54 protein-coding genes and 1 riboswitch (2 of these 55 only partly in view) are annotated in these 53,904 nt (G+C 72.8%); of the genes, 26 read left to right on the forward strand and 28 right to left on the reverse strand.

Annotated features, from left to right (window positions below; genetic code table 11):
• Nucleotides 1-883 carry the 5' portion of a mandelate racemase/muconate lactonizing enzyme family protein gene (locus tag AC2EAQ_RS08120; protein WP_484641914.1) on the reverse strand. 281 nt of this gene lie to the left of the window's left edge, so only the first 883 of its 1,164 coding nucleotides appear in the window; its start codon is at nt 881-883; its stop codon lies off the left edge, out of view.
• Between the two features lie 19 nt (nt 884-902).
• Nucleotides 903-1,880: a Bug family tripartite tricarboxylate transporter substrate binding protein gene (locus AC2EAQ_RS08125; protein WP_484641916.1), complete on the reverse strand. Its 978-nt coding sequence runs from the start codon at nt 1,878-1,880 to the stop codon at nt 903-905.
• 109 nt (nt 1,881-1,989) lie between these two features.
• Here AC2EAQ_RS08125 and AC2EAQ_RS08130 point away from each other — a divergent pair, with 109 nt between their 5' ends.
• Both AC2EAQ_RS08130 and AC2EAQ_RS08135 read left to right on the forward strand, forming a co-directional pair.
• Nucleotides 1,990-2,325, forward strand: a complete 336-nt coding sequence (locus AC2EAQ_RS08130) for a hypothetical protein (RefSeq protein ID WP_484641919.1) — start codon at nt 1,990-1,992, stop codon at nt 2,323-2,325.
• 103 nt (nt 2,326-2,428) lie between these two features.
• On the forward strand, nt 2,429-2,977 hold the full coding sequence (locus AC2EAQ_RS08135; RefSeq protein ID WP_484641921.1) for a superoxide dismutase family protein: 549 nt from the start codon (nt 2,429-2,431) through the stop codon (nt 2,975-2,977).
• A 22-nt stretch (nt 2,978-2,999) separates the two neighbouring features.
• On the opposite strand, the gene AC2EAQ_RS08140 is transcribed toward AC2EAQ_RS08135, so the two are convergent.
• The 3 genes from AC2EAQ_RS08140 to AC2EAQ_RS08150 form a co-directional block, all read right to left on the reverse strand.
• Nucleotides 3,000-3,650, reverse strand: coding sequence for a TetR/AcrR family transcriptional regulator (locus AC2EAQ_RS08140; protein ID WP_484641923.1), 651 nt, complete (start codon nt 3,648-3,650; stop codon nt 3,000-3,002).
• Nucleotides 3,651-3,666: 16 nt separating this feature from the next.
• Entirely contained in the window at nt 3,667-4,833 is a 1,167-nt protein-coding gene (locus AC2EAQ_RS08145) for an Acg family FMN-binding oxidoreductase (protein ID WP_484641926.1), read from the reverse strand.
• 75 nt (nt 4,834-4,908) lie between these two features.
• The gene (locus tag AC2EAQ_RS08150) at nt 4,909-5,787 is read right to left on the reverse strand and encodes an amidohydrolase family protein (protein WP_484641928.1); all 879 of its coding nucleotides are present in this window, start codon (nt 5,785-5,787) and stop codon (nt 4,909-4,911) included.
• 135 nt (nt 5,788-5,922) lie between these two features.
• Between AC2EAQ_RS08150 and AC2EAQ_RS08155 the strand changes: the two genes are divergently transcribed.
• Genes AC2EAQ_RS08155 through AC2EAQ_RS08170 form a run of 4 tightly spaced genes read left to right on the forward strand, consistent with a single transcriptional unit; the run spans nt 5,923 to nt 10,919 of the window.
• Nucleotides 5,923-6,735 (forward strand): crotonase/enoyl-CoA hydratase family protein, encoded by an 813-nt coding sequence (locus AC2EAQ_RS08155; RefSeq protein ID WP_484641931.1) that lies wholly within the window; start codon nt 5,923-5,925, stop codon nt 6,733-6,735.
• Nucleotides 6,736-6,793: 58 nt separating this feature from the next.
• Complete coding sequence (locus AC2EAQ_RS08160; protein ID WP_484641934.1) at nt 6,794-8,653, forward strand: feruloyl-CoA synthase; 1,860 nt, start codon at nt 6,794-6,796, stop codon at nt 8,651-8,653.
• A 17-nt stretch (nt 8,654-8,670) separates the two neighbouring features.
• On the forward strand, nt 8,671-10,470 hold the full coding sequence (locus AC2EAQ_RS08165; RefSeq protein WP_484641936.1) for an acyl-CoA dehydrogenase family protein: 1,800 nt from the start codon (nt 8,671-8,673) through the stop codon (nt 10,468-10,470).
• Entirely contained in the window at nt 10,467-10,919 is a 453-nt protein-coding gene (locus AC2EAQ_RS08170; protein ID WP_484641940.1) for a MarR family winged helix-turn-helix transcriptional regulator, read from the forward strand. The genes AC2EAQ_RS08165 and AC2EAQ_RS08170 overlap by 4 nt, the downstream gene beginning before the upstream one ends.
• A 30-nt stretch (nt 10,920-10,949) precedes the next feature.
• Here the strand turns inward: AC2EAQ_RS08170 and AC2EAQ_RS08175 are convergent, their stop codons facing one another.
• A complete protein-coding gene (locus AC2EAQ_RS08175) occupies nt 10,950-12,512 on the reverse strand; it encodes a cryptochrome/photolyase family protein (protein ID WP_484641944.1) in 1,563 nt (520 codons plus the stop codon).
• The gene (locus tag AC2EAQ_RS08180) at nt 12,509-12,676 is read right to left on the reverse strand and encodes a DUF2256 domain-containing protein (protein ID WP_484641947.1); all 168 of its coding nucleotides are present in this window, start codon (nt 12,674-12,676) and stop codon (nt 12,509-12,511) included. Before AC2EAQ_RS08180 ends, AC2EAQ_RS08175 begins: the two co-directional genes overlap by 4 nt.
• Before the next feature lie 101 nt (nt 12,677-12,777).
• On the opposite strand from AC2EAQ_RS08180, the gene AC2EAQ_RS08185 reads away from it, so the two are divergent.
• The 4 genes from AC2EAQ_RS08185 to AC2EAQ_RS08200 all read left to right on the forward strand — a co-directional run bounded on the left by AC2EAQ_RS08185 (nt 12,778) and on the right by AC2EAQ_RS08200 (nt 17,265).
• Nucleotides 12,778-13,608, forward strand: coding sequence for a formylglycine-generating enzyme family protein (locus tag AC2EAQ_RS08185; RefSeq protein WP_484641951.1), 831 nt, complete (start codon nt 12,778-12,780; stop codon nt 13,606-13,608).
• 49 nt (nt 13,609-13,657) lie between these two features.
• Nucleotides 13,658-15,310: an AAA family ATPase gene (locus AC2EAQ_RS08190; RefSeq protein ID WP_484641953.1), complete on the forward strand. Its 1,653-nt coding sequence runs from the start codon at nt 13,658-13,660 to the stop codon at nt 15,308-15,310.
• Nucleotides 15,307-16,023: an alpha/beta hydrolase gene (locus AC2EAQ_RS08195; RefSeq protein ID WP_484641957.1), complete on the forward strand. Its 717-nt coding sequence runs from the start codon at nt 15,307-15,309 to the stop codon at nt 16,021-16,023. Before AC2EAQ_RS08190 ends, AC2EAQ_RS08195 begins: the two co-directional genes overlap by 4 nt.
• Nucleotides 16,024-16,143: 120 nt before the next feature.
• Nucleotides 16,144-17,265 (forward strand): HD-GYP domain-containing protein, encoded by a 1,122-nt coding sequence (locus AC2EAQ_RS08200; protein ID WP_484641959.1) that lies wholly within the window; start codon nt 16,144-16,146, stop codon nt 17,263-17,265.
• A gap of 23 nt (nt 17,266-17,288) precedes the next feature.
• On the opposite strand, the gene AC2EAQ_RS08205 is transcribed toward AC2EAQ_RS08200, so the two are convergent.
• Nucleotides 17,289-17,951, reverse strand: coding sequence for a hypothetical protein (locus AC2EAQ_RS08205; protein ID WP_484641962.1), 663 nt, complete (start codon nt 17,949-17,951; stop codon nt 17,289-17,291).
• A gap of 53 nt (nt 17,952-18,004) precedes the next feature.
• Here AC2EAQ_RS08205 and AC2EAQ_RS08210 point away from each other — a divergent pair, with 53 nt between their 5' ends.
• Nucleotides 18,005-19,021: a helix-turn-helix transcriptional regulator gene (locus tag AC2EAQ_RS08210; RefSeq protein WP_484641966.1), complete on the forward strand. Its 1,017-nt coding sequence runs from the start codon at nt 18,005-18,007 to the stop codon at nt 19,019-19,021.
• Here AC2EAQ_RS08210 and AC2EAQ_RS08215 read toward each other — a convergent pair.
• Nucleotides 18,988-20,895 (reverse strand): FAD-dependent monooxygenase, encoded by a 1,908-nt coding sequence (locus tag AC2EAQ_RS08215; RefSeq protein ID WP_484641968.1) that lies wholly within the window; start codon nt 20,893-20,895, stop codon nt 18,988-18,990. The two genes, AC2EAQ_RS08210 and AC2EAQ_RS08215, sit on opposite strands and share 34 nt — an antisense overlap.
• Before the next feature lie 111 nt (nt 20,896-21,006).
• On the opposite strand from AC2EAQ_RS08215, the gene AC2EAQ_RS08220 reads away from it, so the two are divergent.
• The gene (locus tag AC2EAQ_RS08220; protein WP_484641970.1) at nt 21,007-21,429 is read left to right on the forward strand and encodes a MarR family winged helix-turn-helix transcriptional regulator; all 423 of its coding nucleotides are present in this window, start codon (nt 21,007-21,009) and stop codon (nt 21,427-21,429) included.
• 37 nt (nt 21,430-21,466) lie between these two features.
• On the opposite strand, the gene AC2EAQ_RS08225 is transcribed toward AC2EAQ_RS08220, so the two are convergent.
• The 6 genes from AC2EAQ_RS08225 to AC2EAQ_RS08250 form a co-directional block, all read right to left on the reverse strand.
• The gene (locus AC2EAQ_RS08225; protein WP_484641972.1) at nt 21,467-22,489 is read right to left on the reverse strand and encodes a catalase family peroxidase; all 1,023 of its coding nucleotides are present in this window, start codon (nt 22,487-22,489) and stop codon (nt 21,467-21,469) included.
• A gap of 86 nt (nt 22,490-22,575) precedes the next feature.
• On the reverse strand, nt 22,576-23,373 hold the full coding sequence (locus AC2EAQ_RS08230) for a DUF4198 domain-containing protein (RefSeq protein WP_484641974.1): 798 nt from the start codon (nt 23,371-23,373) through the stop codon (nt 22,576-22,578).
• A 3-nt stretch (nt 23,374-23,376) separates the two neighbouring features.
• Entirely contained in the window at nt 23,377-23,628 is a 252-nt protein-coding gene (locus AC2EAQ_RS08235) for a hypothetical protein (protein ID WP_484641976.1), read from the reverse strand.
• A 22-nt stretch (nt 23,629-23,650) separates the two neighbouring features.
• A complete protein-coding gene (locus AC2EAQ_RS08240) occupies nt 23,651-25,207 on the reverse strand; it encodes a DUF4331 domain-containing protein (RefSeq protein WP_484641978.1) in 1,557 nt (518 codons plus the stop codon).
• A 142-nt stretch (nt 25,208-25,349) separates the two neighbouring features.
• Complete coding sequence (locus AC2EAQ_RS08245) at nt 25,350-26,210, reverse strand: cupin domain-containing protein (protein ID WP_484641980.1); 861 nt, start codon at nt 26,208-26,210, stop codon at nt 25,350-25,352.
• A 36-nt stretch (nt 26,211-26,246) separates the two neighbouring features.
• On the reverse strand, nt 26,247-27,059 hold the full coding sequence (locus AC2EAQ_RS08250) for a sigma-70 family RNA polymerase sigma factor (protein ID WP_484641982.1): 813 nt from the start codon (nt 27,057-27,059) through the stop codon (nt 26,247-26,249).
• Nucleotides 27,060-27,242: 183 nt separating this feature from the next.
• Here AC2EAQ_RS08250 and AC2EAQ_RS08255 point away from each other — a divergent pair, with 183 nt between their 5' ends.
• Nucleotides 27,243-27,752 carry an SRPBCC family protein gene (locus AC2EAQ_RS08255; protein ID WP_484641986.1) on the forward strand — a complete coding sequence of 170 codons (510 nt, stop codon included), beginning with the start codon at nt 27,243-27,245 and terminating at the stop codon, nt 27,750-27,752.
• Here the strand turns inward: AC2EAQ_RS08255 and AC2EAQ_RS08260 are convergent.
• A complete protein-coding gene (locus tag AC2EAQ_RS08260) occupies nt 27,749-28,261 on the reverse strand; it encodes a tetratricopeptide repeat protein (protein WP_484641988.1) in 513 nt (170 codons plus the stop codon). The genes AC2EAQ_RS08255 and AC2EAQ_RS08260 overlap by 4 nt on opposite strands.
• A gap of 92 nt (nt 28,262-28,353) precedes the next feature.
• Nucleotides 28,354-29,430: an MBL fold metallo-hydrolase gene (locus AC2EAQ_RS08265; RefSeq protein WP_484641993.1), complete on the reverse strand. Its 1,077-nt coding sequence runs from the start codon at nt 29,428-29,430 to the stop codon at nt 28,354-28,356.
• Nucleotides 29,431-29,597: 167 nt separating this feature from the next.
• Here AC2EAQ_RS08265 and arsA point away from each other — a divergent pair, with 167 nt between their 5' ends.
• Entirely contained in the window at nt 29,598-31,475 is a 1,878-nt protein-coding gene (gene arsA / locus AC2EAQ_RS08270; protein ID WP_484641995.1) for an arsenical pump-driving ATPase, read from the forward strand.
• 259 nt (nt 31,476-31,734) lie between these two features.
• On the opposite strand, the gene AC2EAQ_RS08275 is transcribed toward arsA, so the two are convergent.
• Nucleotides 31,735-32,640 (reverse strand): AraC family transcriptional regulator, encoded by a 906-nt coding sequence (locus AC2EAQ_RS08275; protein WP_484642000.1) that lies wholly within the window; start codon nt 32,638-32,640, stop codon nt 31,735-31,737.
• 80 nt (nt 32,641-32,720) lie between these two features.
• On the opposite strand from AC2EAQ_RS08275, the gene AC2EAQ_RS08280 reads away from it, so the two are divergent.
• Nucleotides 32,721-33,398 carry a protoglobin domain-containing protein gene (locus AC2EAQ_RS08280; RefSeq protein WP_484642006.1) on the forward strand — a complete coding sequence of 226 codons (678 nt, stop codon included), beginning with the start codon at nt 32,721-32,723 and terminating at the stop codon, nt 33,396-33,398.
• 106 nt (nt 33,399-33,504) lie between these two features.
• On the opposite strand, the gene glmS is transcribed toward AC2EAQ_RS08280, so the two are convergent.
• Nucleotides 33,505-35,370, reverse strand: a complete 1,866-nt coding sequence (glmS, locus tag AC2EAQ_RS08285; RefSeq protein ID WP_484642010.1) for a glutamine--fructose-6-phosphate transaminase (isomerizing) — start codon at nt 35,368-35,370, stop codon at nt 33,505-33,507.
• A 109-nt stretch (nt 35,371-35,479) separates the two neighbouring features.
• Here glmS and AC2EAQ_RS08290 point away from each other — a divergent pair, with 109 nt between their 5' ends.
• Entirely contained in the window at nt 35,480-35,992 is a 513-nt protein-coding gene (locus tag AC2EAQ_RS08290; protein WP_484642015.1) for an Lrp/AsnC family transcriptional regulator, read from the forward strand.
• On the opposite strand, the gene AC2EAQ_RS08295 is transcribed toward AC2EAQ_RS08290, so the two are convergent.
• The 6 genes from AC2EAQ_RS08295 to AC2EAQ_RS08320 form a co-directional block, all read right to left on the reverse strand.
• A complete protein-coding gene (locus AC2EAQ_RS08295) occupies nt 35,964-37,145 on the reverse strand; it encodes a class I SAM-dependent rRNA methyltransferase (protein WP_484642019.1) in 1,182 nt (393 codons plus the stop codon). The two genes, AC2EAQ_RS08290 and AC2EAQ_RS08295, sit on opposite strands and share 29 nt — an antisense overlap.
• 60 nt (nt 37,146-37,205) lie before the next feature.
• Nucleotides 37,206-38,141 carry a tyrosine recombinase XerC gene (locus tag AC2EAQ_RS08300; RefSeq protein ID WP_484642021.1) on the reverse strand — a complete coding sequence of 312 codons (936 nt, stop codon included), beginning with the start codon at nt 38,139-38,141 and terminating at the stop codon, nt 37,206-37,208.
• A gap of 48 nt (nt 38,142-38,189) precedes the next feature.
• On the reverse strand, nt 38,190-38,876 hold the full coding sequence (locus AC2EAQ_RS08305; RefSeq protein ID WP_484642023.1) for a DUF484 family protein: 687 nt from the start codon (nt 38,874-38,876) through the stop codon (nt 38,190-38,192).
• Nucleotides 38,873-39,736, reverse strand: coding sequence for a diaminopimelate epimerase (gene dapF / locus AC2EAQ_RS08310; RefSeq protein ID WP_484642025.1), 864 nt, complete (start codon nt 39,734-39,736; stop codon nt 38,873-38,875). The genes AC2EAQ_RS08305 and dapF overlap by 4 nt, the downstream gene beginning before the upstream one ends.
• A 46-nt stretch (nt 39,737-39,782) precedes the next feature.
• Nucleotides 39,783-40,667, reverse strand: coding sequence for an LpxL/LpxP family acyltransferase (locus AC2EAQ_RS08315; protein WP_484642027.1), 885 nt, complete (start codon nt 40,665-40,667; stop codon nt 39,783-39,785).
• Between the two features lie 76 nt (nt 40,668-40,743).
• A complete protein-coding gene (locus AC2EAQ_RS08320) occupies nt 40,744-41,646 on the reverse strand; it encodes a lysophospholipid acyltransferase family protein (protein WP_484642029.1) in 903 nt (300 codons plus the stop codon).
• Nucleotides 41,647-41,803: 157 nt separating this feature from the next.
• Between AC2EAQ_RS08320 and metK the strand changes: the two genes are divergently transcribed.
• The 3 genes from metK (at nt 41,804) to AC2EAQ_RS08335 (ending at nt 44,787) form a co-directional block, all read left to right on the forward strand.
• Nucleotides 41,804-42,985, forward strand: a complete 1,182-nt coding sequence (metK, locus tag AC2EAQ_RS08325) for a methionine adenosyltransferase (protein WP_484642031.1) — start codon at nt 41,804-41,806, stop codon at nt 42,983-42,985.
• A 100-nt stretch (nt 42,986-43,085) separates the two neighbouring features.
• On the forward strand, nt 43,086-43,691 hold the full coding sequence (locus AC2EAQ_RS08330; RefSeq protein WP_484642033.1) for a DUF2238 domain-containing protein: 606 nt from the start codon (nt 43,086-43,088) through the stop codon (nt 43,689-43,691).
• A gap of 16 nt (nt 43,692-43,707) precedes the next feature.
• Nucleotides 43,708-44,787: a DNA glycosylase AlkZ-like family protein gene (locus AC2EAQ_RS08335; protein WP_484642036.1), complete on the forward strand. Its 1,080-nt coding sequence runs from the start codon at nt 43,708-43,710 to the stop codon at nt 44,785-44,787.
• Here AC2EAQ_RS08335 and AC2EAQ_RS08340 read toward each other — a convergent pair.
• On the reverse strand, nt 44,752-45,591 hold the full coding sequence (locus tag AC2EAQ_RS08340) for an HAD-IIB family hydrolase (RefSeq protein ID WP_484642038.1): 840 nt from the start codon (nt 45,589-45,591) through the stop codon (nt 44,752-44,754). The genes AC2EAQ_RS08335 and AC2EAQ_RS08340 overlap by 36 nt on opposite strands.
• Before the next feature lie 102 nt (nt 45,592-45,693).
• Here AC2EAQ_RS08340 and ppk2 point away from each other — a divergent pair, with 102 nt between their 5' ends.
• From ppk2 to AC2EAQ_RS08365, 5 genes are all read left to right on the forward strand, one after another.
• Nucleotides 45,694-46,893 (forward strand): polyphosphate kinase 2, encoded by a 1,200-nt coding sequence (gene ppk2, locus AC2EAQ_RS08345; protein WP_484642040.1) that lies wholly within the window; start codon nt 45,694-45,696, stop codon nt 46,891-46,893.
• Between the two features lie 36 nt (nt 46,894-46,929).
• Nucleotides 46,930-47,005, forward strand: a riboswitch (S-adenosyl-L-homocysteine riboswitch).
• A 74-nt stretch (nt 47,006-47,079) separates the two neighbouring features.
• On the forward strand, nt 47,080-48,510 hold the full coding sequence (ahcY, locus tag AC2EAQ_RS08350) for an adenosylhomocysteinase (RefSeq protein WP_484642043.1): 1,431 nt from the start codon (nt 47,080-47,082) through the stop codon (nt 48,508-48,510).
• Nucleotides 48,511-48,670: 160 nt separating this feature from the next.
• Nucleotides 48,671-49,384: a TlyA family RNA methyltransferase gene (locus AC2EAQ_RS08355; protein WP_484642045.1), complete on the forward strand. Its 714-nt coding sequence runs from the start codon at nt 48,671-48,673 to the stop codon at nt 49,382-49,384.
• The gene (metF, locus tag AC2EAQ_RS08360; RefSeq protein ID WP_484642047.1) at nt 49,381-50,232 is read left to right on the forward strand and encodes a methylenetetrahydrofolate reductase [NAD(P)H]; all 852 of its coding nucleotides are present in this window, start codon (nt 49,381-49,383) and stop codon (nt 50,230-50,232) included. The genes AC2EAQ_RS08355 and metF overlap by 4 nt, the downstream gene beginning before the upstream one ends.
• A gap of 189 nt (nt 50,233-50,421) precedes the next feature.
• Nucleotides 50,422-51,030 carry an OmpW/AlkL family protein gene (locus AC2EAQ_RS08365; RefSeq protein ID WP_484642768.1) on the forward strand — a complete coding sequence of 203 codons (609 nt, stop codon included), beginning with the start codon at nt 50,422-50,424 and terminating at the stop codon, nt 51,028-51,030.
• A 76-nt stretch (nt 51,031-51,106) separates the two neighbouring features.
• On the opposite strand, the gene AC2EAQ_RS08370 is transcribed toward AC2EAQ_RS08365, so the two are convergent.
• Together AC2EAQ_RS08370 and AC2EAQ_RS08375 are read right to left on the reverse strand one after the other, a co-directional pair.
• On the reverse strand, nt 51,107-51,703 hold the full coding sequence (locus tag AC2EAQ_RS08370; RefSeq protein ID WP_484642049.1) for a 5-formyltetrahydrofolate cyclo-ligase: 597 nt from the start codon (nt 51,701-51,703) through the stop codon (nt 51,107-51,109).
• Nucleotides 51,704-51,751: 48 nt separating this feature from the next.
• Nucleotides 51,752-52,093 (reverse strand): DUF2917 domain-containing protein, encoded by a 342-nt coding sequence (locus AC2EAQ_RS08375; protein ID WP_484642052.1) that lies wholly within the window; start codon nt 52,091-52,093, stop codon nt 51,752-51,754.
• 98 nt (nt 52,094-52,191) lie between these two features.
• Between AC2EAQ_RS08375 and AC2EAQ_RS08380 the strand changes: the two genes are divergently transcribed.
• Together AC2EAQ_RS08380 and AC2EAQ_RS08385 are read left to right on the forward strand one after the other, a co-directional pair.
• Nucleotides 52,192-53,169, forward strand: a complete 978-nt coding sequence (locus AC2EAQ_RS08380) for a LysR family transcriptional regulator (protein ID WP_484642056.1) — start codon at nt 52,192-52,194, stop codon at nt 53,167-53,169.
• 78 nt (nt 53,170-53,247) lie between these two features.
• Nucleotides 53,248-53,904: the 5' end (the start) of a lytic transglycosylase domain-containing protein gene (locus tag AC2EAQ_RS08385; protein WP_484642059.1), read on the forward strand. 1,653 nt of this gene lie beyond the right edge of the window; the window shows 657 of its 2,310 coding nt (coding positions 1-657); the start codon lies at nt 53,248-53,250; the stop codon falls past the right edge of the window.

Below are 53,904 nucleotides of genomic sequence, written 5' to 3' on the forward strand. Positions count from 1 at the left end.
CGGCCTGCGCACGCTCGGCGATGCGCAGCATCTCCCAGGGGCCGCCGCAGTACTTCACGTCGGGCATCACCACGTCGACCAGGCCCGCGTCGAACAGGGGCTGGAAGCCGGCGCAGCCGATCTGCGTCTCGGCCGCGGCCAGCAGCACACCCTGCTCGCGCGCGGCGTGGTGGACGCGCTGCAGCGCGGGCCAGTGGGGCGGCGTCTCCGGCAGCGGGCACTCGAACCAGTGCAGACGGGCCGGGGCCAGCGCCTTCAGAACGTCCAACGCGCGGGCCTCGTCGAAGCGCCAGTGGCAGTCGACCATCAGGCGGGCGTCGGGGCCGATGGCGTCGCGCAGCGCGAGCAGGCACTCGATGCCGTGTCGCGTGCGCTGCCGGCCCTCGGCGCTGGCGCAGGTGGCCGGCGTCACGCCGTCGAAGGGCGCAGCCTTGAAGGCGCGAAACCCCAGTGCCGCAGCCCGCTGCGCCGTGGCCACGAAACCCGCCGGCGTGCGTTCGACGGTGGCGCGATTGATGTTGGCGTAGGCCGGCAGCCGGCTTCGCTGCAGACGGCCCAGCGGGGCGTGCCAGGGCTGCGCGTGCGCGCGGGCCGTCAGCTCCAGCAGGGCCTGCTGCGTGGCGCTGACGGCCGTGGCCTGCACCAGGCCGCCGGGGGTATGGGGCGACACGGTCAGGGCCGCGTGCGCGGCGTCCGGCGTCAGGCCGACGAGCTGGCGCTCGAGCAGTTCGAACGCGCCGCGCAGCATCGGCTCCCAGGCATTGAGCGACGCCTCGCCCCAGGCCTGGTCGCCGTCGCTCGTCTGCAGCGCGACGAAGGTCCAGTTCGTCTTCGGCGAGACGTTGAGGACCTCGCAGCGAAGCGACGTGATCTGGCCGGGCATCGCGGACTCCCGCCGTGGCTCAGTCCGCGCGGATGTTGCGCTCGTTGGCCAGCGCCTTCCAGCGCACGATGTCGGCCTGCACGCGCGTGGCCCAGGCCTCGGGCGACAGCGGGCTCGGGCCGCAGCCGGTGGCGGCGATGCGCTCGCGCACCGCGGGGTCGGCCAGCGCCGTGTTCACGGCCTGGTTGACGCGGTCGACCACCGCCTTGGGCGTGCCCGTGGGCGCCAGCAGACCGAACCAGGCCACGGTCTCGAAGCCGGGGAAGGTCTCGGCCAGCGCCGGCACGTCCGGCAGGCCGGCATGGCGCGTGGCCGTGGTCACGGCCAGCGCCTGCGCCTTGCCGGCCTTCAGGTGGCCCTGCCAGGGCGGCAGATTGCCGATCATCACGTTCACTTCGTTGGCCAGCACCGCGTTGACCGCCGGCGCGGCGCCCTTGTAGGGCACGTGGGTCATCTCGATGCCGGCCATGCTCTTGAGCAGTTCGGCCGACAGGTGCGAGGAACTGCCGATGCCGCCCGAGGCGTAGTTGAGCTTGCCCGCATTGGCCTTGGCATAGGCCACGAACTCGGCCACCGACTTCACCGGCGTGCCGGGGCTCGCGACCATCACGTTCGGCGCGGTGCAGAACAGCGCCACAGGCACGAAGTCGCGCGCGACGTCGTAGTTGAGCTTGGTGTAGATCGCCGCGTTGATGCCGTGCGATCCGGCGTTGCCGACGATCATGGTGTAGCCGTCGGCCGGCGACTTGGCCGCCGCTTCCGAGCCCACCACGCCACCGGCACCGGGCCGGTTGTCGATCAGCACCGGCTGCCCCAGCTCGCGCGAAACGCGCTCGGCAATGATGCGGCCGGTGATGTCCGAGCCGTCGCCCGGCGCGCTCGGCACGATCCAGCGCAGCGGCTTGGCCGGGAAGGTCTGCGCCGCCGCCGGCAGCGCCAGCAGCATCGCCGTCACCGTGGCCAGCAGGGCCTTCGCGGCCGGTGGTGGTGTCTTCATGGGCAGTGCTTCCTCGTCGTGAGTCGTGGGGCGCCGGTGTCGACCCGGCGGGCCATTCTCGATCATCGCCGGACGCCCGTCGCGCCGCGTCGATCGCTAGACTCGCTCGATGCCGCGTCGCGCCGCACGCCATCATCACCATGTGTACGTGGTCGAGCTGTCCGACCGGGTGTGGAACGAGGCGGGCTTCCGCAAGGCGAACCCGGACTGGCAGCTGGGCAAGCCCTTCGTCTACGTCGGCATGACCGGGCTCGACCCCGACCTGCGCTTCGACCGGCACAAGGCCGGCGTGCAGGCGAACCGCTTCGTCCGCGAGTACGGCCTGCGCCTGCTGCCGCAGCTGTACGAGGTGTACAACCCGATGCCCTACGAGGCCGCGCGGGAGATGGAAGTGGAGCTGGCGATCGGCCTGCGCGAGGCGGGCTACGGCGTGTGGCAGGCCTGAGCAGGCGCGCAACGCCTCGGCCTGGCGTGCATCCCTTGATGGACAAGCACGCCAGGCGTCGTAGCATGGCCCTTCCTCAGCCAACGCCTACTGGAGGCCCGCCATGCGTCCGATCCTTTCCCTGCGTGTCGTCGCCCTTGCGGGCAGCGCCCTGCTGCTCGGGGGCTGCGGTGCCATGCACCATCACCATCACGGGGCGCCGGGCGCCCGGGCGGTGCTCGAACCCACACGCGGCAACACCACGGCCGGCACCGTGATGTTCCATGCCGTCGAGGGCGGGCTGATGCTGCACGTGCGCGTGAGCGGGCTCAAGCCGGGCCAGGAGCACGGCTTCCACGTCCACGAGAAGGGCGACTGCAGCAGCGGCGACGGCATGAGCACCGGCGGCCACTTCAACCCCACCGGCAAGCCGCACGGCCATCCCGGCCAGGGCGAGCACCACGCCGGCGACCTGCCGGCGCTGAAGGCCGACGCGCAGGGCAAGGTCGACGTGCGCCTGCACGCGCATGGCATCGCGCTGGGCAGCGGCGCCACGAGCGTCGTCGGCCGCGGGCTGATCGTGCATGCGCAACCCGACGACTACAAGACCCAGCCCACCGGCAACTCGGGCGCCCGCGTGGCCTGCGCGGTGATCACGGCCATGCCCGCCTGAGCCGCGGCGCCGCACGGCGCCGTCAGCGCTTCGGCGGGAACAGGGTCTTCGCCAGTTCGGCGATCGCGGCCTTGAGTTCGTCCCAGCCGGCGTCGGACTGCAGGTCCACGCCGCCGAAGACGCGGATGCGCCGGCTGCGCAGCACCAGGTACTGCACGCCCGCCACCAGCAGCAGCGTCACGCCGTTGAGGTGCGGCCGCGCCGCGAACTCGGGGCCGCCGAGCACGCGCGAGGCTTCGGCGCCCCAGGCCTCGCGCTCGGCTTCCAGAATCGCGGTCAGCTCGTTGCGGTGCGTCAGTTCGGCCGCGAGGATCTCCACCGTCAGCGGGCGCGCGCGCAGCTCGTCCACGAAGTGCTCAAAGAACCGCGCATAGCGTTCGGCCATGGGCAGCGACAGCAGCGCCTTCGGGTCGTTGCCCAGCAGGTCGGCCACACGCGGCCAGAAACGCCCGCTGGCGCCCCAGGCCTGCAGCAGCTCCGCCATGCCGCCGAAGTAGCGGTAGATCAGCACCTTGTCGACGCCGGCCTCGCGGGCGATGGCGTTCACGCCGACCGCGGCGAAGCCGTCCCGCGCCAGCACCGTGCCGACGGACGCCAGGATGCGCTCCTCGGTGGCGGCTCGGTCGCGCGTTCGCGAGCGCGGAGTGGACGGGTCGGCGGCGGCATCGGTCATCGCCCGATCATCGCAGTCAGATCAGGTGCGCGTCGAGACCGCGCCGCGGTGCCGGCCCCACTGGCTCGGCGTAACCCACGCGCGCCCACATCTGCACCGTGCGCGACGGCCGCGGGGCGCCGAGCAGGGCGTGGATCTCGGCGTACGGCACGGCCTGCTCCGGGTACTCCTGCAGCGCCTGCTGCAGCGGGTGCATCGCCAGGCCCAGCGCCGTGCCGGCCAGCTGCACCCGCACCCAGGCGCGACCGGCGTTGACCTGCGTCGCGCGCTCGTTGCCGTCGCTCGTGATCCACAGGAAGCCCGGCGTCGTGGCGATCTTGGCGTCGAAGTCCTTGATCTGCCCGGTGGTGGCGAAGCTGTCCGGTGCCGGCGCCTGGCTGCGGTCGAACAGCCCGAGTTGGGTCATGGCGACCACCATCGGGCTGGTCAGCGACAGCCCGTCGCGGTGCTGCGCGATCTCGCGCGCGCCCACGCGCAGGACCTTGAACGACTCGAGCATCGCCGCCGGCGTCGTCATCTCGATCTTCCAGGCCCGGCTGGCGATGTCGCGATGGCGCTGCAGCGTGGCCGCGTCCTCGGGGCCGACGTGGCCGAAGGACAGGGGCGCGGCAGCGTCGGGCAGGGCCACGGCCGCAGCCAGGGCCTTCCAGGCCTCGGCCGGCACGGGCCGGGCCGCGTCGTACGCGTTGCGGTTGGTGCGGCGCTGGAGCACCTGGGCGAACAGCGGGTCCGGGGTCGCCGTGGCATCGGGCACCAGGCGCACGCGCGCCACCGGTCGGTCGTCGACGGTGCGATCGTCGAAGGCGCCTTGCGGAAACAGCGTCACCTCGGCGCGCTGTCCCCGCTGTCGCGCCGCCTGCACCAGCAGTTCGAGGAAGGTGCCCTGGCTCATCATGATCTGGCGCGAGAGCGGGTCGGTCACCGGCAGCAGGCGACTGCGGTCGCAGCGCAGCCAGATCTCGTCGGCCGTGCGCAGGTCCACCAGCCAGGACTGCAGGTTGTGCGAGTGCGGCGCGAGGATCGCGTGCGCGACGATCCAGCGCCGCAGGTCGGTCTGCGCGCCCGCGGCGGACCAGGCCGCGACGGCCTCGGGGGGGATGGCACTGGAACACCCCGCCAGCGGGGTGGCGGCGGCCATCACGACACCACCGCCGACGAGGCGGACGAAAGCACGACGGTCCATGATCGACTCCCAAGTCACCGTTAAGTGACTTAACTGTAGTCACCGCAAGGTGACTTGTCAACCACCGCGGTGCGATCAGGTCGCGGCCGGCATTCCCAGGCCGAGCAGGCGCATCGCGTTGTCCTTCAGGATCAGCGGCTTGACCTTGTCCTTGAAGCCGGCCTCGTCGAAGTCCTTCATCCAGCGCTCGGGCGTGATCAGCGGGTAGTCGCTGCCGAACAGCATGCGGTCCTTCAGCAGCGTGTTGGCGTACTGGATCAGCTGGGGCGGAAAGTACTTCGGGCTCCAGCCCGACAGGTCGATCCACACGTTGGGCTTGTGCAGCGCCAGCGACAGCGCCTCGTCCTGCCACGGCCAGCTCGGGTGCGCGATCACGATCTGGATGTCGGGGAAGTCGATCGCCACGTCCTCCAGCAGCATCGGGTTGCTGTTCTGAAGTCGCAGGCCGCCGCCGCAGCGCATGCCACTGCCGATGCCGCTGTGACCGCTGTGGAAGATGGCCGGCAGCTTGTACTCGGCGATCACCTCGTACAGCGGCCAGGCCATGCGGTCGTAGGGCAGGAAGCCCTGCACCGTGGGGTGGAACTTGAAGCCGCGCACGCCCTGCTCCTCGATCAGGCGGCGCGCCTCGCGCGCGCCCATCTTCCCCTTGTGCGGGTCGATCGAGGCGAAGGCGATCATCATGTCCGAGTTCCGGCGCGCGGCCTCGCAGATCTCCTCGTTGGGGATGCGGCGGCGGCCGAGCTGGGCCTCGCTGTCCACCGTGAACATCACCAGGCCGATCTTCTTCTCGCGGTAGTAGGCCACCGTCTCTTCGATGGTCGGCCGGCGGTTGCTGCCGAAGTACTTGTCCGCGGCGCGGTCGTACTCCTCGCCGTAGTTGTCGAACGGGTTCCAGCAGGACACCTCGGCGTGGGTGTGGACGTCGATGGCGATCAGGTCGGCGGTGTTCATCGCGGGGCCCCGGGCGGCGGCAGACGCTTTCTCATCGAAAGCAGAATCAGACCGATTTCCTGCTTGCATGCAGTCAGCGGTCTGCGCATAATGATTTTATTCTAGAACTAAATGCCCGGCCCGGGCAAGCCTGCGATGAGCCTCCAGACCACCCCCGCCACCGGCCTGCTCGGCGCGCTCGACCTGCTCCAGGTGAGCCTGGCCGGCCGGGTGCTGCACGTGCGACTGAACCGCCCGGCCAAGCGCAACGCGCTGAGCGACCCGCTGATCCAGCAGCTGCACACCGTTTTCGTCAACATCCCGGACGGCATCCATGCGGCGGTGATCAGCGGCGAAGGCAGCCACTTCTGCGCCGGGCTGGACCTGTCCGAGCTGGTCGAGCGCGACATCCACAGCGCGGTGCTGCACTCGCGCATGTGGCATGCCGCGTTCGACGCCATCCAGTTCGGCCGCGTGCCGGTGGTGGCAGCACTGCACGGCGCGGTGGTCGGCGGCGGGCTGGAGCTGGCCGCGTCGTGCCACCTGCGCGTGGCCGACGCCAGCGCCTACTACGGCCTGCCCGAGGGTCAGCGCGGCATCTTCGTCGGCGGCGGCGGCTCGGCGCGCATCCCGCGCCTGATGGGCGTGGCGCGCATGACCGACCTGATGATGACCGGCCGCGTGCTCGACGCCCAGGAGGGCGTGCAGGTGGGCCTGACGCAGTACCTCGTGCCCGAGGGCGAGGCCCTGGCCAAGGCCCTGGCGCTGGCCGAGCGCGTGGCCGCCAATGCGCCGATGAGCAACTTCGCGGTCATGCACGCGCTGCCGCGCATCGCCGACCAGACCCAGAGCGAGGGCCTGTTCACCGAATCGCTGATGGCCGCCGTGGCCGAGAGCACGCCCGAGGCGCAGGACCGCCTGCGCGCCTTCCTCGAAGGCCGCGCCGGCAAGGTGGTGAAGTCGCAATGAGCGCGCCGGGCCGCTCCCCAGCGCGAATCCCGAAGCGCCCGGCGCGAAGGGGGGTCCGATGAGCGCGCCGCGCTACCGCGACGCGCGCGTCGGCGGCTGCGTGCAGGCCCGCGTGCAGGCGCGGCCCGACGGCAGCATGCAGGTCGAGTCCACGGAGCCTCTGGGCTGGTATCCGGCCCGGCTGACCGATTGCCTCGAGCAATGGGCGCGCGAAGCGCCCGAGCGCACCTTCGTGGCGCGGCGCGACCGCGGCGGCGCCTGGGTGCGCATCGGCTACGCGCAGATGCTCGACCGCGCACGCCGCGTCGGCCAGGCCCTGCTCGACCTGGGCGTGAGCGCCGAGCGGCCGCTGGCCATCCTGTCGGGCAACGACCTCGAGCACCTGACGCTGGCGCTGGGCGCGATGTGGGCCGGTGTGCCGTATGTGCCGGTGTCCACCGCCTACTCGCTGGTGTCGCAGGACTTCGGCAAGCTGCGCCACATCGTCGACACCACGACGCCGGGTCTGGTGTTCGCGTCCGACGCGTCCTACGCGCGCGCCATCGCGGCGGTGGTGCCGGCCGAAGTGCCCGTGGTGCTGACGGAGGGCCGTGTCGAGGGCCGCGCCACGATCGCCTTCCACCAGCTGCTGGCCGCCGTGCCGGGCCCGGCGCTGGACGCCGCGCACGCGGCCACGGGAGCGGACACCATCGCCAAGCTGCTGTTCACGTCCGGCTCCACCAAGGCGCCCAAGGGCGTGATCACCACGCAGCGCATGCTGTGCGCCAACCAGCAGATGCTGCGCCAGTGCCTGGGCTTCCTGGCCGACGAGCCGCCGGTGCTGGTGGACTGGCTGCCGTGGAACCATGTCTTCGGCGGCAGCCACAACGTGGGCATCGTGCTCTACAACGGCGGCACGCTCTACATCGACGACGGCAAGCCCACGCCCTCCGGCATCGCCGAGACGCTGCGCAACCTGCGCGAGATCTCGCCCACGGTGTACTTCAACGTGCCCAAGGGTCTGGAGGAGATCGCCACCGCGATGGACACCGACCCCGTACTGCGCGACACGCTGTTCGCGCGCTGTCGCGCCATCATGTTCGCCGGCGCCGCGCTGTCGCAGGCGGTGTGGGACAAGCTGCACGCCCATGCCGAGGCGGCGGTCGGCGAGCGCGTGCGCGTGATCACCGGCCTGGGCATGACCGAGACGGCGCCGTCGTGCACCTTCGCGGTGGGCACCGCGGTGGCCTCGGGCCACATCGGCCTGCCGGTGCCGGGCGTCGAGGTCAAGCTGGTGCCGGTGGACGGCAAGACCGAGATCCGCTTTCGCGGCCCGAACGTCATGCCCGGCTACTGGCGCGCCCCGCAGCAGACGGCCGAGGCCTTCGACGACGAGGGCTTCTACCGCACCGGCGACGCGGTGAAGTGGATCGACCCGGCCGACCCGCAGCGCGGCCTGCTGTTCGACGGCCGCACCGCGGAAGACTTCAAGCTGTCCACCGGCACCTTCGTCAGCGTGGGCCCGCTGCGCGCGCGCATCGTGCTGGCGGGCGACCCCTGCGTGCAGGACGCGGTGATCACCGGCCTGAACCGCGACGAAGTCGGCGCGCTGCTGTTCCCGCGCGCCGACGAGTGCCGCCGCCTGGCCGGGCTGCCGGCCGGCACGCCGCTGCCCGAGGTGCTGCACCACCCCGCGGTGCGCGCGTTCTTCCAGGCGCTGGCCGACCGGCTCTGGCGCGACGCCACCGGCAGCGCCAGCCGCGTGGCACGGCTGCACCTGCTGGCCGAGCCGCCATCGATCGACCGCGGCGAGGTTACCGACAAGGGCTCGATCAACCAGCGCGCGGTGCTGCAGCACCGCGCCGCGCTGGTCGAGGCGCTGTACCAGGGCCGCGAGGCCGACCCGTTCCTGATCCTGCCGGCGCGCACGCCGGGCTGAGCCGAGGGCAACGCAGCATGTGGACCTATCAGGCCCCGGTGGCCGACATCGCGCACCTGATGCTGCGCGTGCTCGACGCGCCCGCCACCTGGGCGCAGATGCCCGCTTTCGACGGCCTGGACGCCGACACCGCGGGCGACGTACTTCAGGCCGCGGGCCGCTTCGCGTCCGACGTGCTGGCACCCACCAATGCGCCGGGCGACGTGGCCGGCTGCACCTGGACACCGCAGGGCGTGCGCACGCCGCCGGGCTTCGCCGACGCCTACCGCGCCTTCGTCGACGGCGGCTGGCCGGCGCTGGCCTGCGCGCCCGAGGCCGGCGGCCAGGGCCTGCCGTCGTCGCTCAACGCCGTGCTGTACGAGATGCTCACCTCGGCCAACCACGCCTGGATGATGTACCCCGGCCTGCTGCACGGCGCCTACGAGGTGCTGCTGCACCACGGCACGCCCGAGCTGCGCGGGCGCTACCTGGAACCCGTGGCCACCGGGCGCTGGCTGGCCACGATGAACCTGACCGAGCCGCAGGCCGGCAGCGACCTCGGCCTCGTGCGCACGCGCGCCGAGCCGGCCGACGGCACCGCGCCGGCCAACGGCAGCCCGGTGCGCGTCACCGGGCAGAAGATCTTCATCTCCGGCGGCGAGCACGACCTCACCGACAACATCGTGCACCTGGTGCTGTGCCGCCTGGCCGACGCGCCCCCCGGCACGCGCGGCCTGTCGCTGGCCATCGTGCCCAAGGTGCTGCCCGACGGCCGGCGCAACGCGGTGCATTGCGACGGCCTCGAGAAGAAGATGGGCATCAAGGGCAGCGCCACCTGCCAGATGCGCTTCGACGGCGCCGAGGGGTGGCTCGTCGGCGAACCGAACCGCGGCCTGGCCGCGATGTTCCTGATGATGAACGCGGCGCGTCTGCAGGTGGCGATGCAGGGCATCGGGCATCTGGAGGCCGCGACGCAGAATGCGCACCGCTACGCGCACGAGCGGCTGCAGATGCGCGCCGTGCGGCGGCCGCCGGGTGCCGCGCCCGCGGGCGGCGGCGCCGACCCGATCGCCTGGCATCCGGCGATGCGGCGCACGCTGCACACGCTGCGCGCGCGCACCGACGGCTGCCGCCTCGTGGCCTACCGCGTGGCGCTGTGGCTGGACGAGGCCGAGCACCACCCGGACGCCGCGCGGCGCGCCGAGGCGGCGGCCGCGGTGGCCTTCCTGACGCCGGTGGCCAAGGCCTTCTTCACCGACCTCGGCCACCGCAGCGCGGACGAGGCGCTGCAGGTGTGGGGCGGCTACGGCTTCGTGCACGACTTCGGCATCGAGCAGGCGGTGCGCGACAGCCGCATCGCGCCGATCTACGAGGGCACCAACGAGATCCAGGCGGTGGACCTGGTGCTGCGCAAGCTGCTGCCCGACGGCGGCCGCACCGCCGCCGCGCTGCGCGACACGCTGGCCCGAGACGCCGACGCCTGCGCCGCGCTGCCGCAGGGCGCGCCCTTCGCGCAGGCGCTGCACGCGCAGCTCGCCGCCTGGGCCGGCGCCGACGCCGCACTGCTGGCGCCGGCCGACGGCGACGCCGAATGGCCGCTGCGTGCCGCCGACGACTACCTGGCCGGCGTGGGCCATGCGCTGCTGGCCTGGGCCTGGGCGCGGCTGGCCGCGCAGGTGCTGGCCCCCGCTGCCGACATCGAGCCCGGCGCGCGGCCCGCCGCGCAGTGGCTCGACGCCGCCCGCTTCGGCATGCAGTGGCTGCTGCCGCAGGCGGCGGTGCACTGGGCCCGCATCGCGCAGCGCGACGCCGCCCTGCCCGACGTGACCGCGCCATGACCCCCCCGCGCAGCGACGAGCCGCTCGACCTCGGCGCGCTGGCGCAGGTGGTGGGCTTTCACCTGGCACGGGCGCAGGCGCTCGCGGTGGGATCGTTCGAGCGCCATGTCGGCACGCCGCTGGGCCTGCGCAAGGCCGAGTTCTCGCTGCTGATGCTGCTGGCTGCCAACGGCCCGGTGGTGCCCAAGCGGCTGGCGCGCGCGCTCGCGGTCACGGCGCCCAAGCTCACGCTGCTGGTGGACGGCCTGGCCGCGCGCGGCCTGGTGCGGCGCGAGCGCAACCCGGCCGACGGCCGCTCGCAGCACGTGGTGCTGACCGACAAGGGCCAGCGCCTGGCCGCCAGGGCCGCCGCCGCCGCGGCGCCAATGGAGCAGGAGATGCTGTCGCGCCTGAGCCGCGCCGAGCACGCGATGCTGGTCGAGCTGCTCGACAAGCTGGCGCCGGGCTGATCCGAGCCTCGGCGCGCGGCTGCCGGGGCCTCAGCCCGCCGCGTCGGCGGCGCGGATGGCCGCGGCCTGCGCGGCGATCGCCTCGCGCTCGGCCGCCCCCAGCCGCGCCAGGTTGCGCACCTGCATCACCAGCCGCGGATGGCGTGCGAAGCGGGCCTCGTGGCGCATCAGGAAGTCCCAGTACAGCACGGTGAACGGGCAGGCGTCGGGGCCGGTGCGGCGGTCGGGCCGGTAGCGGCAGCGCGCGCACAGGCTGCCGCCGCTCATGCGCTGGATGTAGGCGCCGCTGGCGATATAGGGCTTGCTGGCCATCAGGCCGTCGTCGGCCGCCTGGCTCATGCCCAGCGTGTTGGGCAGCTCGACCCATTCCACCGCGTCCACGTACACCGCGAGGTACCAGCGGTGCACCTGCTGCGGCGCAACGCCCAGCAGCAGCGCGTACAGCCCGGTGACCATCAGGCGCTGGATGTGGTGCGCGTAGCCGTGCTCCAGCGTCTGGCCGATCGCGTCGGCGAGGCAGGCGCGGTCGGTGCGGCCGGTCCAGTAGAAGCCCGGCAGCGGTTCGTTCGCCTGCAGCGCATTGAGTTCGGCATAGCCGGGCATGCGCGTCCAGTAGATGCCGCGCACGTACTCGCGCCAGCCCAGCAGCTGGCGGATGAAGCCCTCCGCCGCGGGCAGCGGCACGCGGCCGTCGCGCCAGGCCGCCTCGGCCGCGGCCACCACCTCGCGCGGCGACAGCAGCTTGAGGTTGAGCGCGGCCGCCAGCAGCGAATGCCACAGCCAGGGCTGCTGCGGCCACAGCGCGTCCTGCCAGCGGCCGAACTGCGGCAGCCGCTCGTCGACGAAGCGGTGCAGCGCCACCAGCGCCTGCTCGCGCGTCACCGGCCAGGCGAAGCTGTCGAGCCGGCCGGGGTGGTCGGCGAAGCGCTGCCGCACCAGCGCGATCACCTCGCGCGTGATGGCGTCGGGCTCGAAGCGCGGCGGCGGCGGCAGGTCCTGCGGCCCGTCGCTGCCGAAGGCCTCGCGGTTGTCGGCGTCGAAGTTCCATTGCCCGCCCGCGGGCGACACGCCGTCGGGTTCCATCAGCACGCCGTGCTCGCGCCGCATCTCGCGGTAGAAGTACTCCATGCGCAGCTGCTTGCGGCCGCGCGCATGCTGCTCGAATCGGGCCGGCGTGCTGAAGAAGTGCCGGTCCTCCAGGAGCGTCAGCGGCACCGCATGCTCCGACGCCACGGCCTGCAGCGCCTGCAGCACGCGCCAGTCGCCCGGCCGCACCAGCACCAGTTCGTCCGGCGCGAGCCGGGCGACGTCGCGGCCGAGCGCGTCGGCCAGCGACGGCGGCGCGCCGGCGTCGTCCAGCCGCGTGTAGTGCAGCGGCACGCCGCGCTCGCGCAGGCCGTGGGCGAAGTGGCGCATCGCCGCGAGGAACATCGCGATGCGCGGCTGGCCCGACCCCACGTGCGTGGACTCCTCGGCCACCTCGGCCATCCACACCGCGTCGGTGGCGGCGTCGAAGCCGTCGAAGGCGGCCGAGTCGGCGTCGAGCTGGTCGCCCAGCACCAGCACCAGGCGGCGCAGCGCGGGCCGGGTCATCGCGCCGGCGTGCGCCGGCGGCGGCACGCGTCCGAGCAGTAGCGCACCTCGTCCCAGTTGCGGGCCCAGGCGCGGCGCCAGCTCATCGGGCGGCCGCAGGCCTGGCAGGGCTTGCTGGGCAGGGCAGCCTTGTTGCCCTTGAACCCGGTCTGGCGCGTGCTCATGGTCGCCATCGTGCCAGCGCCCGAAGGCCCGCGCCGGCCGGGCCTTTGCCGGGCCCGATAGAGTGCCGCGACCGGCGCATCGCGCCCCTGCCTGCCCTGCCATGAAGCGGACCGGTTCCATCGCCCTTCACGCCACGCCGCTCGCCGCGCTGCTGTGTGCCGTCGCGCTGTCCCCCGCAGCGGTCGCGTCCACGCCGCCGGCCGCCAACCCCGCCGCGCTGGACTGGATGCCCGTGCGCCCGGCCGACGGCGCGGCCTTCGACATCGCCCGCACCGAGACCACCATCGGCCAGTTCCGGCGCTTCGCGACCGCCACCGGGCGCGTGACCCGCGCCGAACGGGCCGGCGGCGGCGAGGTGTACGAGGCCGGCTGGACGCGCAAGCCCGGCTGGACCTGGCAGCGCCCGTTCGGCGGGCCACGGCCGGCCGCCGACGACGAGCCGGCCGTGCACGTGGACTGGGACGAGGCCCAGGCGTTCTGCCGCTGGGCCGGCGGGCGCCTGCCCACCGACGCCGAGTGGGTGACGGCGGCCTACACCGAGACGCGCGATGCGCCCGCCGCCCCCTTCGTCAAGGGGCGCACCTACGCCTACCCCACCGGCGACTCGCCGGCCGGCGCGCAGTGCCTGGGCGACTGCGGCGACGCGGCGGCGCAGCGGGCGCTGCGCCACGGCGCGGCGCTGTCGCGCGGCCTGGGCCACGCGCGTGCCGGCAGCACGCCGGCCGGCGTCAACGGCCTGCACGAGATGGCGGCCAACGCGTGGGAGTGGGTCGACGAGCCGGCGGGCGCCACCGGCGCCGGCGTCGAGCGCCGCACGCGCGGCGGCTCGTGGTGGTACGGCGCGGCCCAGATGCGCGCCGACCATCTGCAGGCCAAGCCACCGGCCACCACGGTGGTCTACATCGGGTTTCGCTGCGCGCGGCCGCGCTGAGGGCCCGGCCGGCAGCGGCTAGCATCGGTGCCGGAAAGGCGCAGGCAACGTGGAACTCGAGATCCCCCAACCCCTGGCCACGGCCCTGCGCGGGCTGGTCGGCACGCAGTCGCCACTCGGGCTTCAGCTCGGCGGCCCCGAAGGCGGCAGCGGCACGCGCGTCGTGTCCAGCTACCACTTCGACGGCGCCTCGCTGACGCTGCTGTACCAGCTCGGCCAGGCCAGCGGCGCGCGCGACCTGGTGTTCCAGCTGCTCGCGCTGGACAACCTCAACGGCGAGCAGCAGCTGCGGCCGATTCCGAGCCTGGAGCTGTTCGTGCCGGCCGTGATCGAGTGGCTGTCGCGCGACCTGATCGACGGCTGGCTCTACCAGCGCGGCAAGGACGGCGTGCTGCTGGCCTGGCTGGTGCACTCGATCCGACTCGTCAAGCCCGCCGACAGCAACCCGTACGTCGTGGTGGGGCTGCTGGCCAACACGCTGCAGGCCGCCGGCCGCGAGCCGCCGACCGACCCGCGGCTGCGCTTCGCCGGCATGACCTGGGGCCTGAGCTTCTACGCCGAGGACCTGCCCGGCCGCACGCTGGCCGGCCTGTTCGCCGACCACGGCTTCTTCAAGGAGTGCCCGGAGTTCAAGCAGGAGTACGACGCGCAGCTGGAGCGCTTCATGGCCCTGCAGCCGCGCTTCGGCGCCCAGTTCACCGTCGGCGGCAGCCTCTGGCGCGCCGGCGACGGCCCACGCGCGCCGATGGAATGCGTGCGCCTGCCCGAGGCCGCGGCGGCGCGCTGCGTCAACGACGAAGAGCTGCTGCAGCGCCGCTTCGACCTCGCCGCCGACCCGCACTACTGGCGCAGCAGCGGCATCGCCACCGGCTTCGACCGCATCCCGCAGCACGGCTACCTGCATCTGTTCCACCTCGACTGGCACCGCGCGGTGTGGGTCCACGTGCAGCACGTGAAGGAGTACGAGTACCAGCCCGGCCTGCGCGACCGCCTCGTGCTGCCGCAGGCGCAGCGCGACCTGATCGACATCCTCACCGCGGACCGGCGCTTCCTGGTGGAGGACGTGGTGCCGGGCAAGTCCGGCGGCACCACGATCCTGTGCCGCGGCGCGCCGGGCCTGGGCAAGACGCTGACGGCCGAGGTGTATGCCGAGGTGGTCGGCAAGCCGCTGTACCGCGTGCACTCGGGCCAGCTCGGCGTGACCGCCAGCTCGGTGGAGGCCACGCTCACCGGCATCCTGCAGCGCGCCGCGCGCTGGGACTGCGTGCTGCTGCTCGACGAGGCCGACGTCTACATCCGCCGGCGCGACAACGACCTGCAGCACAACGCCATCGTGGCCGAGTTCCTGCGCACGCTGGAGTACTTCAGCGGCCTGCTGTTCATGACCACCAACCGCGTCGGCGACATCGACGACGCGATCCTGTCGCGCTGCATCGCGGTCATCGACTACCAGCCGCCCGGCCCGGACGACGCGCGCCGCCTGTGGCGCACGCTGGCCGCGCAGCTGGGCGTGGACCTGCCCGACGCACTGGTGGAGCAGTTGCTGACGGACTACGCCGGCGCGAGCGGACGCGACATCAAGGAGCTGCTCAAGCTCACCAGCAAGTTCTGCCGCCATCGCGGGCAGCCGCTCTCGGCCGAGTCGTTCGCGCAGTGCGCGGTCTTCCGCGGCATCGGCGGCGCGCCGGGGGCCGGCGCATGATCGACCCCGGCCTGGCCGCCGGCATCGTCGACGGCCCGCTCGGCGGGCGCATGGGTTGGCGGCCCGGCGCCGCACCCACCGAGGCGCCGCTGCCCCCCGGCCGCCACGGGCTGGCCTTTCCCGAGGGCCGCGAGGCGGTGCTGGTAGTGCCCGAGGGCCTGGTCCCCGGCGAACCGGTGCCGCTGCTGGTGATGTTCCACGGCGCCGGTGGCGAGGCCAACCGCGTGCTGCCGCACCTGGTGCCGCACGCACGGGCCCGGCGATTCCTGCTGCTGGCGCCGCAGTCGATGTTCGTCACCTGGGACATCGTCGTCGGCGGCCACGGCCCGGACCTGCAGCGGCTCGAGGGCGCGCTGGCCACCGTGGCCTCGCACTTCGCGATCGACCCGGCGCGGCTGGCCTTCGCCGGGTTCTCCGACGGCGGCAGCTATGCGCTCAGCGTGGGCGTGACCAACGGCGACGTGGCCAGCCACGTCATCGCGCTGTCGGCCGGCTTCATGAACACCTTCACCCAGGCCGGCAAGCCGCGCGTGTTCATCGCCCACGGCCGCTCGGACAGCCAGCTGCCGATCGAGACCAGCGCCCATCCGCACGCGCGCCGCCTGCTCGAAAGCGGCCACGACCTGACGCTGCAGCCCTTCGACGGCGACCACGTCATCGTGCCCTGGGTGGTCGGCCGCGCGGTGGAGTTCTTCCTCGGCCCGGCGGCGTGACATAGGCCGCACCCCGGCGCGCGCCGCCGCGGCCACGCATCAAGTCCGCGGCGCGGGCGTCGAAAGCCACCACGACGGGCCGGCACCGGCGTGCCGCCCGTGATGCACAGCCACAACCCCATGCAACTGATCAGCCTGGACACCGTGCGCCACCGCCTGCAGGTGGGCCTGCCGCTGCCGTTCAACGTGCGCAACGGCGACGAGACCCTGCTGCTGGCCCGGGGCCACATGATCGTCAGCCGCGAACAGCTCAGCTCGCTGTTCGAGCGCGGCATGCTCGTCGACATCGAGGAGCTGCAGAGCACCACCGACCGCATCCGGCAGGCCCCGCGCGAGGCCCTGCCCGCGCTGTGGGCCGAGACCATCGAGTGCGTCGAGCGGGCGCTGGTGCGCCTGCCGTCCGAAGGCTTCGAGGCGGTGGTGGACGACGTGTCGCAGCCGCTGCTCGGTCTGGTCGAGCGCGACCGCGACCTCGCCCTGTTCCAGGTGCTGCGCCAGCACGGCAACATGCCCACGCAGTACGGCGTGAACCATTCGATCCACTGCGCCATCGCGGCCTTCATGACGGCGCACCGACTGGGCTGGGACGCGGGTGCGCTGGAGCTGGCGTTCAAGGCGTCGCTGACGATGAACGTGTCGATGCTCGACCTGCAGGGCGACCTGGCCACGCAGGTGACCAGCCCGACGGCCAAGCAGCGCGAGCTGATCCGGACCCATCCGCGGCGCAGCCGCCGCATGCTGGAAGAGGCGGGCGTGGCCAACGCCGACTGGCTGACGGCGGTGGAGCAGCATCACGAGGTGCCCGACGGCAGCGGCTACCCCGACGCGCTGCGCGAGCTGACACCGCTGTCGCAGCTGATCCGCCAGTGCGACATCTACACCGCCAAGCTCAGCCCGCGCCTGAGCCGCGAGGCGATGGCCGCCGACCTGGCGGCGCGCACGCTGTACGCCGAGTCGCCGCGCGACCCGGTGGCCGCGGCGCTGATCAAGGAGTTCGGCCTCTACCCGCCGGGCACCTTCGTGCGCCTGGCCTCGGGCGAGGTGGGCATCGTGGTGCGCCGCGGCGCGGCTGCGCACACGCCGGTGGTGGCCGCGCTGATGAGCGCCGAGCGCCGGCAGCACGCCGAGCCCGAGCGGCGCGACACGGCCCGTCCGCAGTACGCGATCAGCGGGGTGATCGTGCCCACGGCCGACGTGAAGGTGTCGCTGGACACCGTGGTGGCGCTGCCCTTCGACGCCTGAGAAGACGCCCCTGACCCGCGGCGTCAGCCAACGCGGCGCCAGTGCATGACCCAGTCGTGCTCCCAGGTCCGGCCGCCGTCGGCGGAGTACACCTGGCGCCAGCGGCACACGCCGTCGCCGATGCGGTCCCAGATGCCCATCGAGTGCATGGTGCGCCCCTGCTCCTCGTAGGTGCTGGCGAACAGGCCGGCGCCGCTTTCGAAGCTGCCGGTCTGCCCCGGCGTGGTGACGACGCCGCTCTTGGCGTTGACCCAGTGGTCGGACCACTGACGCTTTTCCACGTCGAGCATGCGCAGCCCGAGGCCGCTGAAGTCGCGTGCCGGGATCAGCAGTTCCTCGACGCTGCCGATGCCGCCGAGGATGCTGAAGCAGCGCGCCTCGCCCTCGAAGCGGTCCCAGCCGGTGGCGCGGCGCTTGAGGTGGCGGATGCGCCAGCGCCCGTCGAGGAACGCGAAGTCGCCGGGCCGGCCCGGCGTGGGCGTGGCCGGCAGGGCGGGCACCGCGTCGAAGCGCGGCGGATCGGCGTCGATCATCGAGTCGTCGGGCATGGCGGTCCTTGCGGTGTCGGGGGTGCGGGCGGGGGCGCGCGGCGCCGCGAGCGCGGCGGCGGCCGTGGCGGCGGCGGCGACGATCCACTGCCGGCGCCCGGGCAGGGTCGCGACCGGTGGGGTCGGGGTGACGGTCATGGCGCCATCGTGTCCCACTTAACCTGTCACCGAATGTCAGCTAATCTGCCGGCATGCGCTCGAGCCGTCTGCTGTCGATCCTGCTGAGGCTGCAGCTGCGCGGTCGCATCGCCGCGTCGGAACTGGCGCGCGAGTTCGAGGTGGCCGTGCGCACCATCTACCGCGACCTCGACGCGCTCAGCGCCGCCGGCGTGCCGGTGCATGCGCAGCGCGGGCGCGGCGGCGGCATCGTGCTGGCCGAGGGCTGGCGCACCCAGCTCACCGGCCTGACGGCGCCCGAGGCGCGCAGCGTGCCGCTGGCCGGCCTGGCCGGGGCCGCGCGCGACCTGGGTCTGGGCGTGGAGGCGGCCGACGTGCAGCTCAAGCTGCTGGCCAGCCTGCCGCCGGACGCGGCGGCCGACGCGGGGCGCATCGCCGAGCGCTTCCACGTCGACCCGCTGCCCTGGTACCACCGGCCCGAGGCGCTGCCGCTGCTGCCGGAGCTGGCCCATGCCGTGTGGCAGGGTCGGCGCGTGCTTCTGCACTACGAGAGCTGGCAGGGCGAGACCGAACGCACGCTGTCGCCGCTGGGCCTGGTGCTCAAGGGCGGGCTCTGGTACCTGGTGGCGATCGCTCCCGGGCGCGGCGCCGCGCCGCGCACCTACCGCGCCAGCGGCATCCGCACGCTGCGCGTGCTGCCGCAGCCGGCCCGCCGGCCGGCGGGATTCGTGCTGGCGGCGCACTGGCCGGCGTCGGTGGCGGACTTCGAGGCCCGGCTGATGGCGCACCGCGCCACGGTGCGGCTGTCCGAGGAAGGGCTGCGCCTGCTGCGCGCGGTGCAGCCGGCGGCAGCGCAGTGGGCGCAGGCCACACAGCGCCCGGCGCACCGTCGCGGCTGGATCGAGGCCGAGCTGCCCGTCGAACCCGAGGCCTATGCAGCGCGCCAGCTGCTGCGCCTGGGCACCGAGGTGGAGGTGCTGGCCCCGGCCTCGCTGCGGCGCGCGGTGGCGCGGGAGGCCGCGGCCGTCGCCCGCCTCCACGCGCCGGACCGCGGGCGTCAGCCGCGCACGCGCAGGATGCCGGCGAAGTAGGCCGCCAGCGCGGCGCGCGCCTGCAGCGGCAGCACGTGGCCCACGTGCTGGTCCGGGCGCACGACGACCAGGCAGCCCTGAGCCCGATCCACGCCGCGCATCTCGAACACGTTCTCGCCGCGGCGCGGGTCGGCGCAGAACACCTTTTCGTAGTCGCACAGGCCGAGGCGGCCGACCGCGGGGCGCAGCAGGCCGGGCATGGCAGCGTGTTCCAGGTCGCGAAAGCCCTGCTGGAACACGGCGCGGGTGTCGATCACCGCGTCCGGGTCCTCGCCCGGCGCGGTGTGGCGGCGCAGCGGCGACACGGCGTCGTGCACCAGCCAGTGGCACAGCGCGGCAACCTCGCCCCCGGGCGCGCCGGTGTCGCCGGCCGGCGCGAACACGAACAGCCGGAAGCGCGCGTCGGCCTCGATGCAATGGCCCAGGTGCATCGGCTTCGCATCGGCCAGCCGCACCACCGGCGCCGAGTGGAAGCGCATGCCAATCGGAAAGCCCGGCGCCAGGCCCTGGTGCGTGGCCTCGCCGGTGAGCGCGCTGCGCTCGTAGCGGATCGTCAGGCCGCAGGTGAAGGGCAGGTTGTTGACGAACTCGCGCGCCACGCGCGGCAGGCCGTCGGTGGCGGGCGCCTCGTCGCGCGCGCCCACCACGCGCGCCCACTGGTGGTCGAAGTCCACCAGGCCCTTGGCGGCAGCGCGGCGCTCGCCGGAGTAGCTGTGCAGCAGCGACGGGTCGGCGCGGCCGGTCAGCACCGACACCAGCTTCCAGCCGAGGTTGAAGGTGTCGCCCATCGACACGTTCATGCCCTGCCCGGCCTTGGGGCTGTGGGTGTGGCATGCGTCGCCGGCCAGCATGACGCGCGGCGAGCGCGTGGCGACCTCGGCCGCGGGCACGTCGTCGAACTTGTCGGTCAGGCGGTGGCCGATCTCGTAGATGGACCACCACACCACCTCCTTCACGTCGAGGCGGAAGGGCTGGAAGATGCGCTGCGCCTTGGCGATGATGTCCTGCGCGCCCATGCCGCGGTCGGCGGCGCGCTCGTGCTCGCCGAGCTGGTCCAGCTCGACATACAGCCGCACCAGGTGGCCACCCTCGCGCGGCAGCACCATCAGGATGCCCTCGTGCTGCGAGCGCACGAACGACTTCATGCGCCAGTCCGGGAAGTCGGTCGTGGCCAGCACGTCCATCACGCCCCAGGCCTGGTGCGCGGCGTCGCCGTGCAGCGCACCGCCGATGGCGCCGCGCACGGTGGAGCGCGCGCCGTCGCAGCCGATCACGTAGTTGGCGCGCAGCGTCTCGGTGCGGCCCTCGCGCCCCGGCGCCGTGTGCTCCAGCGTCACGGTGACCGGGTACTCGGTGGCCGCCGTGTCGACCGACAGGCCCGCCACGCGCAGCCCGTAGTCGGGCTCGAGCCGCGTCGACGAGCGGCGCATCAGGTCGAGGAACATGTCGTGCACCCGCGCCTGGTTGATCAGCACGTGCGGCATCTCGGAGATGCCGTCGGGCACGTCCTGCACGCGGGCCACGCGCGACAGCGGCGCGGCGTCGCCCGGCGCCCAGAAGGTGGTCTCGTTGATCCACACCGACTCGCGCATCACCCGCTCGGCGAAGCCGAAGGCCTGGAACATCTCCATCGAGCGCACGCTGATGCCGTCGGCCTGGCCCTTTTCCATCGGGCCCGGCCGGGGCTCGACGAGCAGGGTGCGGATCTGCGGCACGCGGGCCAGCTGGGCCGCCAGGCACAGGCCCGCGGGCCCGGAACCGGCGATGAGCACGTCCACCGTGGCGGGCAGCGGGTCGCCCGCGCGGCGGTGACCGGGCGCGGCCGGGTGGTCGTCGGGATCGCCGGGCCGGAAGCCGTCGACGTGGAACTGCATGCGGTACCCCCTGCAAGGACGCGTGCCGGCGGGATCGGCAGCTTGCATATGATATGCATGCATACGATAATCGTCAAACCGCGCGCCGCCCCGCGCGCGACGGAGGCTGCGATGGACAGGATCGAGATGGCCGGTCACCTGATCCGGCGGCTGCACCAGCAGTCGACCCAGGTGTTCCAGGCCGGCACCCAGGCCGCGGGCTTCGACCTCACGTCGGTGCAGTTCGCGGCGCTCGACGCCATCGCCGAGCAGCCGGGCATCGACCAGGCCAGCCTCGCCGCCACCATCAGCTTCGACCGCGCCACCATCGGCGGCGTGGTCGACCGCCTGGAGCAGAAGCAGCTGGTGCAGCGCGCTGTCGGCGAGGACGACCGCCGCGTGCGACAGCTGCGCCTCACGCCCGCGGGCCGGCGCCTGCTCGCCGCCTGCCGCCCGGTGGTGCAGGCGCTGCAGGACGACATCCTGGCGCCGCTGACGCCGCGCGAGCGCGCGCAGTTCGTGGCGCTGGCGCGCAAGGCGCTGGGGCTCGGCTGACCGGGCGGTCGCCGGGCCCGCCAGCGCCGACCGTTCGCTACTGCTTCGGCCCTTCGCCCAGGCGCCGTGCCAGCCCCACGCCGTAGGGCGCGGCGCGCGCGGCCAGCATCGGGTCGGCCGACGGCTCCACGCCCTTGGGCAGCACCGTGGGCACGTAGGTGATGCGCAGGCACTCGCCCTCGGCGTCGGCCGACACCGACTTGATCGTCAGGCGGCCCAGCGTCACCTTGCGGCGGTCCGCCGGCAGCGGATGCACGGCGCTGTCGATGCGGTCGCCGGGCTGCGCGAGCTGCAGGTTGAAGTCGAAGGCGGCGTTGCCGGCGGCCGTGCGCTGGCGCAGGTCGTCGAACAGGAAGTTCGGGCCCTTGGCCTTGGCCTCGTCGTCGGTCAGGCCCTGCGTGCCGCCCACGGGCTCGAAGATCCACTTGCCGAACTGGCGCTCGCCGCGCGCGTTGACGAAGCCGAAGGCGTGCACGCCCCAGTAGTTGACCGACGCGAAGCTGGCCGGCACCGGCTCGCCGGCGAAGTGGCGGCCCTGCAGCAGCACTTCCGGGTTGGCGTCGGCGAAGGCCTTGACCCTGGCCGGGTCCGGCGCCTTGGTGGCCGGGTCGGGCTGCAGCGACTGCAGACGGCCGAGGAACTGCTCGGGCGTGGCCGCGCCGAACACCGGCGCCGAGATGTTGCCCATCTGCCAGACCTCGCCGTCGGGCAGGTTGAACTGCAGCGCCAGGTTGCGCTGGCCGCGGGTGTTGTCGGGCGCCTTCGGGTTGGCACCGCCGACCGAGAAGCGCACGATCACCGGCACCGGCCGGCCGCTGAAGGCCGAGGCCGTGGACAGCGTGCGGCCCTGCGCACTGCCGACGAACTCGCCGGTGGCGCAGATGCCCTTGGCACCCGATCGGCGGAAGCCCTCGGACTTGCCGAAGGTGGCCTCGAACTGGTCGATGAAGCGGTTCGGGTCGACCTGGGCCGACGCGGGCGTGGCCAGCATCAGCGCAGCGCCGGCCAGCAGCGGGGTGGCCAGCCACGGGGCCGGGCGAAGAAAGGCAACGGAAGGCATGGGAACTCCTTGTTCGTGGGTCGCCGCGGTGTGCGGCAGGGCAGGAAGCAGCGCTGCCTGCGTCAGTCGTCGGGATCGACGGTTCATTACAGAAGCCCGGGCGAGGGCAGCACGCCGAACGCCAGCGTGACGAAGTCGCTCTGCCAGGCGTCGGCCTGCTGCGGATGCGGCCGCAGGTGCGTGCCGCGCAGCAGCCAGTCGCCGGGCAGCGGCACCGGCACGCGGGCGTGACCGGCCGCGTCGGTGAGCAGCCAGAAGCCGAGGCCGCTGCCCGCATGCACCAGTTCGACCGCGAACTGCGGCAGCGGCCGGCCCTGCCACAGCACGCGAAAGCCCAGCATGCCGCCGGCCGCGGGCACGGCACCGTCGGGCACGATGTCCAGGCCCAGCGGCACCGGCTGCGCGACACCGGCGCCGAGCTCGATGCGGGCGTGCTTGGTGTAGGTCTCCTGCCACGGCACGCCGCGCGCGGCCAGCGCCGCGCGGCGCTCGCGCACGGCGGCCGGCGCGCGGATCTCGTCCAGGTAGACGTCGACCAGCGCCGGCGCCAGCGTCAGCGACTGCTCGGCCTGGCGGGCCCAGCAGGTGAGCGCCGTGCCCGGCGCGGCGCGCACGACCATCGGCAGCGCCCGGGCGCCGTCGCGGCCGGCACGCAGGGCCACGCGGCGGCCGGCGGCGTCGCGGCATTGCGCCGCCACCAGCGACGCCGCTCCCGCGCTGACCTCGTGCACCGGGAAGCGGTTGCCCGTGCCCAGTGCGAGGTGCTGTTCGCCGCGCGCGGTGCCCGGCCTCGGCTCGAACCAGGTGTCGTGCGCGTGTGCGCCCGCCGTGCCGGCGGCCAGCAGCAGCGCGAACAGCAGCCTGGGGATGGCGCGGCGTGCCATGGCTCAGTCCAGCGCCTGCGGCTCGGCCGTGTCGCTGGTGGGTGGGGTGACCCGCTCCAGCGACAGCGGGTTGGCACGCTCGCTGGACGGCAGCTGCGTCAGCGCGGTGTGGAAGGCCTGCACGGTGGCGCCGGCACTGGCCGGCATGTCCGCCATCGCGTCGGGATCGACCGCGACGGTCGTGTCACCGCCGCCGCCACAGGCGGCCAGCAGGACGCCGGCGGCGATCGTGGCCCACAGGAAGTGGTGTTTCATGTCGTGCTCCTGTGGCGAGGGTTCAGCGGCTGCCGGGGACCGGCGTGTTCAGGTACGGGAAGCCCGGCAGCAGTGGCACCGCGGCCTGGTCCACCGCGTCGTGCAGGCTGAAGGCGGTGGTGCCCAGCGGCACCGCCGACGGGCGACACGCGGCGCCGAAGCCCAGCGCATTGGTGTCGCCGTTGGCCAGGCACAAGCCGCCCATCATCGCCACCAGCGCGATGTCGACCACGTCGTCCTTGGGCCGGCGGCCGTTGGGGAAGCCCGCGTTGTCGTTGCCGCCGGCCAGGATGTTGCCGACGATGCCCAGCCGGTTCTGCTGCGCATACGGCACCGGCTCGATGGCGGTGTTCAGGCGCAGCATCTCCGAGGCCTGCACGTTGCGCGGCTGGTTCACGCCCGCGATGCCGGTGAGGAAGGTGGTGACGAGGTCGGTGCGCGGGTAGTTGGTGGGCGCGATGCCGGGCAGGCCGAGCGCGATCTCCAGCAACTTGGGCAGGCTCGGGTTCGTCACGTAGTCGGCGAACTGCGCGTCCTGGCGCGGCGCGCTGGCGTTGAAGCGGTCCTTGTCCTTCAGGCCGATGACCACCTCGTTGACCAGCGGCATGCCCAGCCGCGACACCTGCACCCAGGCACCTCCGGCCTTCTCGCCCTTGAAGTGGCCGGGGCGCGGGCTCGGGTCGAGCAGGCGGCCCTGGCGCAGGCTTGCGCTGGTCCAGCCGCCGATCACGTCGTCGCCGTTGGCGCCGGCCTTCAGGCAGTCCTTGTGCACCTCGAGCGCCAGCGTGGTGACGTTCTTGTCGCCCACGGTGTTGGGCGCGGCATTGATCAGTGCCGGGTTGGTGATCACCGACGCCGGCGCGTTGACCAGGTCGAAGATCGTGCCCAGGTTCACCGCAAAGGCCTCGCGGCGCTGGCCGGCGAACACGCGCGCGGGCTGGCTGCAGCCCGGCACGTTGACGGTGTAGATGTGCTGCGCCGCGTAGCCGGCGTAGTCGGGCAGCGTCTTCACGCCGATGTTGTCCACCGGCTTGACGAAGGTGCTGCCGCCGCCCTGCGCGTTCGTGACGGCCTGCGACTGGCCGCTGCGGCGGTGGCCGCGCATCACGCTGACGGTGTAGGTCTCGGCCACGTTGAGCGTGGCGTCGCCGCGGTTGGCCACCGTGCCGGCCTGGATCAGCGGGATGGCGATGTTCTTGTCGCCCACCGGCAGCGCGATGCCCTGCCCCTGCGCGGCCAGCGTGTTGCTGAAGCGGAACTGGAAGCTGAGGTCCTCGCGCGCGTCGCCGTCGTTGTCGACATGGATCTCGTACAGCGCGTTCGGGTCCATCGAGAAGTAGTTGGGGCCGCCGTAGGCGTCCTGCAGCGGCTGGTAGTTCGCGATCAGCGTGACGTAGCCGTTGCGGCCCGCCTCGTAGCTGCGGAACATGTAGAAGTCGGTGCCGTCCACCTTGGGAATGCTGGTGATGAACGGCGCCTCGCGGTGGCTGGAGGCCTGGGCGCCGGGCGACACCATGGCCAGCGGGAGGCACGCCAGGGCGGCGGCAAGCACGACGGGCGTGCGCAGGTTGAACTTCATCGCGTCTTCTCCGGTTTCAGTGAGGGCAGCGGCGCTGCCGGGTGGGCTGCGGCCGGCGGGCTGCGCCGGGGCCGTCACTGCTCTACGGAGGGGGCGCCGGTTCGGATGCGAACCGGAAGTACTTTTTTGAACTGGCCGGTCTTCAGACGAAGCGCAGGTCGAGATCGCCGTGCGCGTAGATCACCACGCCGGTGTCGGTCTCGGTGATGCGGTGACCGGTGCCCGCGGGGGCCAGCTGGTAGTCGCCGGCCTGCAGCAGCAGGTCGTCGAGGAACAGCTCGCCCTGCACCATCAGGCACTCCTCGTCGTGGCCGTGCGTGTGCACCGGCACCTGCGCGCCGGGGTCGGCCAGGTACAGCAGCGCGGCCTGGCCGTCGCGCTGCCACAGCACGCGGCGGCGGATGCCCGGCGCGTAGTCGGGCCAGCCCGCCTCGCCGTCGAGCACCGAGTGCGCCGCGTCGCCGGGCTGGGCCGCGATGTCGCTTTCGCGCAGGAACAGCAGCGCACCCTGCCCGCTGCGCCAGTCGGGCGCGGCGGCGCTGGCGGGCAGCACGTGATAGTCGCGCGGGCCGAGATCGACGCCGCCTTGCACCGCCTGCACGGCGCCCTGCAGCACCAGCCATTCGCGGTGCGTACTGGTGCTGGCCGGGCCCAGCGCGGCGGCCGGCAACGTGGCTCCCGGCGCGATGTCGAACAGGCGCGCCGTTCGCGGCTCGCCGGGGCGCGCGGCACGCGAGGCGTCGGTTCGGTAGAGCCACTGCACCTGCACGCCCGGTGCGGCCTCATCGCGCGGCGCCTGGCGGCGGCGCACCGTCTGCATGCCGGCCTCGGCCACGTGCGTGCCGGCGGCGCGCTGCAGCAGGCGCTCGCGCAGCGTGTCGCCCTGCGGCGCCTGCGCCCAGGCCTGCGCGAAGGGCTCGGTCAGCAGCGGCTCCAGCTCGGCAGGCAGCAGGTCCGGCGCGGGCCGGATGCGGCGGTCGGGGTCGGCGGGGTCGGAAGCCATGGTGCGTGAGTGTGCTGAAGGTTCGGTGCGGCGCCGCTAGAAGGCCAGCGACTGCAGGCCGGCGTCGCCCAGACGCTGGCGCAGCGTGAGCAGCGCGCGGCGGATCTGCGACTTGACCGTGCCCAGCGGCAGCGCGGTGTGGCTGGCGATCTCCTCGTGGCTCAGGCCGCGGAAGAACGCCAGCGCCACCAGCTGGCGCGGCTGCGCCTGCAGCGCCATCAGCGCCTGGTGCAGGTCGGCATGGCGCGTGGCCACCGCGAGCAGCTCGTCCTGCGCCGGCTGCGAGTCGGCGGGCTCCGCCGCGGCGTCGTCGTCGAGGCTGTCGTGGCGGAACCGCGCCTCGCGGCGCAGCGCGTCGATGGCGCGCGAACGCGCCATGGCCAGCAGCCAGGTCAGTGCCCGGCCGCGCGCCGCGTCGAAGCGGGGCGCCTGGCGCCAGACCTGGAAGTAGGTGTCCTCCACCACCTCCTCGGCCAGCGCGGCGCGGCGCACGATGCGCAGCACCAGGCCGTAGGTGCGCGACAGCGTGGCGTCGTACAGCGCGGCCAGCGCCGCCTCGTCGCGCGCCACGATGCGGTCGATCCACTGCGCGAGGCAGGCGTCGTCCACGATGGCGACGGCGCCCGCGCGTGCGGCATGGGCCGGCCCTGCGGACGCGTCGTCGAGGGCCGGGTCGTCGGCGGCCGGGTCAAGATCCAGGTCGAAGGCCGCGTCGGCATCGTCGCCCCGCCCGTCGGGCCCGCCGTCCCCGCCGTCCCCGTCGTCGGCGCCGCGAGCCGCGACCTCGTCGTCGAGGTCGTCCGGCATCGGCACGGGGCCGGCCGCGGGCGACGATGGCGTGGCGTTCATGAAGGGCGGGTGACGGGGCGAAGGGTCTGCAACGGGCCGGCAGCGACAAGGGGAGCGCGCAGGCGCTCCGACCGGGTTCTACGCGCCCCGGCCCGGGGGCGGATGCAATCCCGACGCCGGCGAAGGGTCATGGCCCGCGGGCCCGGACCGCATCCGGGGGTGCTCGCGGGCCGTAGGCAGGGCATGACGACCCGCCACTTCGACCTGGTGAGCCACTGGCGCCTGCAGGCACCGGTGGACGCGGTGTGGGCCGCACTGGTGCAACCCGAGCAATGGCCGCGCTGGTGGCCGGGCCTGCGTGCGGTGCGCACGCTGCGCGAAGGGCCGCCCGGCGGCGTGGGCAGCGTGCGCCAGATGGACTGGGACACCGGCCTGCCGTACCGGCTGCACCTGAGCGTGGAGACGGTGGAGGTGCTGCACCACCAGCGCCTGCGCGGCCGCGTGCGCGGCACGCTGCGGGGCGACGGGCTGTGGCTGCTGCGCGGCCGCGACGGATTCACCGATGTGACCTACGTGTGGCGCGTCGAGCTGGCCACCGCGTGGATGCGCGGGCTCGCGCCACTGCTGGCGCCGGTGTTCCGCTGGAATCACCGGCGCCTGATGAGGGCCGGCGCGGCGGGGCTGGCTCGGCACCTGCAGGGCGCCCGGGACCCGTGCCGGGCCGTCGACGTCGACCCCCAGCGCACGGGCTAGGGCCGGGCGCGCGGGGCCGCCGACTTGAACCGGGCGATCGCCCGTTCGAGGTCCGTGCGTTCCTCGCAACCCGCAGCGCACAGGCGCACCAGCCGGGCCAGGTGGCCCTCGGCCGCGGCCAGGTCCCCCTTCATCAGCGCCAGCTCGCCGGCGTACTCGAGAGCACCCTTGTGGTCGGGGTCCAGCCGCAGAGCGGCGTCGTAGTGGCGCTGCGCGGCGGACAGGTCCGGCGGCGAGCGCTTGCGCATCGCGTAGCCCATCAGGTTGTTCCAGTCCGCACTGCCTTCGGCGCGCACCTTGCGCAGCTCTTGAAGCGCGTCGTCCCAGCGCTGCCCGGCCAGGGCCAGCCGCGCGGCCGCGAGCGGATCGGCCTGGTGCACGCTGGCGGGCGGCGGCAGATCCGCCGACCAGGCCGGAGCCGACGCCGACAGGGCCGCGCACAGCGCACCTGCCGCCCACCAGAGCGGGACGTCCCTGCGAACCAATGGCCGGTGTTGCCTGATGTTCATGGTGATCGACGCCTTCGGTGCGATCGCCGGATCATGCCGCGATCGCTGCGCGATTTCGATGACCGGGCGGCCGGGTCGGGCTGCCTGTGCGCTCAGCGGTCGACCGCGTTGCCTTCGACCGGCAGCCGCTCGGCCTGCCAGCGCAGCATGCCGCCGGCGAGGTTGGCCACGTCGGCGAAGCCGGCCTTGTGCAGCTGCATCGCCGCCTGGGCCGAACGCGTGCCCGAGCGGCACACCGTGACGACCGGCCGCCGCGGGTCCAGCTCGCCCTGGCGCGCGGGCAGGTCCGCCATCGGCATCAGGCGCGCCCCTCCAATGTGGCCCAGCGGCCCGTCGTACTCGACCGGCTCGCGCACGTCCACCACCTGCACCTGGCGGGCAAGCTCCTGCAGCGCCACGGGCTCGATCTCCCACAGGCCGGCGAAGGTCCAGACCAGCGGCGCCCAGGTCGGGTCGGGCGGCGCCTGCAGGTCGCCCTCGGGCCGACCGCAGCGCAGGTTGGCCGGCACCGCGCGCTCCATCTGGCGCGGGTGCGGCAGGCCCAGGTGGGTCATGTAGCCGACGAAATCGTCCAGGCTGCTGCGGCCGCCGAAGCGCGGGTTCCAGCGCCGCTCCTCCGCGACGCTGGTGCAGGTGACGCCGCGGTAGTCATGGCCAGGGTAGAGCAGGCAGTCGTCGCGCAGCGTCAGGAGCTGCTCGTGCACGCTGCGGTACAGGCGCTGCGGGCTGCCCTGCTGGAAGTCGGTGCGGCCGCAGCCGCGGATCAGCAGCGCGTCGCCGGTGAAGGCCATCGAGCCGTCGTCGAGCACGAAGCTCAGGCAGCCGTCGGTGTGGCCGGGCGTGGCGCGCACCACGAGGTGGCGGCCGCCGAAGGCCACGCGGTCGTCGTGCTGCAGCAGGCGGTCCGCGCCCTGCGCGCCGCTGGCCGCGGCCATGGCGATGCGGCTGCCGGCGCGCTGCTGCATCAGCCAGGCGCCGGTGACATGGTCGGCATGCACGTGGGTGTCCAGCGTGGCCAAGAGCCGCAGGTCCAGTTCGCGGATCAGCGCCAGATCGCGCCGCGCCTGCTCGAACACCGGGTCGATCAGGACCGCCTGGCGCGTGTCGGCATCGGCCAGCAGGTAGGTGTAGGTCGAGGACGCGGGGTCGAACAGCTGGCGGAAGATCATGGCGGGCCACGCGGGGGATCGAGGTCGCCAGTGTCGCGCAGCCAGGGGCCCCGTGATCGCGGTCGTGCCTGAGGTCGCGGCCGGACCCGGCCGCCACCGGCGTGCCGCGTGATCGACGTCAAGACGCCGCCGGCCCGCGAGGGCACAGTGGACACAGAGGACGTCCCATGCAGAACGAGTTTCCGGGCCCAGGTTCCAGCACGCGAAGCAACCCCCAGGGCACCGCCGACGGCCCGGCCTGCGACGCGGGCATCGGATTCATCGAGCATCCGACACGGCATCTCTTCTTCACCGGCAAGGGCGGCGTGGGCAAGACCTCGCTGTCCACCGCCGCGGCGCTGGCACTGGCCGACGCCGGCCGGAAGGTGCTGCTCGTCAGCACCGATGCCGCGTCCAACCTCGACGAGATGCTCGGCGTCGAGCTGCGCAACGCGCCGGTGCCGGTGCCTGGCGCGCCCGGCCTGTCGGTGCTCAACATCGACCCCGACCAGGCCGCCGAGACGTACCGCCAGCGCGTGCTGGCGCAGATGGGCGCGGACGCTTCGGCAGAAGCGGTGGCGACCGTGCGGGAGCAGCTGTCCGGCGCCTGCACGACCGAGATCGCGTCCTTCGACGAGTTCTCGTCGCTGCTGGCCGACGGCGCATCGACGTGGGATCACATCGTCTTCGACACCGCGCCCACCGGTCACACGCTGCGTCTGCTCAGCCTGCCCAGGGCCTGGACCGGGTTCCTGGAGGGCAACGACCGCGGCGCTTCGTGCCTGGGTCCGCACTCGGGCCTGAAGATGCAGGAGGCCCGATTCCAGGCCGCGCTCGACGCGCTGGGCGACCCCGCCAGGACCACGGTCGTGCTGGTGACCCGGCCCGAACGCGGGGCCATGGCCGAGGCGGCGCGCACCTCGGTGGAACTGCGCGAGCTCGGCCTGCACAACCAGCGACTGGCGATCAACGGCGTATTCCAGGCCAGTGACCGCGATGACGCGGTGGCCTGCGCGATCGAGACCCTGGGGCGGCAGGCGCTGGATCACATGCCCGACACGCTGCGCGCGCTGCCGCAGGACCGGGTGCCGCTGCGCCCTTACGACACCGTCGGCCTGCCGGCGCTGCGCGCGCTGCTGGTGACCAGCGTACCGCCCGCGGACCCGCCGCCGACCGCGCGGGTCGCGGACACGAAGACCGGCACCGCCGCGCTGCCTGGCCTGGCCGCGCTGGCCGATGACCTGGCCGCGGCTGGTCACGGCCTGATCATGGTGATGGGCAAGGGCGGTGTGGGCAAGACCACCATCGCCGCGGCCCTGGCCATCGGCCTCGTGCAGCGCGGCAAGACCGTGCACCTGAGCACCACCGACCCGGCGGCGCACCTGGCGGGCACGCTGGAGGGCGACCTGCCGGGCCTGAAGGTCAGCCGCATCGACCCCAAGGTCGAAACGCAGCGCTACATCGACAAGATCATGGCCGCCCGCTCGCCGCAGCTGGACGCTCAGGCACAGGCCCTGCTGCTGGAGGACCTGCAGTCGCCCTGCACCGAGGAGGTGGCCGTCTTCCACGCCTTCTCCCGGATCGTCGGCGAGGGCCGCAGCGCCTTCGTGGTGCTGGACACCGCCCCGACCGGGCACTCGATGCTGCTGATGGACGCGACCGGCGCCTACCACCGGCAGATGACGCGCGAATTCGAGGGTCACGGCGCGACGCGCGTGGTGACGCCGCTGATGCGGCTGCAGGATGCCGCGTACACGAAGATCATCCTCGTGACCCTGCCCGAGGTGACGCCGGTGTCCCAGGCCGCCGCGCTGCAGGACGACCTGCGCCGCGCCCGCATCGAACCGCATGCCTGGGTGCTCAACAAGAGCGTGCTGGCCGCAGGCACGCGCGACCCGCTGCTGCAGGCCCGGCTGGCGGGCGAGCGTCGGCAGATCGAACGCCTGTCGGCAGGCCTGGCCAGGCGGCTGTACGCCCTGCCGTGGCTGGCCGTGCCGCCCATCGGGCTGGGCGAACTGTCGAAGCTGGTCCGAGCGCCGTCCCTGGCCGCCGCCCCAGCGACCTGAGTCTGGCGTACCCAGGAACTGATGCTCATGCCAAAGTCCGTCGACTGAACGCACGGCAAAAGCGCCAAGGGGCGTGCAGAGCGGAGCATTCGTCCGCGCTGGCCCCGGGGTTGCTAGCCGGACACTTTCTGGTCCAGCCAAGCCGAAGCAGCGCTCAGACATCGGCCGACCCTGTTGGCTGCAGCCAGTCTGTCGCAGTCGCTCAAGCCTCCACACGCCACTTCTTGGAGAGTGCAGACCCCAGCGACGCCACGCACGTTCAACTGGGCAGCTTCTCCAGCCATGTCCGGGGTGAACTGCCGAAACGCTGCTTGAACGCCCGGCTGAGCGAAGACCCGTTGGAAAAGCCCAGCTCGGCGGCGATCAGCTTCTGCGGCTGCCCGGCCTGCAGCGCCGCCGAGGCCAGCGTGAGCCGCCAGTCGGTGAGATAGGCCGCCGGCGTGACGCCCGTCGCGGCGCGGAACGCCGCGGCGAAGGCGCTGCGCGACATGCCGGCCACCTGGGCCATGCGCGCGAGCGGCCAGTCCTCGGCCGGCGCGGCGTGCAGCGCCACGAGCGCGCGCGCCAGCCGGGGGTCGTGCAGGCCCATCATCAGGCCGCCGGACACCCCCGCCGCCTGCGGGTGGTCGACGATCCAGCGCAGCAGCTGGATCAGCACCACTTCGAACAGCCGGTCGGCCAGCAGGCGCGAGCCGCAGCGCGGCTGGTCGGTCTCGGCGAACAGCAGGTCCAGCGCGGGCAGCAGGCCGGGCACGGCGCGCAGCGGCAGCAGCACCAGCGCCGGCAGCGCGGCAACGATGGGATTGCGGTCGCCGCCGTCGAAGTGCAGCGCGGCGCAGGTGAAGTCGGCGGCCTCGCGCGGCGGGTTCACGAACTCGTGATGCACGGCGCGCGGATAGAGCACCAGCGTCGGCTCGTCCACCAACACCCGCCGTCTCGCCAGCGGCCCGGCGCGGTGCTCGATGCGCAGTTCGCCCCGGCGCAGCACGTGCAGGAAGGCGCGGTCGGGCTGGGGCTCGAAGCGCGTGCGGCCGCACAGCGGCCCGGTGTGGAAGAGCGAGGCGCGGACGCGGAAGCGCTCGAGCAGGGTGGACAGGCGGTCCGGCGCGGCGGGCGCGCCGGGCGCGGGCAGTTCGGACGCTGAGTGATGTTTCGTGGACTTCATGACACCCATCATCGCGCAAAGGGCCGGAACATCCCAGCCCAGGCCGCCATCACGGCGCCGACCCTCGACCCGGAGACCGCATGAAGTTCCTGCCCATCCCCCTGTCCTCCACCCTGACCACCCTCGCCCTCGCCACCGCCATGACCACCCCCCACGCCCAGCAGACCACCCCCTCCCCCGTGCCCGGCTACGCCTACGGCCAGCGCACGCTCGCGACCTCGCCCGTGTCGCTCGCGGAACTCAAGCAGCTGCAGGCCTCGCTGCTGTTCGGCGAGGAGGATGTGAAGGCGCTGCGCCAGAGCAAGGCCATCCTGGCCGACCAGACGGGCGCCATCCTCGACGTCTGGTACGGCTTCGTGGCGTCGACGCCGCACCTCGTGCACTTCTTCGGCAACGCTGCCACCGGCCAGCCCGACGGTGCCTACCTGGAGGCAGTGCGCAAGCGCTTCGCGCTGTGGATCCTGGACACGGCCGACGCGAACTTCGACCAGCGCTGGCTCGACTGGCAGCACGAGATCGGCCTGCGCCACCACCGCACGAAGAAGAACAAGACCGACGGCGCCAACAGCGTGCCGCAGGTGGACTTCCGCCACATCCCGGCGCTGACGATTCCCATCACAACCACGCTCAAGCCCTTCCTGGCGAAGAAGGGGGCATCGGCCGCCGACGTGGAGAAGATGCACGCCGCCTGGGTGAAGGCGGTGCTGCTGCAGAGCATCCTCTGGAGCCAGCCCTACGTGCGCGACGGACAGTTCTGACGGCGGGGCCCCGCAGCGCCCGCGTCGCGCGCGGGGCCGACGCCGCAACCGGGATGCATGTCGCGCGGGTGGCCGCCGGCCGGAGCAGCGCGGCAGCCCCTGCGCTTCACTCCACTGTCACGCTCTTGGCCAGGTTGCGCGGCTTGTCCACGTCGGTGCCCCGCGCCACCGCGGTGTGGTAGGCCAGCAGCTGCAGCGGCACCACGTGCAGGATGGGGCTGAGCGCGCCGTAGTGCTCGGGCATGCGGATCACGTGCATGCCGGGCGCGCTCTCGATGCGGGTGTCGGCGTCGGCGAACACGTACAGCTCGCCGCCGCGCGCGCGCACCTCCTGCAGGTTGCTCTTGAGCTTTTCCAGCAGCTGGTCGTTCGGCGCCACGGTCACCACCGGCATCGCGGCGGTCACCAGCGCCAGCGGGCCGTGCTTCAGCTCGCCGGCCGGGTAGGCCTCGGCGTGGATGTAGCTGATCTCCTTGAGCTTGAGCGCACCCTCCAGCGCCACCGGATAGTGCAGCCCGCGGCCGAGGAACAGCGCGTGCTCCTTGCTGGTGAAGGCCTGCGACCAGGCCACGATCTGCGGTTCCAGCGCCAGCACCGCCTGCACCGCGGTGGGCAGGTGGCGCAGCGCCTTCAGGTGGTCGTGTTCCTGCGCGTCGGTGAGGCGCCCGCGCACCTGGGCCAACGCCAGCGTCAGCAGGAACAGGCCCACCAGCTGCGTCGTGAAGGCCTTGGTCGAGGCCACGCCCACTTCCACGCCGGCGCGGGTGAGGTAGGCGAAGCGGCACTCGCGCACCATGGCGCTGGTGGCCACGTTGCACACCGTCAGCGTGGTGGGCATGCCGAGCGAGCGCGCGTGCTTCAGCGCCGCCAGCGTGTCGGCGGTCTCGCCGCTCTGGCTGATGGTGACCACCAGCGTGCGCGGGTCGGGCACGCTGTCGCGGTAGCGGTACTCGCTGGCGATCTCCACCGCGGTGGGGACGCCGGCGATCGACTCGAGCCAGTACTTGGCCACCGAGCCGGCGTAGTAGCTGGTGCCGCAGGCCAGGATCAGCACGCGGTCCACCGACTTGAAGGCGCTGTAGGCGCCGTCGCCGAACAGCTCGGGGCTGATGCCCTGCACCGCGTCCAGCGTGTCGGCGATGGCGCGCGGCTGCTCGAAGATCTCCTTCTGCATGTAGTGGCGGTACGGGCCCAGCTCGGCGGCGCCGCTGTGCGCCTGCACCACGCGCACCGGGCGGTCCTGCGGCGTCAGCGGGCGCAGCGTGCCGTCGGCCTGCTTGCCGACGATCCAGTGCTTGCCCATCTGCACGTCCACCACGTCGCCCTCCTCCAGGTAGACGATGCGGTCGGTCACGCCGGCCAGCGCCATCGCGTCGGACGCGAGGAAGGTCTCGCCGTCGCCCACGCCCAGCACCAGCGGCGAGCCCTCGCGCGCGCCCACCACGCGGTGCGGCTCGTCGCGGCAGAACACGGCGATGGCATAGGCGCCCTTGAGCCGGCCCACGGCCTGCTGCACGGCGTCGAACAGGTCGCCCTGGTACAGGTGCGCCACCAGGTGCGCGATCACCTCGGTGTCGGTCTGGCTGGTGAACACGAAGCCCTTGGCCTGCAGTTCGGCGCGAAGCTCCTCGTGGTTCTCGATGATGCCGTTGTGCACCAGCGCGATGCGCCCGGGCGCGTCGGTGGCCATGTTCGCGCCGGGCGAGAAATGCGGGTGCGCGTTCATCACCGCGGGCGCGCCATGCGTGGCCCAGCGCGTGTGCGCGATGCCGGTCCCGGCGTCGAGCTTGTCGGCGTCCACCTGCGCCTGCAGCTCGGCCACGCGCGCCGTGCTGCGCGCGCGGCGCAGGCCGCCGGCCTGGTGCACCGCCACGCCGCAGGAGTCGTAGCCGCGGTACTCCAGCCGCTGCAGGCCCTGCACGAGGATGGGAACGATGTTGCGCGCGCTCACGGCGCCGACGATGCCGCACATGGTGAGAAAGGCTCCTGGTTCGGTATGGGCGCCACTGTAGGCAACCCGCCGTGCAATCGGATTGCATAATCCAGCTTGCAGCGAACTTTACTGGCGTGATTAGTTCACAATGAAAGAATCAGTCGAATCAGCGCCTTTGGATGAAACTGACGCTCGCATCCTGAACGCGCTTCAGGCCGACGCGTCGATCAGCAACCAGGACCTGGCCGCCGCGGTGCACGTGTCGCCGGCCACGGCGCTGCGCCGCGTGCGCGCGCTGGTGGACCGCGGCGTGATCGAGCGCCGCACCGCGCTGCTGGCCCCGGCGCGCGTGGGCGGTCTGCAGGTGCTGGTGGAGGTGCAGCTCGACCGCCAGGGCGCCGAGCACCAGGACGCGTTCGAGGCCGTGGCCGTGGCCGACCCGGCGGTGCAGCAGTGCTGGCGCGTGGCGCCGGGGCCGGACTTCCTGCTCGTGCTGTGGGTGGCCGACATGGCGGCCTACAACGCGCTGGTGCAGCGCCTGTTCACGCAGCAGGCCAACGTGCGCAACGTGAAGAGCTTCTTCGCCACGCGGCGCGCCAAGTTCGACCCGCGCGTCGACGCGCGTGCGCTGCTCAGCGGCGCAGGATCGCCAGGCCCTTGAGGTACTCGCCCTCGGGGAAGAACAGCGTGGTGGGGTGGTCGCAGGCGGCTTCCAGCCGCGCCAGCAGCGCGCCGTCCACGCCGGCGTCGATGCCGGCGCCGGCCACGATCTTGTGGAACAGGTCCGCGCCCACGCCGCCCGAACACGAGAACGTGAGCAGCAGCCCGCCCGGCGCCAGCAGCTTGAGCGCGAGGCGGTTGATGTCCTTGTAGGCGCGCGCGGCGCGGTCGGCATGCGCCGCGGACGGCGCGAACTTGGGCGGGTCCAGCACGATCGCGTCGTACTGCGCACCGGCCTTGAGCTGCTCGCGCAGGAAGGCGTTGACGTCGGCGTCGGCGCAGGCGCTGCGCGCCGCGTCGAAGCCGTTGGCCTGCACGTGCGCGTCCACCCGCGCCAGCGCCGGGGCCGACGAGTCCACGCTGGTCACGTGCGCGGCGCCGCCGGCCAGCGCGGCCACGGTGAAGCCGCCGGTGTAGCAGTAGCAGTTGAGCACGCGCTGCGCGCCCAGGCGCCGCACCCATTGCGCGAAGGCGGCGCGGTTGTCACGCTGGTCGAGGTAGAAGCCGGTCTTGTGGCCCTCGGCCACGTCCAGCGTCAGGCGCCAGTCGTGCTCGCGGATCGTCACCTCGGTGGCGCCCTCGCCACGCAGCCAGCCGGTGGACGCAGCCAGCCCCTCCAGCCCGCGCACGCCGGAGTCCGAGCGCTCGTACAGGCGCGTGCAGCCGGTGGCCGCCAGCAGCGCGTCGGCGATCACGCCCTTCCAGCGCTCGGTGCCGGCGGACAGGAACTGCGCCGACAGCGTGTTGGCGTAGCGGTCGACGATCAGGCCGGGCAGGCCGTCGGCCTCGCCGTGCACCAGGCGTACGCCGTCGGATTCGATCGGCAGCCGCGCGCGCAGCGCCACCGCCTGCGCCACGCGGCGCCCGAAGAACGCGGCGTCGATGCGCTCGGCCTCGTCGAAGCTCCAGGCGCGCACGCGGATCTGCGAGCGCGCGGAGAACGCGCCCCAGGCCAGGAAGCGGCCGTCGGCGGCTTCCACGCGCACCGTCTCGCCGCTGTCGCCGCCGCCCTTGTCCACGCTGCTGGCGAACACCCAGGGGTGGCGCTTGAGCAGCGAGCGTTCCTTGCCGTCGCGCAGTCGTACCGTCTTCATGCGGGCATTGTCCGCTGACCGGGCCGGTGGCCGGCGCCGCCGCGCTGCGGGCGCCGTGGTTCAGCGCCGCTTGGCGCGCGGGTGGGCGGCGTCGTACACCTTGGCCAGGTGCTGGAAGTCGAGCCGGGTGTAGACCTGCGTGGTGGCGATGTTGGCGTGGCCCAGCAGCTCCTGCACGGCGCGCAGGTCGCCGCTGGACTGCAGCAGGTGCGACGCGAAGCTGTGGCGCAGCATGTGCGGATGCACGTCGGTGGGCAGGCCGGCGGCCTGGGCCAGCCGCCGCAGCCCCACGCGCAGCGCGGTGGCCCCCAGGCGCCGCCCGCGCCGGCCGACGAACAGCGCCGGCTCGTCGGCCGCGGCGATCTCGTCGCGGCAGGCCAGCCACGCCGCCAGCGCGTCGAGCGCGGCGCGGCCCACCGGCACGCTGCGCCGCTTGCTGCCCTTGCCCAGCACATGCGCCGTGGCGTCGGCCACGTCGACCCAGCCGCCACCATCGCGGCCGGCGCGCAGGTCCAGCCCGGTGAGTTCGGCCAGGCGCAGGCCGCTGCCGTACATCAGCTCGACGATGGCGCGGTCGCGCGCGGCCAGGCGCGGGTCGGCGGCCTCGTCGGCGCCCTGCTCGGCCAGCGCCACGGCATGGTCCACCGACAGCGCCTTTGGCAGCGGCCGGGCGGCCTTGGGCGCGCGCACGCCCACTACGGGGTTGCTGCGCACCACGCCCTGCTCGCCCCACCAGCGGTACAGGCCGCGCCAGGCGGCCAGCATCAGGGCCAGGCTGCGCGGCGCGAGCCCGTCGCGGTGCGCCTGCGCGGCCCAGCCGCGCACATGGTGCGACTGCGCCGCCGGCAGCGCCACGCCCTGCGCGGCGGCGCTGGCGGCAAGGCGGCGCAGCGCGAAGGTGTAGTTCTCGCGCGTGCGCGCGGCCAGCCGGCGCTCGACCTCCAGGTGCCGCAGGTACTGCTGCAGCGGCTCGGGCAGGTCGGCGGGCTCGGTCATGGGGTCTGAGCGGTGAATGTCACGGTGCGGGGCCGCGACGGCGCCGGCTCAGGCGCGCGGCAGCAGCCGCGCCAGCGCGGCGCCGGCCACCTCGCCCAGCCGGGCCAGGAAGTCGGTGGCCATGTCGGCGCTGTAGCGCGTGGGGTCGGGCGAACCCAGTGCGAGCAGGCCGAACGGCGCCTCCGGCGCGCTGCGCCGCAGCGGCACCAGCGCCAGCGACGCGATGGCGGCGGGCTCGTCGAACCAGCGCACCGCCTCGAAGCCGTTGTTGGCGCCGCAGTAGGGCTGCACCAGGCTGGCGGCGAAGGCCTTGAGGTCGTCGCTGGCACCGTTGGCGAAGGCCGCGCCGGCGTAGGCCGCGTCCACGCCCCAGACGCGCAGGCCGGCCTGCGGCACGAGGAACTGCTGCTTGAGCTCGCGCACCAGCACGCCGGGCAGCTCGGCCGGATCGGCCACCAACATCAGCGCACGGGTCCAGCGGTGCAGGCGGTCGGCAATGGCCACGTTGTCCTGGCCGTTGCGGATCATCTCGACGATCTTGCGTTCCAGCCCGCGGATGCGCTCGCGCAGCATCTCCATCTGGCGCTCCTGCAGCGACACCGCGCGCTGGCCGTGCGGGCTGGTCAGCTGCACCGTGGCCAGCAGCTCGGCATGGCGCTCGAAGAAGGCGGGCGTGTTCACCAGGTAGTCGGCGATGTCGGCCTCGGTGATGCCTTGGGGTACCTGCGCTGTCACAGTTCGATCACTCCTTCGTAGACGGTCTCGGCCGGGCCGGTCATGAACACGTGGCCGTCGTGCGCGGGCCCGGCGTTCCATTCGATGGTGAGCAGGCCGCCGCGCGTCTGCACGTCCACCCGCGCGTCGAGCCAGCCCAGGCGGATGCCGGCCACCACGGCGGCGCAGGCGCCGGTGCCGCAGGCCAGGGTTTCGCCGGCGTCGCGCTCGTGCACGCGCAGCGCGATCTCGCGCCGCGACACCACCTGCATGAAGCCGGCATTGACGCGGCGCGGGAAGCGCGGGTGCGTCTCGATGGCGGGCCCGAGCGCGGCCACCGGCGCGCTGCGCACGTCCTCCACGCGCAGCACCGCGTGCGGGTTGCCCATCGACAGCACGGCCACGTGCAGGGTGCGGCCGTCGACCTCAATCGGCCAGGGCTCGAAGGCGTCGGGCGCGCGCCCGGGCAGGCCGGCGGTGTCGAAGGGCACGCGTGCCGGCTCGAAGACCGGGGCGTTCATGTCCACCGTGACGCGGCCGTCGGGCTGCGCGTGCAGCTCGAGCAGGTTGTTCACGGTCTCGACGCGCACCGAGGTCTTGTCGGTCAGGCCCTTGTCGCGCACGTAGCGCACGAAGCAGCGCGCGCCATTGCCGCAGTGCTCGACCTCGTCGCCCGAGAAGCCGTTGAAGATGCGGTAGCGGAAGTCCACCCCCGGCGTGCGGCTGGGCTCGACCACGAGCACCTGGTCGGCGCCGACGCCGAAGCGGCGGTCGGCCAGGCGCTGCACCTGCGGCGGGCTCAGATCGAGCGGGGCGCGGGTGGCGTCGAGCACGACGAAGTCGTTGCCCGCGCCGTGCATCTTGGTGAAGGGCAGCCGCATGGCGCGGATTATCCGCGCCGCCGGCAAGCCCGCACCCGCGGCCGCGTCAATACAGCGGCGGCTCGCCGTCGGGCCGGGTCTTGAAACGCTTGTGCACCCACAGGTACTGCGCGGGCAGGCGCCGCACCTCGGCCTCGACGAAGGCGTTCATGCGCGCGGCGTCGGCCTCGGGGTCGTCGGTGGGCCAGTCGGTCCAGGCCGGCAGGAAGCGCACGCGCCAGCCGCCGCCGGGGATCATCTCGGCCACCACCGGCTGCACCGTCATCTTCAGCATGCGCGCCAGCCGCGACGGCGCCAGCAGCGTGGCCGCGGGCACGCCGAAGAAGGGCACGAAGGCCGACTCCTTCCGGCCGAAGTCCATGTCGGGCATGTTGAAAAAGGCGCGGCCCTCGTCGCGCACGGCGCGGATCAGCGGCTTGATGCCGTCCCTGCGCGCGATCAGCGTCGAGTCGCCGAAGCGGTGGCGGCCGCGCGTGATGGCTTCGTCGAACACGGCGTTGCTCTGGCGCTGGTAGATGTCGCAGCCGGGGCGGCCCTGGCAGATCAGCACCGCCAGCCCGGCGATCTCCAGCGCCAGGAAGTGCGGCACCAGCCACATCACGGCGCCTTCGGTGCGCTCGGCCAGGCCGATGTCGCCTTCGATCTGGATCAGCGAGCGCAGCGTCTCGCGCGGCGCGTACCAGAGCAGGCCGCGCTCGACGAAGCTGCGCCCGAGCCAGCGAAAGTGCTCGCGCAGCAGCGCGGCGCGCGCGGCGGCGTCCAGTTCGGGCAGGCACAGCGCCAGGTTGCGCGCGGCGATGCGCCGGCGCGAGCGCGCCAGCGCGTGCAGCAGCGCGCCCAGCCCCGACCCGAGGGCCCACTGCACGCGCAGCGGCAGCCAGTGCACCAGCCACAGCAGCGCGATCGCGAGACGGGCGCCGAGCGTGCTCATGGGTGCACCCTCGCGCTTCGCGCGGTCCCGCCAAGCGGGACGGAGCGTCCCCTTCGGATCGGCCGGGCGGGGACGCTCATGCTTGCTGCGCCTCGTCCGACGGTGCCGGCCCGGTGCCGCGCGGGCCCTTGTAGCGGTGATAGCCCCACAGGTACTGGCGCGGGCAGCGGCGGATCAGGAACTCCATCGCGCGGTTGATCACCGCGGCGCAGGCCTGCTGGTGGGCGTCGGCATCGCCATCGAACCCGGCCGCGTCGGGCAGCGGTTCGGGCATGCCCAGCACGTGCACGCGCCAGCCGGCGGCGGCCGGCAGGCGCTCGCCCAGCATCAGCAGCATCGGCGCGCCGGTCTGCAGCGACAGGCGCGAGGCCAGCGTCATGGTGTAGGCCGGCTTGCCGAAGAAGGGCGCCCACACGCCCATCTGGTCCGGCGGCACCTGGTCGGGCAGCAGGCCCACCGTCTGGCCCTGGCGCAGCGCACGGATCATCTGCCGCACGCCGGCCAGCGAGGCCGGCGCGGTGAGCAGGCCCGGCCGCGAGCGCGCGGTCTCCTCGAGCTGGCGCAGCCAGGGCTGGCGCGCCGGGCGGTACAGGGCGGTCATCGGGGCGCGCGCGCCGAAGCGCTCGGCATAGGCCTGGGCGATGACCTCGAACGCGCCGAGGTGCGGCGTCAGCAGCACCAGCCCGCGGCCGGCGTCGAGCGCGCTGTCCACCAGGTCGGCGTCGACCCACTCCACCGCGGGCGACAGCGGCGCCTCGCGCGGGCGCAGCCACAGCCGCGGCGTCTCGGCCACCATGCGGCCGGCTTCGGCCACCGCGGCGCGCCGGTCCGCGCGCGACAGGCGCGCCAGCCGGGCGTTGGCCTGGAAGCGCCGGCGGTAGTTGGGCGAGCCGAGATAGCCGACCCACCCGATCAGGGTGCCCAAAGCGTGCAGAAACCCCAGCGAACGGCGCGACAGCCAGGTCAGCAGTGCGAGCATGGTCCCTATAATCGCGGCACATCGCCGAGTTATGAACTACTTGCGGGGCGATCCATAAATCCTGCTAAAGCGTTCGCCGCAAGCTCCCCAGGTTTCGAGTCGGCGCCACGCGAGTGCCGGAACATCGAAACCTGTTTTTCATTGTGGAGTTTACGAAGTGGCGAGCAACGACTACCTCTTCACCAGCGAATCCGTCAGCGAAGGTCACCCCGACAAGGTGGCCGACCAGATCTCCGACGCGATTCTCGACGCGATCTTCAAGCAGGACCCGGTGTCCCGCGTGGCCGCCGAAACCCTGACCAACACCGGTCTGGTGGTGCTGGCCGGCGAGATCACGACCAACGCCCACGTGGACTACATCCAGGTGGCTCGCGACACGATCAAGCGCATCGGCTACGACAACACCGACTACGGCATCGACTACAAGGGCTGCGCGGTGCTGGTGGCCTACGACAAGCAGAGCAACGACATCGCCCAGGGCGTGGACCATGCGTCCGACGACTACCTGAACACCGGCGCCGGCGACCAGGGCCTGATGTTCGGCTACGCCTGCGACGAGACGCCCGAGCTGATGCCCGCGCCGATCTACTACGCGCACCGCCTCGTCGAGCGCCAGGCGCAGCTGCGCAAGGACGGCCGCCTGCCGTTCCTGCGCCCCGACGCCAAGAGCCAGGTGACGATGCGCTACGTGGATGGCAAGCCGCACTCGGTGGACACCGTGGTGCTGTCGTCGCAGCACAGCCCCGAGCAGAGCGACGGCCCCAAGATGAAGGCCAGCTTCGTCGAGGCCGTGATCGAGGAGATCATCAAGCCGGTGCTGCCCAAGGAGTGGCTGCAGAACACGCGCTACCTGGTCAACCCGACCGGCCGCTTCGTCATCGGCGGCCCGCAGGGCGACTGCGGCCTGACCGGCCGCAAGATCATCGTCGACACCTACGGCGGCGCCTGCCCGCATGGCGGCGGCGCATTCTCCGGCAAGGACCCGACCAAGGTGGACCGCTCGGCCGCCTATGCCGCACGCTACGTGGCCAAGAACATCGTCGCCGCCGGTATCGCGCGCCAGTGCCAGATCCAGGTCGCCTACGCCATCGGCGTGGCCAGGCCGATGAACGTCACGGTCTACACCGAGGGCACCGGCCGCATCAGCGACGACCGCATCGCCGCGCTGGTCAACGAGCACTTCGACCTGCGCCCGCGCGGCATCATCGAGATGCTGGACCTGCGCCGCCCGATCTACGAGAAGACCGCCGCCTACGGCCACTTCGGCCGCGAGGAGCCGGAATTCACCTGGGAGCGCACCGACAAGGCCGCCGCGCTGAAGGCTGCCGCCGGGCTCTGATCCCGGCCGGGGCCGGGCATCGTTCCCGGCCGCGCACCCCACAGGGCGGCTCCGGCCGCCCTTTTTCGTGCCCGGTGCCGGCTGTGCGACGATCCGCGCCATGACGCTGCGCTGGTACTCGATCGCCCTGCTGGCCCTGCTCGCGCTGTCGGCCTGGGGGCCGCACGACCTGCCGACCTGGGCCATGGAAGTGGCGCCGGTCGGCGTGGTGCTGGTGCTGCTGTGGGCCACTCACGAGCGCTTCCCGCTGACGCCGCTGCTGCTGGCGCTGATCTTCGTCCACGCCTGCATCCTGATGCTGGGCGGCCACTACACCTATGCCCGCGTGCCATTGGGCTTCTGGATGCAGGACGCCTTCGGCCTGGGCCGCAACCCCTACGACGGCATCGGCCACTTCGCGCAGGGCTTCGTGCCAGCTATCGCCGCGCGCGAACTGCTGCTGCGCCACACCGGGCTGCAGCGCGGCGCGTGGCTGTTCACCGTGATCGTGCTCGCGTGCCTGGGCGTCAGCGCGGCCTACGAGCTGATCGAGTGGGGCGCCGCGGTGGCGCTGGGCCAGGGCGCCGACGAGTTCCTCGGCACCCAGGGCGACCCGTGGGACACGCAGAAGGACATGGCATTGGCCGGGCTCGGCGCGGCCGCGGCGATGATGCTGTTGTCCGGCCTGCACGACCGGCAACTCGCGCGCCTGCGCCGCGCCCCCTGACGAGGCCCGGCACGCCATGGCGGTGACGATCGACGCGCTTCGGCGCCATGCGGTGACGCGCTCGCTGTTCGCCCCGACGACGCTGCCTCGCGCGCTGGAGCGCCTGGCTTTCGTTCAGGCCGACCCGATCCGCGCGCCGGCCCGGGCGCAGGACCTGACGCTGCGCCACCGTGTGGCCGGCTACCGCGCCGGCGACCTGGAGTCGCGCTACCCGAAGCTGCGCGTCGAGGAGGACTTCTTCGTCAACTACGGCTTCGTCACGCCCGCGCTGCACCGGCTGATGCACCCGCGCACGCCACGCACGGTGTGGCCGGCGTCGCGCTGGGCCCAGGCGCACGAGGTGCTGGCCTTCGTGCGCGAGCGCGGCGTGGTGCATCCGCGCGAGGTCGACGCGCAGTTCGCCCACGGCAAGACCCGCAACTGGTTCGGCGGCTCGTCCAACGCCAGCACGCAGCTGCTCGACGGCATGCACTACCGCGGCCTGCTGCGCGTGGCGCGGCGCGAGGGCGGCACCCGCTGCTACGCGGCCCGCGACGCGCACGAGGCCGCACCCGACGCGGCCGCCGCGCTCGACGCGATGGTGGACGTGATCGTGGGCAAGTACGCGCCGCTGCCGTCGACGTCGCTCGGGCAGCTGGTGGCACATCTGAGCGCGGCCGCGCCGCAGTGGCGCGATGGCCGCCGCGCCGCACTCGAACGGGCGCGCCGCCGCCTGCCGTCGGCCACGGTGGACGGCACGCTGTGGTACTGGCCGGCCGGCGAGAACCCGGCCTCGCGCGCGCACCGCCCCGACGACGCCGTGCGCCTGCTCGCGCCGTTCGACCCGGTGGTGTGGGACCGGCGCCGCTTCGAGGCGTTCTGGCATTGGCCCTACCGCTTCGAGGCCTACACGCCGGCGCCGCGCCGCGTGCTCGGCTACTACGCGCTGCCGGCGCTGTGGCGCGACCGCGTGGTGGGCTGGGCCAATGTCGGCGCGCGCGACGGCCGCCTGCAGGTGGCCGTGGGCTTCTCCGGGCCGCGCATCGCCGACCCGGCCTTCACCGCCGCCATGGACGACGAGCTACACCGGATGCACGGGTTCCTCGGGCTCGCCTGATCGCCCCGCGCGCGCCTGCACCACGCGCGCGGCCACCTCGGCGAAGCCGGCCCCGCGCTCGCCGCGCGTCAGGTAGGCCGGCCACACGCTCAACTGCGCCTCGAACTCCAGCAGGTTGGCCACGCCCACGGCCAGCGGGAAGTGGCCGAACATGAGCTGGTCGTTGGTGGAATCGCCGACATAGACCCAGTGCGCGGCCTCGGCGTCGAGATCGCGACCGAACAGGCGCTGCACGATCCAGCGTGCGCCGGTCAGCTTGCTGTGGTCGCCGAACCAGCCGTTGACATGGATCGAGCTGACGGTGGCGGTCATGCCCTCGGCGCGCATGATCGCCACCACGCGCTCGATCGCCGCGGTATCGAGGTGCGCGAACTCGGCGTGGTCCACCGCGATGTCGGTCACGCGGCCGGCGCTGTCGCGCGCCAGCGTGGCGCCGGGCACCTCGGCGAGCACGCGCGCCGCCACCTCGGCCAGGCGGCGCGCGTTGCGCTCGCGCGTGGCCCGGTCCTGGGCGTACTCGGTGAGCATCGCGTCACCGTCGCGCACCAGGGCCACCGCGCCGTTCTCCGGCACGATGGCCGCCACCGGCCAGGCCCGCGCGAAGGGCACGCTCCAGCCGAGCGGCCGCCCGGTGATGGCGACCACGGGCACGCCGGCCCGGTGCAACGCGTGCAGCGCCTGCAGCGCCGCCGGCTCGATGGCACCGTCGCGCGTGAGGGTGTCGTCGATGTCGGTGAAGACGCCGGCCACCGCGCGCAAGGCGTCGGCCGGGCAATCGGCCCAGGGCCGCGGACGCGCCGGCATCAGCGGCCGGCGCCCGCGGCGGGGCCCGATTGACGGGCGTCAACATGGGGCCGGTGCGCGCCACCGATGATGGTGCTTTCGCCTGCGAAACGAGCCTCCGACATGGCCAGGAATTCTGCACCAACGCCCAAGCGCCCCGCAGCGCGCGCCCTGGGGCCGACGCGCGGCGGCGCGGCGGCGCGATCGCCGGCCGCGGCGCGCAAGCCCCGCACGACGCGACGGGCCACCGAAGGCGACACCGCGCCGTCGACCACGCGGCGCGCACTCGAGAGCGACCGCGTGGCCCGCGCCACCACGCGCCAGGCCACGGTGCAGGCGATGGCCGTGGCCGACGTGCTGCGCGGCGCCAAGGGTGGCACCGCGATGGCACAGCTGCAGGCGCTGGTGGCCGGCGCGTCGCCGGACGAGCGGCGGGCGCTGAAGCGCCTGCTGGCCCAGGCGGCGCCGCCGACCGGGGGCCGGGACAACGATCCCGACGCCGAGCTGGTGCCCGACTGGCGCGAGGGCGCGTACCCGTATGCCAACCTGATGTCGCGCAAGGCCTACGAGCGCCAGAAGTACCGGCTGCAGGTGGAACTGCTGAAGCTGCAGGCCTGGGTCAAAGAGACCGGCCAGCGCGTGGTGATCCTGTTCGAGGGCCGCGACGCGGCCGGCAAGGGCGGCACGATCAAGCGCTTCATGGAGCACCTCAATCCGCGCGGTGCGCGCGTCGTGGCGCTGGAAAAGCCCAGCGAGGTCGAGCGCGGCCAGTGGTACTTCCAGCGCTACATCGAGCACCTGCCCACGGCCGGCGAGATCGTGCTGTTCGACCGCAGCTGGTACAACCGCGCCGGCGTCGAGCGCGTGATGGGCTTCTGCTCGCAGGGCGAGTACGAGGAGTTCATGCGCCAGGCGCCCGAGTTCGAGCGCCACCTGGTCCGCTCCGGCGTGCACCTGTTCAAGTTCTGGTTCAGCGTCAGCCGCGCCGAGCAGCGGCGCCGCTTCAAGGAGCGCGAGGCGCATCCGCTCAAGCAGTGGAAGCTGAGCCCGATCGACATGGCCTCGCTCGACAAGTGGGACGACTACACGCGAGCCAAGGAGGCCATGTTCCTGGCCTGCGACACCGCCGACGCGCCGTGGACCGTGATCAAGTCCGACTGCAAGAAGCGCGCGCGCCTGAACGCCATGCGCTACGTGCTGCATCGCCTGCCCTATGGCCGCAAGGAGGCCAGGGCCATCGGCAGCGTGGACACGCTGCTGGTGGGCCGCGCCTCGCTGGTGGCCGGCCGTGCGGAGGAATTCATGCCGATGACCGCGACCTGAAGGCACGCCGCGCCGCCAGCCGCTACAATCGCGCCACCTTTCGAGGAGCGTTGCAACCCCGCCGCCGGGGCCAGGCTCGAGAGGCCTCCCCTTGCAACCGCGCTCACCTGCACGACCGTCGTGGGTGAGCTTTCCAGGCACATCGTCGTCGTCGCGCAGGGTCTTCCACGTTTGGAGCCTTTCCCGATGAACGCCGTTCTCAAGCCCAGCCAAGACCACGCCGTGGCCGACCTGTCGCTCGCCGACTGGGGCCGCAAGGAAATCCGCATCGCCGAAAGCGAGATGCCCGCGCTGATCGCGATCCGCGACGAATACGCCGCCAAGCAGCCGCTCAAGGGCGCGCGCGTCACCGGCTCGCTGCACATGACCATCCAGACCGCGGTGCTCGTCGAGACGCTGCAGGCGCTGGGTGCCCAGGTGCGCTGGGCCTCGTGCAACATCTTCAGCACCCAGGACCACGCCGCCGCCGCGCTGGTGGCCGCCGGCACGCCGGTGTTCGCCTACAAGGGCGAGACCCTGGCCGACTACTGGGACTACACCCACCGCATCTTCGAGTTCGGCCCCAAGGGCTCGGCCGGCGAAGGCCCGAACATGATCCTGGACGACGGCGGCGACGCCACGCTGCTGATGCACCTGGGCCAGCGCGCCGAGAAGGACGCCTCGGTGCTGTCCAATCCCGGCAGCGAGGAGGAGCGCGTGCTGTTCGCCAGCATCCGCGCCAAGCTCGCGCAGGACCCGACCTGGTACTCGCGCAAGTCGGCCGAGATCATCGGCGTGACCGAGGAGACCACCACCGGCGTGCACCGCCTGAAGGAGATGTCGGCCAAGGGCACGCTGAAGTTCCGCGCGATCAACGTCAACGACAGCGTCACCAAGAGCAAGTTCGACAACCTGTACGGCTGCCGCGAGAGCCTCGTGGACGGCATCAAGCGCGCCACCGACGTGATGGTGGCGGGCAAGGTGGCCGTGGTGGCTGGCTACGGCGACGTGGGCAAGGGCAGCGCCCAGGCGCTGCGCGCGCTGTCGGCCCAGGTGTGGGTGACCGAGATCGACCCGATCTGCGCGCTGCAGGCGGCGATGGAAGGCTACCGCGTCGTGACGATGGACGACGCCTGCTCGCAGGCCGACATCTTCGTCACCGCCACCGGCAACAAGAACGTCATCACCTACGACCACATGTCGAAGATGAAGGACCAGGCCATCGTCTGCAACATCGGCCACTTCGACAACGAGATCGACGTCGCGACGATCGAGGCGAAGTGCCAGTGGGAGGAGATCAAGCCGCAGGTCGACCACGTGATCTTCCCGGACGGCAAGCGCATCATCCTGCTGGCCAAGGGCCGCCTGGTGAACCTGGGCTGCGGCACGGGCCACCCGAGCTACGTGATGTCGTCGAGCTTCGCCAACCAGACCATCGCCCAGATCGAGCTGTTCTCGCATGCCGACGCCTACGACGTGGGCAAGGTGTACGTGCTGCCCAAGCACCTGGACGAGAAGGTCGCGCGCCTGCAGCTGTCCAAGCTCGGCGCCAAGCTGACCGAGCTCACCGAGGAGCAGGCTGGCTACATCGGCGTGCCGAAGGTGGGGCCGTTCAAGCCGGAGACCTACAGGTACTGAAGTCGACCACCCCCGTTGCGCCTTCGGCGCTCCCCCTCAAGGGGGCGGCGCCAGAGGGTCGGCTGAGCCGACCCTCGGCGCCTGCTGGTGGAGGGCCCGTGGTGTGGTTCGCGCTGCGGGGAAAGGCACATCGATCGTGGTTCGCGCGGATCTCTTGTTGGTGTCGCGGGGGCTGGCGCCGAGCCGGTCGGCGGCGCAGCGCCTGATCGAGCGCGGCGCGGTGCGCTGGCGTGCGGCTTCGGGCTGGGCGCTGCCGCGCAAGGCGGGCGACGAGTTGCCGGAAGCCTGCGAGCTGGAGATCACGGACGACGCCGAGCTGCGCTGGGTGTCGCGCGCCGGGCTCAAGCTCGACGCGGCGCTGGCGCACACCGGCATCGACGTCGGCGGGCTGGATGTCCTGGACGTGGGCCAGAGCACGGGCGGCTTCACCGACGTGCTGCTGGCGCGCGGCGCCGCGCGCGTGGTGGGCGTGGACGTGGGCCACGACCAGCTGCACCCGCGGCTTCGCGCCGACGCGCGCGTGACCGTGCTGGAAGGCGTCAACGCCCGCAGCCTCGCCGCCGACGCCCTGCCGCTGCCGCGCTACGGCCTCGTGGTGGCCGACCTGTCCTTCATCTCGCTCACGCTCGTGCTGCCGGCCCTGGCGCCGCTGGCCGGGTGCGACCTGCTGCTGCTCGTGAAGCCGCAGTTCGAGCTGCAGCCGGCCGACATCGGCCGCGGCGGGCTCGTCACCGACCCGGCGGCGCATGCGCGGGTCGAGCAACGACTGCGCACCGCCTGTGCCGACGCCGGGCTTGCGGTGCGCGACTACTTTCCCAGCGCGATCGCCGGCGGCGACGGCAATCGCGAATTCTTCCTGTGGGCCCGACGATGACACGCACTGTTCCGATCAGCTTCGAGTTCTTCCCCCCCAACACGCCGGTCGGCGACGACAAGCTGATCGGCCAGGTGGTGCCGGAGCTGGCGGCGCTCGGGCCGCAGTACTTCAGCGTCACCTACGGCGCGGGCGGCTCCACGCGCGACAAGACGCTCAAGACCGTGCAGGCCATCGCCGCGGCGGGCCAGGAGGCCGCGCCGCACCTGTCCTGCGTGGGCTCCACGCGCGAAGGCATCGCCGAGATCCTGGCCACCTACCGCGCGCAGGACATCCACCGCATCGTGGCACTGCGCGGCGACCTGCCCAGCGGCACCGCCACCGCGGGCGAGTTCCGCTACGCGGCCGAGCTGGTGCGCTTCATCCGCGACACGCAGGGGCCGGACTGGCACATCGAGGTGGCCGCCTACCCCGAGTACCACCCCGCGCAGCGCTACGCCGCGCGCGACCTGCAGCACTACGCCGACAAGGTCAAGGCCGGCGCCAGCGGCGCGATCACGCAGTTCTTCTTCAACCCGGACGCGTACTTCCACTTCGTCGACGCGACGCGCAGGCTCGGTGCCGACGTGCCGGTGACGGCGGGGATCATGCCCTTCCACAACTACGCACGCATCGCGCAGTTCGCGCAGCGCGACGGCATCGAGATCCCGCGCTGGGTGGCGCTGCGCATGGAAGGCTATCTCGACGACACGGCGTCGATCCGCGCCTTCGGCCTGGACGTGGTCACGTCGCTGTGCGAGCGGCTCATCGCCGGCGGCGTGCCGGGCCTGCACTTCTACACGCTCAACCAGTCGGCACTGGCGCGCGAGCTGTGCCAGCGGCTCGGCCTCGGCCGCAGCGCGGCCTGAGCCCGCGCGCGCCCCTCGCGCGCCGCACCTGACGCATCACTGACAACGCACGATCGTTGCCATGCGGCCACGTGGCCGCGCGGCAACAGCCACGCGCGGTTTGCTGCAGCGCAAAAGGCCCCGCCTGCGCCGGTTCTCCAATAGGTCGTCCCCCACAAAGACGAACCCCTGAAGGAACCGATCATGAAGATGACCCGCAAGCTCATCGTCGCCGCCATCGCCGCCACCTGCCTGCCGCTGGCCACCGCCCAGGCGCAGGACAGCGGCAACTGGATCGTGCGCGGCCGCATTCTCAACCTCGACTCGGCCAACAAGGACAGCACCGGCCTGGACCTGAGCGTCAACAACAAGACGTTCCCGGAAGTCGACATCACCTACTTCCTGAACACCAACGTCGCGCTCGAGCTGGTGCTGACCTATCCGCAGAAGCACGACATCCGTGCCGGTGGCACGAAGATCGGCACGCTCAAGCACCTGCCGCCCACGCTGAGCCTGCAGTACCACTTCCCGATGGGCGGCTATCGCCCGTACGTCGGCGCGGGCCTGAACTACACCAACTTCTCGAAGGTGGACTTCGTGCCCGCCATCGACACCGCGCTCGGCCCGTCCATCAAGAACAACAGCTTCGGCCTGGCCATCGGCGCCGGTGTCGACGTGCCGATGGGCGGCGGCTGGCTGGTCAACGTGGACGTGAAGAAGGTGCAGATCAAGACCGACGTGTCGTCCTTCGGCACCAAGGTCGGCACCTTCAAGGTCGACCCGGTGCTGTTCAGCGTCGGCATCGGCAAGCGCTTCTGAGCGACCGCGCTCCGCAACGAGGGCCCCGCGAGGGGCCCTTTCTCATTCGGCCACGGCAGGCGGCGTCAGCGCCGCCTCACTCCGGCTTCTGCCAGGCGACACCGTTCTCGGTGAGGATGGCGTCCAGCGGCACGTCGTGCGGCTCGCCCTCCAGCCACGGGATGAAGCCATGCGAGTAGCCCACGCCCACCGTGTACGGCCGCGGCGACAGCGTGGCCAGCGTGCGGTCGTAGAAGCCGCCACCGTAGCCCAGACGCAGCCCGCCCGGGCCGAAGCCCACGCAGGGCACCAGCAGCATCTGCGGCTCGAAGCGGTCGGTGTCCTTGGGCTTGGGGATGCCGTAGGCGTCCTCTTCCATCGGGCAGCCCGGGAACCAGCGGTGAAAGCGCAGCCGCTTGGTCTCGCGGTCGATCACCGGCAGGCCGATCACGCGGTGGCGGCCCTTCACGTCCTCGCCCTCGGTCCAGCGGAACAGCGCCGGCAGCGCGTCGAACTCGCCCTTGATCGGCCAGTAGGCGCCGATCGCGGTCTCGTCGCGGTGCACCAGCCACACGCGCAGCACCTCCTGCAGATGCATCGCGCGCTCGTGGCGGTCGATCATCGACATGCGCTCGGCCTGGAGCTGGCGCCGCAACTGCTTCTTGTCGCGCGTCGGTTCGAGGCTGAAGTCCATGGGCAGGTGCAGCGGCGCCGGCAAACGAGGTGCGCCGATTGTGCCCGGCTACACCGGGTTGGCCCGGTGCGCCCAGCAGGCCAGGGCGTCCGCGCTGTGACGCAGGGCGCTGGCCACCCGCTCCAGAGCGGCCGCCACGACGCGCCGCAGCGCGCCTGAACCGTGGGGCCGCGACTGCGGCTGCCAGGCCCAGGTGACGCCGCCGTCGGGGTGCCACGCCCCCACCGCGAGCCGGTCGCCGCGGGCCACCGCCAGGCGCTCGCCGGGGGCCAGCACGTGGTCGGCCGGGTCGCCCTCGCGGGTGATCCACAGCGGCTGGTCCACGGCGGCCAGCCAGGCCGGTGCGGTAGCCCGCAAATGTTGCAAACCGTGCATGGATTGATGTCTCACGGCAGGCTCCTTCAAAATGTCTTTCCGGAGTGGCATCATGGGCGCGGATTCGATCCGCGTCGAATGAAACCCCAGCCCCACATTGATACCTTCAGGTAATGAATAGGCCTCCCCACCGCCCGCTCGCCGTGGGCCCGCTGCGGGCCTTCGAGGCCGTGGCCCGGCGGCTGAGCTTCTCGGCCGCCGCCGACGAGCTGTACCTGACGCAGCCCGCCATCAGCCGCCAGATCAAGGCGCTGGAGGACGAGCTCGGCGCCCCGCTGTTCGTGCGCGGCACGCGCAAGGTCGAACTCACCGGGGCCGGGGTGCAGCTGCTGCGCAGCGTGCTGCCTTTCCTGCAGCGGCTGGACACGTCGGTGCGGCAGATCCGCAGCGCGCGCGGGCGGCGCCATGTCAGCGTGTCCACCTTCGCGTCGTTCGCGTCGCTGTGGCTGCTGCCACGGCTGCCGGCCTTCGAGCGCGCCCACCCCGACATCGACATCCGCATCTCGGCCAGCGACACGATGGTCGACCTCGACGACCCCGACGTGGACCTGGTGCTGCGCTACTGCCACCCCGACGCCACGCCGGCCGGGGCCGAGCGCCTGCTCGACGAGCTGATCACCCCCACCGTGAGCTGCGCACTCGCCGGCCAGGCCGAACGCGGCCACGCGCCGCCGCTGTCGCAGCCTTCCGACCTGGCGCGCCACACGCTGCTGGAGGAGGACGACCACCGCCCGAGCGCGGACTTCCTCACCTGGCGCGCCTGGATGCAGCGCTACGGCGTGCCCGGGCTCGAGCCGGCGCGCTGGCTGTACCTGAACTTCACCTACCAGCAGGTGCAGGCCGCACTGGCCGGCGGCGGCGTGGCCCTGGGCCGCGTGCCGATGATCATCGACAGCCTGCGCCGCGGCGAACTGGTCGAGCCCTTCGGCCCGGGCTTTCGCATGGAATCGCCCTATGCGTACTGGCTGATCGACCTGGCCACGCCGCGCGGCCCGCGCGCGGAGGTCGGCGCGTTCGCGGGCTGGCTGCGCGAGCAGGCCGCGCTCACGCGCCAACAAATGGACACCGCCGTCAACGTTGCGCCACCCTGAACCATTGCTGCAGTCGACAATCCCACCGACACACCGAGAACCCCGGGCCGCGCGGCCTCGCGCGACGGCCCCGAACCGATGCTCCCGAATCCCCCGATCCGCGCGGCCCTGGCCGTGGTCCTGCTGACCGGCCTGATCTGCACGGCGCCGCCCTCGTCGGCGCAGCCCGCGGCGCGCAACGGCACGGCCGTGGCCGACCTCGCCCTCGAAGCCCGCGACGCCCAGCGGCGGCGCGACGGCGCGCGCCTGGCCGCGCTGCGCGACCAGTCCGCGGCGCAGAAGCACCTGCTCGCGTCGTGGATCGACTACTGGGAGATCGGCAACCGCCTGACGCAGGCGCAGCAGGCCGACCTCGACGCGTTCTACGCGCGCTGGCCCGGCACCTACGTCGAGGACCGCCTGCGCAACGACTGGCTGCTCGAGCTCGGCCGGCGCCGAGACTGGGGCAACTTCGCGCGCGAGTTCCCGCGCTTTCGCATGAACGACGACCGCGAGGTCACCTGCTACGCGCTGCTGGTCGAGCACCAGGACGCACAGCAGGCGCAGCGGGCGCTGCCGGCGGACTTCAAGACCCGCGCCGTGGACGCCTGGACCGCGCAGCGCGACCTCGACGACGGCTGCCACCTGATGGCCACCGCGCTGACCGAGGCGCGCGTCCTCACCGCGGCGGACGCCTGGCGTCGCGCCCGGCTGGCCGCCGAGGCGAACCGCCCGCGCCTGGTGCGCGCGGCCGCC

The sequence above is a fragment of the Aquabacterium sp. T101 genome (assembly GCF_057219775.1).

Excerpts from the sequence above, each read along its gene's own strand:
- arsA (WP_484641995.1), top strand. The coding sequence starts at position 29,598 with ATGCAGAACGAGTTTCCGGGCCCAGGTTCCAGCACGCGAAGCAACCCC.
- AC2EAQ_RS08330 (WP_484642033.1), top strand. The coding sequence starts at position 43,086 with ATGACGCTGCGCTGGTACTCGATCGCCCTGCTGGCCCTGCTCGCGCTG.
- AC2EAQ_RS08300 (WP_484642021.1), bottom strand. The coding sequence starts at position 38,141 with ATGACCGAGCCCGCCGACCTGCCCGAGCCGCTGCAGCAGTACCTGCGG.
- AC2EAQ_RS08280 (WP_484642006.1), top strand. The coding sequence starts at position 32,721 with ATGAAGTTCCTGCCCATCCCCCTGTCCTCCACCCTGACCACCCTCGCC.
- AC2EAQ_RS08335 (WP_484642036.1), top strand. The coding sequence starts at position 43,708 with ATGGCGGTGACGATCGACGCGCTTCGGCGCCATGCGGTGACGCGCTCG.
- AC2EAQ_RS08240 (WP_484641978.1), bottom strand. The coding sequence starts at position 25,207 with ATGAAGTTCAACCTGCGCACGCCCGTCGTGCTTGCCGCCGCCCTGGCG.
- AC2EAQ_RS08145 (WP_484641926.1), bottom strand. The coding sequence starts at position 4,833 with ATGGACCGTCGTGCTTTCGTCCGCCTCGTCGGCGGTGGTGTCGTGATG.
- AC2EAQ_RS08275 (WP_484642000.1), bottom strand. The coding sequence starts at position 32,640 with ATGAAGTCCACGAAACATCACTCAGCGTCCGAACTGCCCGCGCCCGGC.
- AC2EAQ_RS08130 (WP_484641919.1), top strand. The coding sequence starts at position 1,990 with ATGCCGCGTCGCGCCGCACGCCATCATCACCATGTGTACGTGGTCGAG.
- AC2EAQ_RS08315 (WP_484642027.1), bottom strand. The coding sequence starts at position 40,667 with ATGAGCACGCTCGGCGCCCGTCTCGCGATCGCGCTGCTGTGGCTGGTG.
- AC2EAQ_RS08340 (WP_484642038.1), bottom strand. The coding sequence starts at position 45,591 with ATGCCGGCGCGTCCGCGGCCCTGGGCCGATTGCCCGGCCGACGCCTTG.
- AC2EAQ_RS08170 (WP_484641940.1), top strand. The coding sequence starts at position 10,467 with ATGACCCCCCCGCGCAGCGACGAGCCGCTCGACCTCGGCGCGCTGGCG.
- AC2EAQ_RS08225 (WP_484641972.1), bottom strand. The coding sequence starts at position 22,489 with ATGCCTTCCGTTGCCTTTCTTCGCCCGGCCCCGTGGCTGGCCACCCCG.
- AC2EAQ_RS08235 (WP_484641976.1), bottom strand. The coding sequence starts at position 23,628 with ATGAAACACCACTTCCTGTGGGCCACGATCGCCGCCGGCGTCCTGCTG.
- AC2EAQ_RS08265 (WP_484641993.1), bottom strand. The coding sequence starts at position 29,430 with ATGATCTTCCGCCAGCTGTTCGACCCCGCGTCCTCGACCTACACCTAC.
- AC2EAQ_RS08380 (WP_484642056.1), top strand. The coding sequence starts at position 52,192 with ATGAATAGGCCTCCCCACCGCCCGCTCGCCGTGGGCCCGCTGCGGGCC.
- ahcY (WP_484642043.1), top strand. The coding sequence starts at position 47,080 with ATGAACGCCGTTCTCAAGCCCAGCCAAGACCACGCCGTGGCCGACCTG.
- AC2EAQ_RS08365 (WP_484642768.1), top strand. The coding sequence starts at position 50,422 with ATGACCCGCAAGCTCATCGTCGCCGCCATCGCCGCCACCTGCCTGCCG.
- AC2EAQ_RS08200 (WP_484641959.1), top strand. The coding sequence starts at position 16,144 with ATGCAACTGATCAGCCTGGACACCGTGCGCCACCGCCTGCAGGTGGGC.
- AC2EAQ_RS08155 (WP_484641931.1), top strand. The coding sequence starts at position 5,923 with ATGAGCCTCCAGACCACCCCCGCCACCGGCCTGCTCGGCGCGCTCGAC.
- AC2EAQ_RS08175 (WP_484641944.1), bottom strand. The coding sequence starts at position 12,512 with ATGACCCGGCCCGCGCTGCGCCGCCTGGTGCTGGTGCTGGGCGACCAG.
- AC2EAQ_RS08370 (WP_484642049.1), bottom strand. The coding sequence starts at position 51,703 with ATGGACTTCAGCCTCGAACCGACGCGCGACAAGAAGCAGTTGCGGCGC.
- AC2EAQ_RS08260 (WP_484641988.1), bottom strand. The coding sequence starts at position 28,261 with ATGAACATCAGGCAACACCGGCCATTGGTTCGCAGGGACGTCCCGCTC.
- AC2EAQ_RS08180 (WP_484641947.1), bottom strand. The coding sequence starts at position 12,676 with ATGAGCACGCGCCAGACCGGGTTCAAGGGCAACAAGGCTGCCCTGCCC.
- AC2EAQ_RS08195 (WP_484641957.1), top strand. The coding sequence starts at position 15,307 with ATGATCGACCCCGGCCTGGCCGCCGGCATCGTCGACGGCCCGCTCGGC.
- glmS (WP_484642010.1), bottom strand. The coding sequence starts at position 35,370 with ATGTGCGGCATCGTCGGCGCCGTGAGCGCGCGCAACATCGTTCCCATC.
- AC2EAQ_RS08205 (WP_484641962.1), bottom strand. The coding sequence starts at position 17,951 with ATGACCGTCACCCCGACCCCACCGGTCGCGACCCTGCCCGGGCGCCGG.
- dapF (WP_484642025.1), bottom strand. The coding sequence starts at position 39,736 with ATGCGGCTGCCCTTCACCAAGATGCACGGCGCGGGCAACGACTTCGTC.
- AC2EAQ_RS08125 (WP_484641916.1), bottom strand. The coding sequence starts at position 1,880 with ATGAAGACACCACCACCGGCCGCGAAGGCCCTGCTGGCCACGGTGACG.
- AC2EAQ_RS08220 (WP_484641970.1), top strand. The coding sequence starts at position 21,007 with ATGGACAGGATCGAGATGGCCGGTCACCTGATCCGGCGGCTGCACCAG.
- AC2EAQ_RS08140 (WP_484641923.1), bottom strand. The coding sequence starts at position 3,650 with ATGACCGATGCCGCCGCCGACCCGTCCACTCCGCGCTCGCGAACGCGC.
- AC2EAQ_RS08185 (WP_484641951.1), top strand. The coding sequence starts at position 12,778 with ATGAAGCGGACCGGTTCCATCGCCCTTCACGCCACGCCGCTCGCCGCG.
- AC2EAQ_RS08135 (WP_484641921.1), top strand. The coding sequence starts at position 2,429 with ATGCGTCCGATCCTTTCCCTGCGTGTCGTCGCCCTTGCGGGCAGCGCC.
- AC2EAQ_RS08290 (WP_484642015.1), top strand. The coding sequence starts at position 35,480 with ATGAAAGAATCAGTCGAATCAGCGCCTTTGGATGAAACTGACGCTCGC.
- ppk2 (WP_484642040.1), top strand. The coding sequence starts at position 45,694 with ATGGCCAGGAATTCTGCACCAACGCCCAAGCGCCCCGCAGCGCGCGCC.
- AC2EAQ_RS08230 (WP_484641974.1), bottom strand. The coding sequence starts at position 23,373 with ATGGCACGCCGCGCCATCCCCAGGCTGCTGTTCGCGCTGCTGCTGGCC.
- AC2EAQ_RS08245 (WP_484641980.1), bottom strand. The coding sequence starts at position 26,210 with ATGGCTTCCGACCCCGCCGACCCCGACCGCCGCATCCGGCCCGCGCCG.
- AC2EAQ_RS08320 (WP_484642029.1), bottom strand. The coding sequence starts at position 41,646 with ATGCTCGCACTGCTGACCTGGCTGTCGCGCCGTTCGCTGGGGTTTCTG.
- AC2EAQ_RS08215 (WP_484641968.1), bottom strand. The coding sequence starts at position 20,895 with ATGCAGTTCCACGTCGACGGCTTCCGGCCCGGCGATCCCGACGACCAC.
- metF (WP_484642047.1), top strand. The coding sequence starts at position 49,381 with ATGACACGCACTGTTCCGATCAGCTTCGAGTTCTTCCCCCCCAACACG.
- AC2EAQ_RS08250 (WP_484641982.1), bottom strand. The coding sequence starts at position 27,059 with ATGAACGCCACGCCATCGTCGCCCGCGGCCGGCCCCGTGCCGATGCCG.
- AC2EAQ_RS08295 (WP_484642019.1), bottom strand. The coding sequence starts at position 37,145 with ATGAAGACGGTACGACTGCGCGACGGCAAGGAACGCTCGCTGCTCAAG.
- AC2EAQ_RS08165 (WP_484641936.1), top strand. The coding sequence starts at position 8,671 with ATGTGGACCTATCAGGCCCCGGTGGCCGACATCGCGCACCTGATGCTG.
- AC2EAQ_RS08210 (WP_484641966.1), top strand. The coding sequence starts at position 18,005 with ATGCGCTCGAGCCGTCTGCTGTCGATCCTGCTGAGGCTGCAGCTGCGC.
- AC2EAQ_RS08160 (WP_484641934.1), top strand. The coding sequence starts at position 6,794 with ATGAGCGCGCCGCGCTACCGCGACGCGCGCGTCGGCGGCTGCGTGCAG.
- AC2EAQ_RS08255 (WP_484641986.1), top strand. The coding sequence starts at position 27,243 with ATGACGACCCGCCACTTCGACCTGGTGAGCCACTGGCGCCTGCAGGCA.
- AC2EAQ_RS08150 (WP_484641928.1), bottom strand. The coding sequence starts at position 5,787 with ATGAACACCGCCGACCTGATCGCCATCGACGTCCACACCCACGCCGAG.